The 57,671-nt window shown below is 55.2% G+C and carries 49 protein-coding genes, 1 pseudogene and 1 riboswitch (2 of these 51 cut by a window edge); of the genes and pseudogenes, 15 read left to right on the top strand and 35 right to left on the bottom strand.

Annotated elements, in window-relative coordinates; genetic code table 11:
- From FC18_RS03095 to FC18_RS03070, 6 genes are all read left to right on the top strand, one after another.
- On the top strand, positions 1–1,054 hold the 3' portion of the coding sequence (locus tag FC18_RS03095) for a formate--tetrahydrofolate ligase (protein WP_054676169.1). Its footprint begins 620 nt before the window's first position; the window shows 1,054 of its 1,674 coding nt (coding positions 621–1,674); the start codon falls outside the window, past its left edge; the stop codon is at positions 1,052–1,054.
- Positions 1,055–1,078: 24 nt separating this feature from the next.
- The gene (lspA, locus tag FC18_RS03090) at positions 1,079–1,528 is read left to right on the top strand and encodes a signal peptidase II (RefSeq protein WP_054676167.1); all 450 of its coding nucleotides are present in this window, start codon (positions 1,079–1,081) and stop codon (positions 1,526–1,528) included.
- The gene (locus FC18_RS03085) at positions 1,528–2,445 is read left to right on the top strand and encodes an RluA family pseudouridine synthase (RefSeq protein WP_056975431.1); all 918 of its coding nucleotides are present in this window, start codon (positions 1,528–1,530) and stop codon (positions 2,443–2,445) included. The genes lspA and FC18_RS03085 overlap by 1 nt, the downstream gene beginning before the upstream one ends.
- Positions 2,446–2,587: 142 nt before the next feature.
- Positions 2,588–3,880 carry a uracil-xanthine permease family protein gene (locus tag FC18_RS03080; RefSeq protein WP_056975430.1) on the top strand — a complete coding sequence of 431 codons (1,293 nt, stop codon included), beginning with the start codon at positions 2,588–2,590 and terminating at the stop codon, positions 3,878–3,880.
- A 200-nt stretch (positions 3,881–4,080) separates the two neighbouring features.
- Positions 4,081–5,157, top strand: a complete 1,077-nt coding sequence (locus tag FC18_RS03075) for a carbamoyl phosphate synthase small subunit (RefSeq protein ID WP_056975429.1) — start codon at positions 4,081–4,083, stop codon at positions 5,155–5,157.
- A gap of 21 nt (positions 5,158–5,178) precedes the next feature.
- Complete coding sequence (locus FC18_RS03070) at positions 5,179–8,046, top strand: ATP-binding protein (protein WP_056975428.1); 2,868 nt, start codon at positions 5,179–5,181, stop codon at positions 8,044–8,046.
- Positions 8,047–8,205: 159 nt separating this feature from the next.
- Here FC18_RS03070 and FC18_RS03065 read toward each other — a convergent pair whose 3' ends face one another.
- Complete coding sequence (locus tag FC18_RS03065) at positions 8,206–9,912, bottom strand: NFACT RNA binding domain-containing protein (RefSeq protein ID WP_056975427.1); 1,707 nt, start codon at positions 9,910–9,912, stop codon at positions 8,206–8,208.
- A 309-nt stretch (positions 9,913–10,221) separates the two neighbouring features.
- Between FC18_RS03065 and FC18_RS03060 the strand changes: the two genes are divergently transcribed.
- From FC18_RS03060 to FC18_RS03035, 7 genes and pseudogenes are all read left to right on the top strand, one after another.
- Positions 10,222–11,091, top strand: a complete 870-nt coding sequence (locus FC18_RS03060; protein ID WP_056975426.1) for a DegV family protein — start codon at positions 10,222–10,224, stop codon at positions 11,089–11,091.
- A 199-nt stretch (positions 11,092–11,290) separates the two neighbouring features.
- Positions 11,291–11,845 (top strand): NUDIX hydrolase, encoded by a 555-nt coding sequence (locus FC18_RS03055; protein ID WP_054676155.1) that lies wholly within the window; start codon positions 11,291–11,293, stop codon positions 11,843–11,845.
- A 206-nt stretch (positions 11,846–12,051) separates the two neighbouring features.
- Positions 12,052–12,345, top strand: coding sequence for an ArsR/SmtB family transcription factor (locus FC18_RS03050; RefSeq protein ID WP_054676152.1), 294 nt, complete (start codon positions 12,052–12,054; stop codon positions 12,343–12,345).
- 178 nt (positions 12,346–12,523) lie between these two features.
- Entirely contained in the window at positions 12,524–12,652 is a 129-nt protein-coding gene (locus tag FC18_RS12370) for a hypothetical protein (RefSeq protein ID WP_263849217.1), read from the top strand.
- 24 nt (positions 12,653–12,676) lie between these two features.
- Positions 12,677–13,063 (top strand): annotated as a pseudogene (locus tag FC18_RS12440) (GNAT family N-acetyltransferase); the annotation flags it as partial.
- Between the two features lie 685 nt (positions 13,064–13,748).
- On the top strand, positions 13,749–15,140 hold the full coding sequence (locus tag FC18_RS03040) for an MDR family MFS transporter (RefSeq protein WP_082620456.1): 1,392 nt from the start codon (positions 13,749–13,751) through the stop codon (positions 15,138–15,140).
- A 38-nt stretch (positions 15,141–15,178) separates the two neighbouring features.
- On the top strand, positions 15,179–15,646 hold the full coding sequence (locus FC18_RS03035; protein ID WP_054676147.1) for a hypothetical protein: 468 nt from the start codon (positions 15,179–15,181) through the stop codon (positions 15,644–15,646).
- 59 nt (positions 15,647–15,705) lie between these two features.
- On the opposite strand, the gene FC18_RS03030 is transcribed toward FC18_RS03035, so the two are convergent.
- The 4 genes from FC18_RS03030 to parE form a co-directional block, all read right to left on the bottom strand.
- Positions 15,706–16,629, bottom strand: coding sequence for a manganese-dependent inorganic pyrophosphatase (locus FC18_RS03030; protein WP_054676143.1), 924 nt, complete (start codon positions 16,627–16,629; stop codon positions 15,706–15,708).
- 165 nt (positions 16,630–16,794) lie between these two features.
- Positions 16,795–17,778 (bottom strand): LysR family transcriptional regulator, encoded by a 984-nt coding sequence (locus FC18_RS03025; RefSeq protein WP_054676139.1) that lies wholly within the window; start codon positions 17,776–17,778, stop codon positions 16,795–16,797.
- Positions 17,779–18,035: 257 nt separating this feature from the next.
- Positions 18,036–20,471: a DNA topoisomerase IV subunit A gene (parC, locus tag FC18_RS03020; protein ID WP_054676135.1), complete on the bottom strand. Its 2,436-nt coding sequence runs from the start codon at positions 20,469–20,471 to the stop codon at positions 18,036–18,038.
- 3 nt (positions 20,472–20,474) lie between these two features.
- The gene (parE, locus tag FC18_RS03015) at positions 20,475–22,490 is read right to left on the bottom strand and encodes a DNA topoisomerase IV subunit B (protein WP_056975423.1); all 2,016 of its coding nucleotides are present in this window, start codon (positions 22,488–22,490) and stop codon (positions 20,475–20,477) included.
- Positions 22,491–22,792: 302 nt separating this feature from the next.
- Between parE and plsY the strand changes: the two genes are divergently transcribed.
- Complete coding sequence (gene plsY, locus FC18_RS03010; protein ID WP_054676132.1) at positions 22,793–23,410, top strand: glycerol-3-phosphate 1-O-acyltransferase PlsY; 618 nt, start codon at positions 22,793–22,795, stop codon at positions 23,408–23,410.
- A 116-nt stretch (positions 23,411–23,526) separates the two neighbouring features.
- Here plsY and FC18_RS03005 read toward each other — a convergent pair whose 3' ends face one another.
- The 16 genes from FC18_RS03005 to FC18_RS02930 form a co-directional block, all read right to left on the bottom strand.
- Positions 23,527–24,399, bottom strand: a complete 873-nt coding sequence (locus FC18_RS03005; RefSeq protein WP_054676130.1) for an aldose 1-epimerase family protein — start codon at positions 24,397–24,399, stop codon at positions 23,527–23,529.
- Positions 24,400–24,569: 170 nt separating this feature from the next.
- Positions 24,570–25,964 carry an ATP-dependent protease ATPase subunit HslU gene (gene hslU, locus FC18_RS03000; RefSeq protein WP_054676127.1) on the bottom strand — a complete coding sequence of 465 codons (1,395 nt, stop codon included), beginning with the start codon at positions 25,962–25,964 and terminating at the stop codon, positions 24,570–24,572.
- An 18-nt stretch (positions 25,965–25,982) separates the two neighbouring features.
- On the bottom strand, positions 25,983–26,507 hold the full coding sequence (hslV, locus tag FC18_RS02995; protein WP_054676124.1) for an ATP-dependent protease subunit HslV: 525 nt from the start codon (positions 26,505–26,507) through the stop codon (positions 25,983–25,985).
- 93 nt (positions 26,508–26,600) lie between these two features.
- A complete protein-coding gene (gene xerC / locus FC18_RS02990) occupies positions 26,601–27,521 on the bottom strand; it encodes a tyrosine recombinase XerC (protein ID WP_056975464.1) in 921 nt (306 codons plus the stop codon).
- Between the two features lie 138 nt (positions 27,522–27,659).
- On the bottom strand, positions 27,660–29,741 hold the full coding sequence (gene topA / locus FC18_RS02985) for a type I DNA topoisomerase (protein ID WP_056975422.1): 2,082 nt from the start codon (positions 29,739–29,741) through the stop codon (positions 27,660–27,662).
- A gap of 159 nt (positions 29,742–29,900) precedes the next feature.
- Positions 29,901–30,749, bottom strand: a complete 849-nt coding sequence (dprA, locus tag FC18_RS02980) for a DNA-processing protein DprA (RefSeq protein WP_056975421.1) — start codon at positions 30,747–30,749, stop codon at positions 29,901–29,903.
- A 69-nt stretch (positions 30,750–30,818) separates the two neighbouring features.
- A complete protein-coding gene (locus FC18_RS02975) occupies positions 30,819–31,580 on the bottom strand; it encodes a ribonuclease HII (protein WP_054676121.1) in 762 nt (253 codons plus the stop codon).
- Positions 31,577–32,425, bottom strand: a complete 849-nt coding sequence (ylqF, locus tag FC18_RS02970; RefSeq protein WP_054676118.1) for a ribosome biogenesis GTPase YlqF — start codon at positions 32,423–32,425, stop codon at positions 31,577–31,579. The genes FC18_RS02975 and ylqF overlap by 4 nt, the downstream gene beginning before the upstream one ends.
- A gap of 85 nt (positions 32,426–32,510) precedes the next feature.
- Positions 32,511–33,731, bottom strand: coding sequence for an MFS transporter (locus FC18_RS02965; RefSeq protein ID WP_056975420.1), 1,221 nt, complete (start codon positions 33,729–33,731; stop codon positions 32,511–32,513).
- 239 nt (positions 33,732–33,970) lie between these two features.
- Entirely contained in the window at positions 33,971–37,156 is a 3,186-nt protein-coding gene (locus FC18_RS02960) for a DEAD/DEAH box helicase (protein WP_082620455.1), read from the bottom strand.
- A 138-nt stretch (positions 37,157–37,294) separates the two neighbouring features.
- On the bottom strand, positions 37,295–38,803 hold the full coding sequence (locus FC18_RS02955; protein ID WP_476703091.1) for a S41 family peptidase: 1,509 nt from the start codon (positions 38,801–38,803) through the stop codon (positions 37,295–37,297).
- 64 nt (positions 38,804–38,867) lie between these two features.
- Entirely contained in the window at positions 38,868–39,095 is a 228-nt protein-coding gene (locus FC18_RS02950) for a YozE family protein (RefSeq protein ID WP_054676103.1), read from the bottom strand.
- A 15-nt stretch (positions 39,096–39,110) separates the two neighbouring features.
- Positions 39,111–39,626, bottom strand: a complete 516-nt coding sequence (gene msrA, locus FC18_RS02945; protein ID WP_173585336.1) for a peptide-methionine (S)-S-oxide reductase MsrA — start codon at positions 39,624–39,626, stop codon at positions 39,111–39,113.
- An 18-nt stretch (positions 39,627–39,644) separates the two neighbouring features.
- Positions 39,645–40,283, bottom strand: coding sequence for a YpmS family protein (locus FC18_RS02940; RefSeq protein WP_054676098.1), 639 nt, complete (start codon positions 40,281–40,283; stop codon positions 39,645–39,647).
- A 2-nt stretch (positions 40,284–40,285) separates the two neighbouring features.
- Positions 40,286–41,125: an SGNH/GDSL hydrolase family protein gene (locus FC18_RS02935; protein WP_054676096.1), complete on the bottom strand. Its 840-nt coding sequence runs from the start codon at positions 41,123–41,125 to the stop codon at positions 40,286–40,288.
- A gap of 179 nt (positions 41,126–41,304) precedes the next feature.
- Positions 41,305–42,147 carry a DegV family protein gene (locus FC18_RS02930; protein ID WP_056975419.1) on the bottom strand — a complete coding sequence of 281 codons (843 nt, stop codon included), beginning with the start codon at positions 42,145–42,147 and terminating at the stop codon, positions 41,305–41,307.
- A 255-nt stretch (positions 42,148–42,402) separates the two neighbouring features.
- Between FC18_RS02930 and trhA the strand changes: the two genes are divergently transcribed.
- Positions 42,403–43,053, top strand: coding sequence for a PAQR family membrane homeostasis protein TrhA (gene trhA / locus FC18_RS02925; RefSeq protein ID WP_056975461.1), 651 nt, complete (start codon positions 42,403–42,405; stop codon positions 43,051–43,053).
- A 214-nt stretch (positions 43,054–43,267) separates the two neighbouring features.
- On the opposite strand, the gene FC18_RS02920 is transcribed toward trhA, so the two are convergent.
- From FC18_RS02920 to FC18_RS02855, 14 genes are all read right to left on the bottom strand, one after another.
- Positions 43,268–45,154: an ABC-F family ATP-binding cassette domain-containing protein gene (locus tag FC18_RS02920; protein ID WP_054676093.1), complete on the bottom strand. Its 1,887-nt coding sequence runs from the start codon at positions 45,152–45,154 to the stop codon at positions 43,268–43,270.
- A gap of 15 nt (positions 45,155–45,169) precedes the next feature.
- Positions 45,170–46,351, bottom strand: coding sequence for a CCA tRNA nucleotidyltransferase (locus FC18_RS02915; protein WP_054676090.1), 1,182 nt, complete (start codon positions 46,349–46,351; stop codon positions 45,170–45,172).
- Positions 46,352–46,405: 54 nt separating this feature from the next.
- Entirely contained in the window at positions 46,406–47,671 is a 1,266-nt protein-coding gene (locus tag FC18_RS02910) for a tetratricopeptide repeat protein (RefSeq protein WP_054676086.1), read from the bottom strand.
- Positions 47,672–47,844: 173 nt separating this feature from the next.
- A complete protein-coding gene (locus tag FC18_RS02905; protein WP_054676083.1) occupies positions 47,845–48,120 on the bottom strand; it encodes an HU family DNA-binding protein in 276 nt (91 codons plus the stop codon).
- A gap of 231 nt (positions 48,121–48,351) precedes the next feature.
- Positions 48,352–49,659: a ribosome biogenesis GTPase Der gene (der, locus tag FC18_RS02900; RefSeq protein ID WP_054676079.1), complete on the bottom strand. Its 1,308-nt coding sequence runs from the start codon at positions 49,657–49,659 to the stop codon at positions 48,352–48,354.
- A 71-nt stretch (positions 49,660–49,730) separates the two neighbouring features.
- Positions 49,731–50,999: a 30S ribosomal protein S1 gene (rpsA, locus tag FC18_RS02895; RefSeq protein WP_054676076.1), complete on the bottom strand. Its 1,269-nt coding sequence runs from the start codon at positions 50,997–50,999 to the stop codon at positions 49,731–49,733.
- 85 nt (positions 51,000–51,084) lie between these two features.
- Complete coding sequence (cmk, locus tag FC18_RS02890; protein ID WP_056975418.1) at positions 51,085–51,747, bottom strand: (d)CMP kinase; 663 nt, start codon at positions 51,745–51,747, stop codon at positions 51,085–51,087.
- Between the two features lie 95 nt (positions 51,748–51,842).
- On the bottom strand, positions 51,843–52,448 hold the full coding sequence (locus tag FC18_RS02885; protein ID WP_054676070.1) for a LysM peptidoglycan-binding domain-containing protein: 606 nt from the start codon (positions 52,446–52,448) through the stop codon (positions 51,843–51,845).
- A gap of 60 nt (positions 52,449–52,508) precedes the next feature.
- The gene (locus FC18_RS02880) at positions 52,509–53,921 is read right to left on the bottom strand and encodes a RecQ family ATP-dependent DNA helicase (protein WP_056975417.1); all 1,413 of its coding nucleotides are present in this window, start codon (positions 53,919–53,921) and stop codon (positions 52,509–52,511) included.
- Positions 53,922–53,924: 3 nt separating this feature from the next.
- A complete protein-coding gene (locus tag FC18_RS02875; protein ID WP_156660856.1) occupies positions 53,925–54,734 on the bottom strand; it encodes a YpbB family protein in 810 nt (269 codons plus the stop codon).
- A gap of 282 nt (positions 54,735–55,016) precedes the next feature.
- Positions 55,017–55,592 carry an ECF transporter S component gene (locus FC18_RS02870; protein WP_054676062.1) on the bottom strand — a complete coding sequence of 192 codons (576 nt, stop codon included), beginning with the start codon at positions 55,590–55,592 and terminating at the stop codon, positions 55,017–55,019.
- A 123-nt stretch (positions 55,593–55,715) separates the two neighbouring features.
- Positions 55,716–55,833: riboswitch (FMN riboswitch) on the bottom strand.
- Positions 55,834–55,901: 68 nt separating this feature from the next.
- Positions 55,902–56,627 (bottom strand): pseudouridine synthase, encoded by a 726-nt coding sequence (locus FC18_RS02865; protein ID WP_054676060.1) that lies wholly within the window; start codon positions 56,625–56,627, stop codon positions 55,902–55,904.
- On the bottom strand, positions 56,620–57,207 hold the full coding sequence (gene scpB / locus FC18_RS02860; protein WP_054676057.1) for an SMC-Scp complex subunit ScpB: 588 nt from the start codon (positions 57,205–57,207) through the stop codon (positions 56,620–56,622). Before scpB ends, FC18_RS02865 begins: the two co-directional genes overlap by 8 nt.
- 14 nt (positions 57,208–57,221) lie before the next feature.
- Positions 57,222–57,671 carry the 3' portion of a segregation and condensation protein A gene (locus FC18_RS02855; protein WP_054676054.1) on the bottom strand. The gene runs 282 nt beyond the window's last position, so 450 of the gene's 732 nt are visible here — the last part of the coding sequence; its start codon lies off the right edge, out of view; its stop codon occupies positions 57,222–57,224.

Raw genomic sequence — 57,671 nt, 5'->3', positions numbered from 1 at the left:
CTTGTGCTTAGCCAGCGACTTGCACGACCTCAAGGAACGCATCGGCCGGATTGTCATCGGCTTTTCTTACGACCGCAAACCCGTAACGGTGGCCCAGCTTGGTGTGACCGGCGCGATTGCGGCCCTGCTGAAGGACGCGGCCAAGCCCAACCTCGTGCAGACCTTGGAACACACCCCAACCATCATTCACGGCGGTCCGTTTGCCAACATCGCGCATGGTTGTAATTCCGTCCTCGCAACCCGCGCCGCACTGGCACTCGGAGACATCGCGGTGACCGAAGCGGGCTTTGGGGCCGACCTTGGCGCCGAGAAGTTCATGGACATCAAGGCACCAGTGCTCGGCAAGACGCCGGACGCCGTTGTCATTGTGGCTACGGTCCGTGCGCTCAAGTACAACGGTGGCGTACCCCTTAAGGAACTTGGCACGGAGAACTTGGCCGCATTGCGCGCCGGTTTTGCCAACCTGAACCGCCACATCGACAACATGCAGCATTACGGTGTGCCGGTTGTGGTCGCAATTAACGCATTCACTAAGGACACTGACGCCGAAATCAAGCTCGTCCAGGAATTGTGCGCGGCTAAGGGCGTCCAGGCGGTCAACACGACAGTCTGGGCCGATGGTAGCGCAGGCGGCCTAGAACTCGCGCAGGCGGTCGTAACGGCCACTGAGCAGCCATCCACGTTCAAGCCACTGTACGCGCTCGACACCTCGCTCCAGGACAAACTGGCAACCATCGTTCAGAACGTCTACGGGGGCAGTAAGGTCGAATTCAGCCACCAGGCCAGCATCAATTTGAAGGTCATCAAGAAGAACGGCTGGGACAAGTTACCGGTCTGCGTTGCTAAGACCCAGTACTCCTTCAGTGATGACGCCACCAAACTTGGTGCGCCCACTGACTTCACCATCCACGTCAGCGAAATCGTGCCGAAGCTCGGCGCAGGTTTTCTCGTCGTCAAGACGGGGGCCATCCTGACCATGCCGGGCCTGCCTAAGGTGCCCGCTGCGCAAAATATCGACGTTGACGACGACGGGGTTATTTCCGGCCTCTTCTAACGCAACAGAAACGGAAGTCTAATTTTGATTATTTATCTCATCATCACCGCGGTCATGATTGCCGCCGACCAGCTGGTTAAGTTCTGGGTGGCCAGCAACATTGCCTTAAACACCAGCCACGAACTGATTCCTGGCATTCTTAGCCTGACCAACATCCGCAACACCGGGGCCGCCTGGAGCATGTTCGAGGGCCAGCAATGGTTCTTCTACATCGTCACCGTCATCGCGCTCGCCGTTGTGGCCTTCATGTGGCGCGACAGTAAAAACAAACCGATTTACCGGCTCGGCCTGGCGCTGATTCTCGCCGGCGCACTCGGCAATTTCATCGATCGGGTGCACCAGCAGTACGTCACGGACATGTTCCAGACCGACTTCATCAACTTTCCCATCTTCAACGTCGCCGATATGTGCCTGACGGTCGGGGTAATCTGCGTCGCCATCTACATCATCTTCTTTGATGGGAGGCAGGACTAATGCCTAGTCTCACCATTACCAGCGAGTCCGGGCGGATTGACAAGGTGCTCGCGGACCACTTCGCCGACTACACCCGGTCACAGATTCACCAGTGGTTAGGTGATCAGCGCATTACCGTCAACGGCAAATACGTGCGTGCATCGTATAAGGTTGTCCAGGGGGATGTCATCGACATTAACCCGCCAGCGCCAACCGTGCTGGACGCCGTGCCCCAGGATATTCCGGTCGACATCGTGTATGAAGACGACGACGTGATTGTGGTCAACAAGCCGCAGGGAATGGTCGTGCACCCCGCACCAGGCCACCCCGATGGCACCCTCGTCAACGGGCTCTTGTACCACACCCACCTGGCCGCCATTAATGACGTGATTCGGCCCGGCATCGTCCACCGCATTGACCGGGATACGTCCGGGCTGCTGATGGTGGCCAAAAGTCAGTTAGCGATGACTAGTCTTTCTGCCCAGCTGCACGCCAAGTCTAACCGTCGGGAATACCTGGCGATTGTGCACGGCAACATTCCGGAAGATAAGGGCACCGTCGATGCACCCCTGGCCCGCGACCCCCGCGACCGCAAGAAGATTGCGGTGCAGCAGGGCGGGCGGCACGCGGTGACCCACTTTGCCGTTGAAGAACGCTTCGGCAACTACACGCTGGTACGCTGCATCCTCGAAACCGGGCGCACGCACCAGATTCGCGTGCACATGGCGTACATCGGCCACCCCGTTGCGGGTGACCCACTGTACGGCCCCAAGAAGACGTTGCCGGGGCACGGACAATTCCTGCACGCCGCCGTCTTGGGCTTCAAACACCCACGGACCGGCGACGAAATGAACTTCAGCATTGATGTCCCGCCAATCTTCGCCCAAACTCTAGCCGATTTGCGCGCCGGCATTGACAAGACGCGGCGAGTTCGGTAAGCTATTCAGTAATTTAAATACCTTTAATCAAGTCCAGAGAGGCTTAGAAGGAACTCGGCACCCGCAAGTGATTACTTGCGGCCAAAACCATGCCTCCCGTCTAACTCTGGACGGGAGGTATTTTTTTGGAAAGGGAGTTAACATGGCACAAACAAAATTTCACAATGACGCAGCAGTTCTTGATATCGGTGACCGCCCCGGATTCATGCAGTGGATTGGGCTGTCCATCCAGCACTTATTCGCCATGTTCGGCTCAACCGTGCTCGTGCCCATCTTGGTCGGCCTGGATCCTTCCATCGCCCTGATGAGTAGTGGGGTGGGGACCCTGATGTATATCCTGATTACCAAGGGCAAGATTCCCGCGTACATGGGCTCCTCCTTTAGCTTCATCACCGTCATGCAGGCGCTGATGAAGGGCGCCGGTTACCCCGCCATCGCGCAGGGAACCATGGCCGTCGGGATTGTCTACCTGATTGTTGCACTGATTGTGAACTTCATCGGTAGTGACTGGATTGACAAGGCACTGCCCCCAGTAGTGGTTGGGCCCATCGTCATGGTCATCGGCTTGTCACTGGCCGGCACCGCCGCTACTGACGCCACCATGCGCACGCTGGCAAACGGCAGTTCCGTCTACGACCTGCGCTACTTCGCGGTGGCCATGTTAACCCTGATTTTGACCATCATCTACAACATGTACCTGAAGAAATTCATCAGTTTACTGCCAATTTTGCTCGGTATCGTGAGCGGGTACCTGATTGCCCTGGCTTTTGGCATCGTTGATTTTTCCGGCGTCATCGCCGCTAAGTGGTTCAGCCTGCCTGACTTCCAGATTCCGTTCGTCACCTACGCCCCGAAGTTCTACTGGGGGGCCATCTTGTCCATGGCGCCAATCGCCTTCGTCACCATGACCGAACACATGGGCCACATCATGGTGCTGGATAAGCTGACCAACCGCAACTTCTTCAAGGATCCCGGTTTGAACCACACGCTGGCGGGGGACGGGACCGCGTCCATCATCGCCAGTCTGATTGGGGGCCCAGCGGTTACGTCTTACGGGGAAAACATCGGCGTGCTCGCCATGACGCGTGTGCACTCCATCTACGTCCTCGGTGGCGCCGGCTTCTTCGCCATCGTCTTCGCCTTCATCGGTAAGCTCGCCGCACTCATCCGTTCCATCCCCAGCCCCGTCATCGGTGGCATCAGCTTCCTGCTCTTTGGGGTGATTGCCAGTAACGGCCTGCGCGTCTTGATTGACAACAAGATTGACTTCAACAAGAAGCGCAACCTGATGATTGCTTCGACCATCCTCGTAATCGGAATTGGGAACGCCAGCTTGCAGTTCTCCGGCTACACGTTCTCTGGTCTGGCTCTGGCCACGGTCATCGGAATTCTCATGAACTTAATTCTGCCGCAAAAGGCGGCCAACGAAGACTAACAAAAACCGCACAGCTTGCGTCCTTGGGGGCGGCAACTGGGCGGTTTTTTTGCCGGCGCCACCGCGACCACCGCAACGGATAATGGCGTTTGTAGGTAGTAAAACTTGGCAAAAGCACATATAATTGAAAGCGTGACAAATATTCTTTTGGCCGCCAAAGCAAACGGCCAACGCGCTTTACATATAGAGAGGGTGGTTACATGCGCCGCTACTTAATTCTCGACGATGGCACATCATATGCCGGCACTGGCTTCGGCGCCCCAATCGTCAGCACCGGGGAACTGGTCATTCAAACCGGGATGACCGGCTACCAGGCAACAATCACGGACAAGGTGAATACAGGCAAGATTATCGTCTTCACGGCGCCGCTCGTCGGCACGGTGGGGATTAATCGTGATGACTACGAAAGCATCGACCCCGCACTCAAGGGGGTCGTGGTTGCTGGCCTGGCAGATGTTCCGGGCCACGTTGCCAGCAAGATGACGCTGGACGAATACTTAACCCGGCAGCGCATTCCCGCCATTTACGGGATTGATACCCGTGCCCTCATGCGCCACGTGAACGCAGCGGGCCACCCATTTAAGGCCAGTATCGTCGACGCTGACGACGAGCACGCCTACGACCAACTGCGGGCGCTCGTTTTGCCCCACAACCAGGTGCAGCAGGTATCAACGGAAAAACCATATCCATCCCCAGCCACGGGGCGGAACGTCGTGGTAGTCGACTTCGGCCTGAAGCACAGCTTGCTGCGGGCACTAGCTGTCCGCGACTGCAACTTGACCATCGTGCCCGCACCCACGAAGGCGGAGAGCATCCTGAGCCTCAGTCCCGATGGCGTCGTGCTGTCAGATGGCCCCGGTAACCCGGGCGACGTCGCGTATGCCGAACAGATGATTCGTGATATTCAGGGCAAAGTACCGCTGCTTGCGATTGGCCTGGGCCATGAGTTATTTGCCCGGGCGAACGGCGCCGAAATCGTGCGCTTAGCAAACGAGCACCACGGGATTAACTTCCCCGTGCGTGAAGTTGCGACCGGCCGCGTGGACATTACCACCCAAAACCACAGCTACGGTGTCCGCAGCGATAGCATTCAACCCGACAAACTGCTCGTGACGCACGTAAACGTCGTGGACGGGTCCATCGAAGGGCTGCGGCACCGCTTGTTCCCCGCATTTTCCGTGCAGTTCCAACCAGAAGGTGCGCCGGGCAGTGGGGACGCGGATCACGTAATCACCGAGTTCATGGAATTAATGGACGCAACGGATACCGGGTACTAGCCCAAGGAAAGGATGACTTCTTTGTCAACATTCAACACAGTCCTTGTTATTGGTTCAGGGCCCGTCAGTTCCGCCCAGCCCGCAACGTCTGCGGCCGACACCGATTTGAGCTGTCGGGCGCTCGTCGCGGCGGGTAAAACCGTCATTCTGGTCACGTCCGACCCCAACGTCTTCCGTGACGAGCGCATGGCGGCCCGCTTTTACGTTGCTCCGCTGACCACCGAATTCGTCAGCCAGGTGCTGCGGCGAGAAAAGCCGGACGCAGTACTCGCTAGCGCCGGGGGCCAAATCGCGCTCGATATTGTGCAAAAAGTCGCGGCAAACGGCTTGCTGGCCGCATTAGGCGTGCAAGTACTTGGCAGTCCCCTCAGCGCAATTAGCCAAACCGAAAATGGTGAGGCGCTGCGCAACTTGCTCGCGGACCTGCAAATTCCACTTCCGGAATCCACCTACACGGACAACCAGGAACAGGCACTGGCGATTGCCAACGACATCGGCTACCCAGTCATGATGCGGCGGGGGCAAACCCGGGGCATCGCGCGCAACAGTGTGGAGCTGATTCGCCTGATTACGGACAGTATCGGTGGCGGCAAAATCCTGATTGAACGCGCCATTCGTAGTTATAAGGCCGTTGAACTCGTAGTCATGCGTGATGCGGCCGACAATTGCGTTCTCCTCGGCACCCTGGAGAACTTCGATCCGGTGGGGGTAAACCCGGTCAACACCACAACCATTACGCCCGCACAATCGCTCACCGATAGCGACCGCAGCGCTCTGCGTAGCGCCTGCTTCAAGGTGGCCCGTGCGCTGGACTTGCAGGGGGTAGCAACCGTTTCGTTTGCCATCGACCCGAACAGTCCGACCTGGTACATGCTCAAATTCCGCTTGGGACTTGCCTGGGCAACCGACCTGGTTGAACGCGCCACCGGTTACCCTGTGGCTACCGTCAACACGGCCGTAGCGCTCGGTAAGAACCTGCCAGACATCAACATCAACGCCGAGGCCCCGGATGCGCCCAAAATGGTGGCCGACATTGAACCCGGTATCGACGCCATCGTCGCGCGGTTCCCGCAGTTCCCACAATCTGGGCTCAGTGGGGCCAAACTCGGGCCACAATTGGCCGCTGGCGGGGCCATCATCACCGCTGGCCGCATGCTGGAATCGGTGCTGCTTCAGGGAATCTACTCGTTGCGCCAAGCGCCAACAACCGTCATCCCCGCCAGCATGCGGGCTTGGGATGAAGACGAGCTGACCCAGCACATCATTCATCCTAGTGATTTGCGCCTAGCAGCCTTCTGGGTCGCCCTGGAACGCGATTACACCGTCGCCGAATTGGCCGAACTGGCCCACGTCAACCGAATCTTCATCGCGGCGGTGGCCACTTTGGTGCGGACGGTGAAAGAATTACGGGCCAACCCGCTGGACACCGACCTGTTGCACACGGCTAAGCGGTACGGGTTCCTGGACACCACCGTCGCTAACATCTGGCAGACCAAGGAGGACGCGGTGCACCAGCTGCGCCAAGAGGCAGGAATTCTGCCCACCTTCAAGTCGCTGGACGGCATGGGGCTGATTGAACAACCAACCGCAACGTTCTATGCGACCTACGAGCAGGAAAACGAAAGCGTTGCTGAAGGCATTAAACGGGTCATTGTGCTGGCGCCAAATGCAGCGGCGCCATGGCTCAACTTGGCCCACGAGTCCATCAGTACGAAGATGCTCACGGCGATTCACGATGCGGGCTACACCCCAATTTTGGTCGGCAGCAGTCCGCGCCCGCTGATTTGCCCAGGCGCCAAGCACTACATCAGTAACGTGGCCCCCGAACTGATTCGCGACATTGTCGCCATCGAGCAGCCCGTCGGTGTGATTTGCCAAACTGCCGGTCGCGAGGGGAGTAGTGTGGCCCGGATGCTCAGTAAGCTCGACATTCCCGTTCTCGGCTCGACTGTCGGGGCAACGCGCAAAGTTCCGCACGCACAGCTAGACGCCGTTCTGGACGGCCTGAGCGATGCAGAATGGCGGGTAGAGCAGAACCGAAATGTGGAAACAACCATCGAGGCTACCCACCTGGCCGTTGACGCCATTGCGGACGGGGAAACCGTTGCGGTGCTCGGTGTCATCAACAGTCTTGAGCAGAATGAAAGTCGCGCCGGCACCGTTTTGGCCGTGACCCCACCGCGCAAGAAGGCCGCACCGCTCACCGATAAGGCCATCGAAATCACCGTGACCATGAGCCAGATGATGGGCCTGATTGGCTTCGTGCACGCGGATATGGTCGTCGAAAATGGCACAATCACCGTCACTTTCATCGGTCCTAGCGCCAGTGCCACCGTGCCATTTTTGGCCAAAACTTTGCGTTCAGACGCCATTTCGCTGGCCTGCCGGGTCTTGCTCGGCCAAAAGCTGGCGGATTGCGGCGTTGAATCGGGGCAGCTTGCCCAGGCTCCCGGCGTCCACGTCCTGCTGCCAGTATTGCGCAGCGGGCTGATCGCACCCGGTAAAACCATCCCCGAAATGGTCCAAACTGGTCTGGTCATGGGTACCGACCTCAGCCTGGGGAAGGCACTCATCAAGGCCTTTGCCGCCGCCCACGAGCCGTTGCCCGACCACGGCACCGTGCTGCTGGAAGAGGGGACAACTGACCGCGAAAACTTAGCGCCACGGCTCGCCAGCCTCGGCTTCCAGATTGTCGGGCCTGAACACGCCAAGCACCTCAACAGTGTTCAACTAATCGTGATGAACGAACCAGACGATGAGTTGCGGCGCCGAGCCACGGCCCACACCGTGCCAATTCTGAACACGGTTGCCGCCGACGCGATTTTACAGGTGTTCGAAGCCCGCGCATTCTCGCTGGCCCCACTGATTAACACCCGTACCGATGCTTAGTTGAACATAAAACAAGCGCGTCAGCCGTGAATGGTTGACGCGCTTGTTTGTGTGCAGGGAAAGGGAAGTTGACATAAGAAAAATTATTTACAGTTGCGTACTAGCGGCAATTTTTGGCAAAGAAAAACCAGCAGGTCGGCTGCCTGCTGGTTCTCTGCTTTAAATTGTGGGTTTGATCCGCAACTTATCGACTAATTCCTTGGTTGGTGTGACCGCCATCGTCTTTTGCCCGGTGTAAATCACATAGCCGGGCTTGGCCCCGTTAGGCTTCTTGATGCGTTTGACCTGAATGTAATCGACCTGCACGTTCCCGGAATTCTGGGAGCGTGAGTAGTACGCGGCCAGCTTGGCGGCTTCCACCAGTGTCTGGTCCGAGGGGTGGTTGCTGTCGATGATGACGTGGGAGCCAGGAACGTCCTTGGCGTGGAGCCAGATATCGTCCTTCGCGGCCGTCTTGAGCGTCAGCTGGTCGTTTTGCAAATTATTCTTGCCGACCAGAATCTTGGTGCCGTCGCTGGCCCAGAAGGTGTCGGGCTTAGCCACCTTCACGCGGGCCTTCTTCTTGCCCTTGCTCTTCGTCTGGCGAATGTAGCCGGCTTGGGTCAGCTCGGTCTTAATATCCTCAAGGTCCTTAGGCGCGGCCAAATCCACCAGGGCACTGATGCTCTGCAGGTAGTTCAACTCATCCGTGGCCACGGCAATCTGTTCGTGGACGTGGGAGACCGAGTTGCGCAGCTTCTGGTACCGCGTGAAGTACTTCTGGGCGTTCTGGTTTGGACCTAGTTCCGGGGCCAGCGCAATCTTGAGTGGCTGCATGTCGTCGTAGAAGTTAGGCAAGGTAACGCTTGTGGCCCCGCGCGGTACTTGCCCGAGGTACGTGGTCAAAATTTCGCCACGAATACGCAGCCGGTCAGCCTTGGCGCTTTCTTCCAGCGAACGATTCAACTTCTTGAGCTTCGAGGTTACACGGTCGGTGTTGTTCTTCAGCACCCGGATTACGGTGGCCCCGACCTGGTTCACCCGTGCCCGTTCAGCCTTTTGCGCGTAGAACGCATCCAGCATCTCCGAGAGGGTGGGGAAGACTTGGCGCTCGCCCGCAAGCGTCACGTAGCCGGTGGCGGTGAAGTATTCCTTCTTGTCCGTCGTAATCGTCGCGGTCGGATGATCGAGTGCGTCAAAGAAGCCGCTCCAGGCCGCCCCTGGCAGCCCGCTAGTCATCCGCGTGGCCAGCTCAACAGCGGAGTCCCGGGCCAGGCCTTGGAAACGTCCCTGGAGCAGCTTAGCCAAGTCCGCCGCATTGTCGGCTTGTTCGACAAGTGGTACCCAGTCAGAGCTCTGCGCCGTAAAGGGATCGAGCTTGTCCTGGTGGGGTGGCTCCACGTAATCGGCCCCCGGCATCAGCAAGCGGTAGCGGTTTTCGTCCGCCGGCACGTGGCGAATCAGATCGATGATGCGGTTCGTGCCCACATTCAAGAGGGTAATGTTAGAATGCCGGCCCATCAGTTCGACGACCAGGCGCAACTTGATGTCGTCACCAAGTTCATCCCGACTCGCGAAATCAAGGTGCAGCACACGGTCAGCACCGACCTGGGTCAGGCTGGTCAAAGTGGCCGCGGCCAGGTACTTGCGCAGCGCCATCGTGAAGTTCGACGGAACCGCGGGGTTGGCGAACGGAATCGCGGTAATCTGCACGCGCGCGTACTGCGGGTTCGCCGACAGCAGCAATGGCCGGTTTTTCCCGTTCGCACGAATGGTCAGCACAATTTCGTTCTGGTACGGTTGTTGGACCTTGGTGACCCGACCGCCAGTGAGTAACCCCGCTAGTTCGCCGGTCATAGCGTGGGTAAACATGCCGTCAAATGACATAATATCTCTCCTTATTCATGGTTGCTTGGATGTTGCCGCGACAAACAGTCTTTTGCGCGGACTTACTTATTAGTTCAACGTGATTCGATACTAAATAATTGTACCGTTTTGCCGATTACGACGCAAAGCAAAGCGGACCGCTGGTTAGTGCAATCGCAGGTAGATGTCCGCCCGCAGCCGAAAATTTAGCAATTCGCATAAGATTGCCAATGAATGCGAATACAGCAACACTTTGGCACATTCGTGGTTCGCCAGCGGCCTAGTAAATGTGGTATATTCTATAATGATTATTGTGAAGGAGCTGAGAAAGTGACGAAGATTGCGATTGTTACTGACAGTACAGCGTACTTAACCAAAGAACAAGCGGCAGCGGCCAACATCACCGTTGTCCCAATCCCGGTCATCCTCGACGGAACCGTCTACGATGAAGGGGTCGACATTACGCCCGCTGAATTCTACGGCAAACTAAAAACGGCCAAAACTTTCCCTAGCACCAGTCAGCCCCCACTGGGTGAGATGCTCAAGTTGTACGAGAATCTCAAGAACGAGGGCTACGACGAGGTCATCAGTATCCACCTGGCCAGCACGATTTCTGGATTCCAGCAAACCCTGCGTTCAACCGTCTCCGAACTGGAAGGCGTCCACGTCACGGTTTACGATTCGCAGATTACCGTGAAGCTGATGGGTTGGCTCGCGCTCGAAGCCGCCAAGATGGCCAAAGCCGGCAACTCCGTGGCGGAAATCATCGCGCGGTTGGATGATTTGCGCAGCACCATTGACGAGTACTTCATCGTCAACGACATCCAGAACCTGGTGCGCGGTGGTCGCCTCTCCAACGCGGCTGGTTTTGTGGCCGGCATGTTGCGGATTAAGCCACTCTTGACGTTCGATCCGGTCAGCAACAAGATTGTTGCCATCGAGAAGATTCGCTCGCTCAAAAAAGCTTACGCCCGCGTCGAGACACTCTTCAACGAGGCACTCACCAAGGTTGACTACCCAGTGCGTGGTCTCATCATTCACGCCAACGACCCAGAGGCCGCAGCGGCGTGGAAGGCAGAGCTCGAACAGCAGCACCCTGATATTGAATTCGAAACGTCATTTTTCGGTCCCGTTATTGGTACCCACCTAGGGGAGAAAGCAATTGCGCTCGCCTGGATGAAGGATTTTACGAAGGCATAAATATAGATTCATTGTTAGTGGGGTAGGGCATCCGTCCTATCCCTTTTTTTGTGGCCATTCACGCCAATTAAACCACCACTTACCGGCGACTTACGCTGTAAAGTGCGTTAAAATCGTCATGAACGTAAATCACAAAGAACACCATGAATATTGAACAACATTTCACAAAGTAACGATACAAGATTGAGAGGAACTGAGCATGATTAATTTCGAACCGACTCCAGGTAAAGTTCTAAGCAGCAGCACCGCGTATGAGGGCCCAATTTTTTCCGTCCAGAAACAAAAGATTGCGACTCCCGACGGCTTAACAGTCAATCGTGACCTCATCGACCACGCAGCAGCAGTTGTAATTCTTGCGCTAACAGCCGACCACAAGCAGGCACTTATCGGTCGTGAATACCGGGTTGGTGTTAACCGTGAGGCCATTGCGCTACCTGCTGGACTGATAAACCCCGGTGAGGACCCCGAAACTGCTGCACGTCGCGAGCTGGCAGAAGAAACGGGCTATGAGGTGCAGTCGCTCAAGCCGCTGCTGACAATCACCGCCAGTGAAGGCATGACCAACGAATTGCAGCACTGTTTCGTTGCGACAATCGATTCAGCGAAGCGAACCAGCAAACACTTTGATGCAGATGAATTCGTGACCACCAGTCTGGTCGACGTTGCTGATATCATCACCGCAATTAACCAGGGACAAATTACATCAGCCCAAACGATTGCCACGGTGATGTACTGGTTACACAGCGCAAAATAAGTAGATGCTGTATCAGGCGAAGAGAGGGGAGACCCTCTTTTTTTGTGTGCCGGTTTTTAAAAAAGCGTCTGATTTCGTTATTTAAAACCAGTCGTGAGGGTAATTGAGCCGCCGTTCAGCACCATAACGATGACTGACGCCAAAAAGTTCAGCAGAATCGTCAACCCCGTAGTGACGGCTTTGACGGCAAATGCTACAATAGTTCTATGAATATAAAACAATCAATTAGCAACGACGAATTACGGGTCAAAATCTTTAAAGCCCTAGCTGACGAGAACCGACTCCGGATAGTGCGTCTGTTGCGCGACAACCACAACCAAATGGACTACAGTAAACTGGCTGACGCTCTTGAAATAGGTAAATCTACCGTTTCTTACCACTTCAAAATCATGCGTGAGGCCGGTTTAATCACAATCACACGCCACGGTCAGGCTAAAGAGATCACGCTGAATATTGTCGTGTTTAATGGAGTGTTGCCGGGATTTTTAACGTCCTTATAGGTGCTTCGATATGTATAGAACTTTCAAATATAACGCCTTTCAAGTAAGATTAGCCCGTTCAAGGTGGTTGCGTAAAAAAATACCGCAGTTTGCCGTTCAAATCACACTTTTGCGTTAAATTTGGCTGATTTCGGCGTACGGTCACGTTATCTTTCATTCATCCTAGGAGCCAACAACTATGCAAATGCCCAGTGAAATCACCATCAGCACCAACATTATTCTGCGCGTGCCTACAGCAAGTGATGCACCAGAATTGTTCGCGGTCATTAATCGCAATCGTACGTACCTGAGCCATTATCTAACTTAGTTACCACAAGTACGCTCGTTAGCAAATGAACTGGACGCTCTGAAACGTGCCCAACCAATTTCTAACCGTCAGGCACGCTACGTCATTTGTGCTGGTGGCCACATCATTTGGAGCATCGATTTACGGCACACGGATACAGCAAACGCTGGGGAAATTGGCTACTGGCTTGCTGAAGACGCTCAGGGTCATGGATACATGACTCAGGCTGTTCACGCACTAATCGTGGCTGCATTTACAAACTCATGCTACAGCCAATTGATGATCCACGCCGCCGCTACCAACCGCGGCAGCAACGCCCTTGCAAAGCGGACCGGGTTTTCGCTGCGACGGCGCATTCCCAATCTAGAACACCTGGCAACGGGCATTGAAGACGGTAATGAGTGGCTGCTCGAAAAAACGCCCGTAAACTGAGTGTTTGAAAACTGAGTGTTTAAACTGTAATTTAGTGCTAATGGGGGACCTGAAAGCACGGTGCGGTTTATTTACTTTTTCTAGTTTACATAATATATATTATACGCAGAAGACGCGTCAGATATAATTAGTGCACACACTAATTAATCATTTAAGCCGCATAAATCCCGGCCCGCCGACATTTGTCGGCACTTTGGCGCATGGTCCCCGCTGGATTATGGCCAATCCGCTGCCACTAACTGAACTGTGCACGCCACGTTTATGTGCGCGCCAGTAAATTGGCCAGCGGTAAATTGGTGCTGGCATTGATTGCGTTCCTGTATGCCGTAGTTAGTCAGTTGACCGCCTCAAACCCGCAACTTGGCCTTAGAATCGTCGTCAGCGACATTCAATTTTCGCACGTCGCAGCAACTGCCGCCACAATGACTGGCACCCATGGATTTTCGCCGCAGTCAACCGATGCTCACACAATATTCATAATTTCATGATAAAGTTAATCTATTGTACTTTTTCTATCCACGTAAGACCACGGATTGTACATATCTGGGCGTTTTCTTTTTTTGCGAACAAATGTTTGCAGTGCTTGTTTTAGCACCCACCCACCAAAAATTTCATATGAAGGAAGAGATTTTGCTTGCATAATGCACCAGTGGACGTTAATGGACGCCCATATAACCGGATACTGATGGTACTAACGTTGCTGACTGGGACGTTCACAACGTTTTTGACCCAAACCATCCTGACCACTGCTTTCCCAACCCTGATGGCGACCTTCCACATTGGTGCCAGCGCGGTTCAGTGGCTGACAACCGGATTCATGCTGGTCATGGGGATCATGATTCCCGTTTCCGCATGGTTACTGGCGAAATTTAACGTCAAATACCTATATATTAGTGCCATCAGCCTGTTTCTGTTCGGGACGATTATCTGTCGGTTCGCCGTCAGTTTTCCCATGTTGCTTGCTGGCCGGCTGATTCAGGCCGCAGGGGTCGGTATGTCCGCCCCAACGTTCCAAAACGTAATGTACTCCATCTTCCCACCTGAAAAGCGTGGGAGCGCGATGGGTCTGGCCGGGATTGTTATCGGGTTGGCTCCAGCCATCGGCCCAACACTTTCGGGCTGGGTGCTGCTACACCACAGCTGGCGGTCGCTTTTTTCCATCATCATTCCCATCGCCATCCTGGTCATCGTTGCTGCCAGCTTCACGATGCGCAAGGTGCTCACCACCACCGACCCGAAGATTGATTCAGTCTCCGTCGTGATGTCCACGATTGGATTCGGGAGCGTGCTGTACGGCTTCTCCACGGTCGGCGATCAGGGCTGGGGTAGCCCCGTTGTTCTGGGGGCCCTCGCACTCGGGGTCATCTTCGTAATCCTGTTCGTCTACCGCCAGCTGCATATGGAGACTCCCCTGCTCGAATTGCGCGTCTTCACCTCCCCCATCTACACCCTCTCCGTCATCTTGACGGCCGTGGCGTTCATGTCCATGGTTGGGGTCGAGATGGTGCTGCCAATGTACATTCAAACCATTCGGGGCGAAAGTGCGTTTAACTCGGGGCTGATTCTGCTGCCGGGGGCCGTCATGATGGGGATCATGAGTCCCATCACCGGGCGGATTTTCGACCATTTAGGCGCCAAGCGGCTCTCCAATACCGGTTTGTTCCTGCTCCTAGTGGGCACCATCCCGCTGATTGCGGTTGGTGAAGACACGCCAATTGTCATCATCACCGTCCTGTACGCCGTGCGGATGTTCGGGATTACCATGGTGACCATGCCCGTGACGACTGCCGGGATGAACGCCTTGCCCGCAAACCTGATTAGTCACGGGACGGCCGTCAACAACACCGTCCGGCAAATCGCGGCGTCAATCGGGACCGCAATCCTGGTTTCCGTGCTCTCCGTAGTCACCAAGGCCAACATGCCTGGTGCGGGTGTTTCTGCCGCGGCCGCGTTAGCCCAAACCCTCGCCGCAACCGTTAGTGGTTACCGCGCCGCATTCATCGTTTCAACCGTCTTCGCCATCATCGGTTACGTTCTCGCAACCCGCTTGCCGCAAGACCGCATAGATCAACAATAATCCCAGCGTCTGCTGGACACATATCTGGAGGAAACAACATGATTCTTATCGTATTTGGCGTTCTCGCCGTCGCATTCTTCGCCTGCATGATTTTCTTGAAGCGCAGCCGGCTGCGCAAGGCCCTGGTAGCAACTACAGGCGCGCTCCTGGCCGTCTGTGCCGTTTTACTAACGCTCACCATGCTGAATGGCTTCGGCTTCCAAAAGACGACCAAGACCACCCAAACCGCCTTTGCGGAATCAACTAAGGTAACCAAGAACGGTAGCGGCAAGACCTTCAGTGTCACCGTTAAAGACCCCAGCGGCCGCAAAACCACCTACAAGAATGACGGCGGCAACCTGATTGTTAAACTGCACAAGGGCAACGTGGCGATGATGGAATCTAAAATCACCACGCAAAAGGCCGAGAACAGTTTCGTCAAGTTCATGTACATGTTCACCGGCATGGACGGCAAGACCACCAAGAGCTACGCGGATATCTCCATTCCGACCTGGACCACTAAGTAGGCACACAAAAAGACCAGCCCGGCAATATTGCCGAGCTGGTCTTTTAATTTGCTTTAGTTTTAAAAAGCAGCGGTCAATTGTGGGACAACCTGCTTCTTCCGGGAAACAACGCCTGGCAAGTCCATCCGCTTGTTCGCGTCGAACTGCTTGCCAAATGCTGCTTCAACCTTGTCCGTAGCCCCGAGTGCAATCCCGACAGAGTTGCTGTTCAGGATGTCGGTGGCAACAGTCAGGAACAAACCGTAGCCGTCAGCGTCAACTTCGGCCTGCATTGCAGCCTCGATGGCGTCCTGACGTGCGTAGATTTCGTTCAGGTCAACGGTGTTGATCTGGGCAACACGAACCTTGGTGCCGTTCATGTCGAACGTCTTGGCGTCGCCGTCAATGAGGTCCTTGTCCGTGCGGGCAGCCAGGTTGGTGCCGGCCTTCAGCATATTCAGACCGTATTCGGACAGGTCGATACCCGCAATCTGCTGGAGTTCAGCGAAGATCTGCTTGTCGCGGGCAGTGGTTGTTGGGCTCTTCAGCAGCAAGGTGTCAGAGATCAGACCGGAAGCCATCAAACCAGCAGTTGTTGGGGTAATTTCAAAACCTGCGTCCTGGTACATGCCGTAGATGATGGACTGGCAGCTACCCAGAGGCTGGATGTTCATGTACAGTGGTGCTGCTGTTTCGAAGTTGGCAACCCGGTGGTGGTCAATGACCTTCGCGATGGTGACTTCGGCGCGGTCGTCAACGGACTGCTGGGCTTCGTTGTGGTCAACCAGTTCAACGGTATCTGTTTCAGGAGCAGCCTTCGTGATGACCCGTGGTGCTTCAACCTTGAAGAAGTCGAGGGCGTACTTGGTCTCGTCGTTTGGCGTACCCAGTGCAACACCTTCAACGTCGGTGTTGCCGCTAAGCTTTTCGTACTGCGCAAAGGTAATTGCGGAAGTAATTGCATCTGTATCTGGGCTCTTGTGCCCGAAAATCAAAGTAGACATGAACAAATCTCCTTAAACGTATTTAGATTAATTGTGAGCGCAACGTCGGCCACGGTCAAGTTTAAAATGGCAAATCGCACAAAATTTCTGCTCCTGCCCCAATATTATCCCGCTTAATGGCCCTGAACGCAAAAAATCGACCCGGGGCCGATTTTTATGCGTAGTTTACTTGTTTGAATCTGCGAGCATCCGGCCACTGTCCTTAACGATGCGGGACAGGTAGTCTTCTTCAGCCAGGTATGCATCCAGTTCATCCAGGAAGTTGGCAATACGTGGAATCTGGTCCTTACCCTTACGGAAGACGAAGCTGAGCTCGAAGTTAATCGCAGGCTCGAAGCTCGCTGCTTCCGCCGTGATTTCGTTCTTGTGGGCCACGTAGAAACTAGCTGGCAGTGCCGTGTCCACATTCGTCCGGTTGGAGAATTCCGCAATCTGGAACGGCGTAGTGAACTGCGCAACGGGCTTAGGCAGCGTCACGAGCTGGTTCTTGTACATTTCCCGCATCAGGTGCGCCAGGAAGTAATCGTCCGGGTAGGAAACCCATGGGCGGTTGTCCACGGTTTCGTTGAAGGAAACCGTGTCGCGGCCCGCGAGCACGTCATCGTGGTGCAAGAACATCAGCTGTTCGTTGAAGATGGTCCGGGATTCGTATGGCTTCCAGTTCTTGATGGAGTCATCTGGCAGGTACATTACGGCCAGGTCGATTTGGTTGTTTTCGAGGCGTTCCCAGATTTCGCGCCGAGTCATCATCCGGAAGTTCACGTTGATGTCTGGGTGCATCTTGTAGTACTTCGCAATGAACGCGTTGAAGACAGAATCCTCGATGGAAGCCAGGAACCCAACGGAAATCGCACCAGAAGTAGCACTAGTTGACCGCTGAATTTCGTCGGTCGCCTGGTTGAGCACTTCATAGATTTCCTGCGTTGCGGCGAGCATCGTTGCCCCAGCATCGGATAAGTGCAGCTTCTTGCCGACGGAGAAGAACAGTGGTGCCCCAACCGTCCGTTCGAGCTTCTTAATCTGCTGCGTCAGTGCTGGTTGCGTAATCCCCAGAATCTGCGCCGCCTGCGTGTAGTTCATGGTTTCAGCGAGCTGGAGGAAATAGCTGAGCGTCTTTGAAGAAAAGATGTTTTCCTGCTTGGTTTTCATCGTTATGCTCCTTTGGCTGATGATTTTGCACCGCAATGTCGGTGCCCCGAATGCCAACCTTTTAACAATAACTATAAGATAATCGTTAACATTTAGCAAGCGTGCCGCACAAAAAGTTTATGCAAATGTGCAAGTTTCTCGGGTGCACATTAAGCCAGTCATTAGCGCGGCCTGCAGAATCATCTGTGGCCGGTTTGGGCCAGCAAAAAAGGTGGCATGCATCGCTGCACGCCACCTTAAGCTCGGCTAAAAGCCTTTTATAACAATGTTTCGCACTGCCGCACGTGCACGTATTGGGGTTCACCCACCGTGTCCGTGTCGAGGACAAACGAACCATTCCCGAATCGATCACCAGTTGGGTGATTGGCTGGATTGATGGTTGTAATCGTGCTATCTGCCGTCAAAACATCCAAGACCGTTCCATCTGTCACGGACCGGGCCGCAACAATTCGGTGCGGACTCTTCTTCAGTTCACGCAGAATCTGCAGACCGCGCTTGGCCCGACTCGTCGGCATGACTTCGCTGATTGGCATCTGCTTGAACGCCCCGCGCTGGGTAACAATCGCGACCACCTGATCGGTATTGTCTGCCAGCACGAAGTCAGCAACCGTATCGTCGTCCTTGAGGTTAATCATCTTCACCCCACCGGCACGCGCACCGGTCACTGGCACTTCACTGGCGCTGAACGTCAATCCGTAACCCTTGGTCGTAGCCGCAAAAATCAGCTGGTCAGCGGCGCTTTCAGTGTAGTAGACGTCCGTCACGTGGGCATCCCCCTTCACCTTCATCGCCATCATCGGCTTGCTGCGGTAGGTTCGGGTCGGCTGCAGGTCAGCCAGACTGGTCTGCTTAATCATCCCGTCGCTGGTCCCCAGAACGAAGGTGCCGGGCAGCGTCAGGTCCTTGAACGCGTACACGGCGAGCACCGTTTCCGCACTCCCGAGTCCCACTGTCTGGCTCAGATGTTCACCGGAGTCTTTCCAGCGCGCATCAGTCAGTTCGTGCACTGGCCGGTAAATAACGTTCCCGAGGCTGGTGAAGATGTACAGGTGATCCAGCGTCGACTGGGCGCCTTCGAACATCACGAAGTCCTCGTCCTTCAGCCCGTTTTGTGCGGCGTCGACGGCCTGGTAACTCCGCAAACTGCTACGCTTAACGTAACCGTCGCGGGAAACCAGTACCATCACCTGTTCGTCCGGCACAACCACGGTCGTGTCGACTTCCAGGGTTTCGACCTCGTTTTCAATCACACTCTTGCGGGGCGTGCTGTATTCCTGGCCAATCCGCTGTAGTTCCTTGCGAATCACCCGGTCGCGGACAGTGGGGTCACTCAGGATTTCCTGGTATTCAGCAATTGCCTGCGCCAGTTCCGCCGCTTCCTTTTGGAGGGCGGTGATATCCGTGTTGGTCAAACGGTACAGCTGCAAGGACACGATGGCTTCGGCCTGTTCAACCGTGAAGTCGTACTGGGCAACCAAGTTGTTCTTGGCATCCCCCTTATCCTTGCTGGCGCGAATCGTCTTGATGACCTGATCCAGAATCGACAGGGCCTTCATCAGCCCTTGCACGATGTGTTCCCGCGCCTGGGCCTTTTTCAGGTCGAACTGGGCACGCTTGGTCACGATGTCGCGCCGGTGCGCCAAGTAAGCTTCCAGCATCGGCTTGAGGCCGAGCTGCTTCGGCTGCAAGTCGGCGATGGCGACCATGTTGAAGTTGTAGGTAACCTGTAAGTCCGTGTTCTTGAACAGGTAGGTCAAAATACCTTCAGCGTTGGCGTCCTTCTTCAGCTCAATGACCACGGACAGACCGAACCGATCACTTTCATCCCGCACTTCACTGATGCCGTCAACCTTCTTCGCCAAACGCAGGTCGTCAATCCGCTTAATCATGGCGGCCTTGTTCACTTCGTATGGTAATTCAGAGACGACAATCTGCTGGCGGTGACCGCGCACATCAACAATCTTGGTCTTGGAGCGAACCACAATGCGGCCACGACCAGTCTGGTAGGCCTTCTTGATGCCATCTAGGCCCTGAATAATCCCGCCAGTGGGAAAGTCTGGCCCCTTCACGGCGGTCATCAGTTCATCGAGCGTGGCGTCCGGGTTGTCCATCAGCAGTTGCAGTGCCTCGATGACTTCACCCAGGTTGTGCGGCGGAATTTCCGTTGCGTACCCGGCCGAAATCCCGGTCGCACCATTGACGAGCAGGTTCGGAAACGCCGCGGGCAGCACAGTTGGTTCCTGCAGGGTGTCATCGAAGTTGAGGACCATATCCACGGTCTCTTTGTCGATGTCCTTCAGCATTTCCCCCGAAATCTTAGACAAACGGGCTTCCGTGTACCGCATTGCGGCAGGCGGATCCCCGTCCATCGACCCGTTGTTCCCGTGCATCTCAATCAACGGCAGGCGCAACTTCCAGTCTTGGGACAGACGCACCATTGCTTCATAGATGGAACTATCACCGTGGGGGTGGAAGTTACCCATGACGTTCCCAACCGACTTAGCGGACTTGCGGAACCCCTTATCGTAGGTGTTCCCGTCCCGGTTCATCGCGTACAGAATCCGCCGCTGCACGGGTTTGAGCCCGTCGCGCACGTCAGGCAGGGCCCGTTCTTGAATGATATATTTCGAATAACGGCCGAAACGGTCACCCATGACCTCTTCAAGCGTTAATTCTTGAACTTGATTTGCCATCGATTACTTTCCTTTCCGCTTGAGCTGCTTCTTCAGGGTTTGCGCGCCAAACTGAATGTTCTCGTGGTCACTCGTGCCGGTTTCCAGAATTGAGCCTTCTTCATCGAGCGTAAACTGGACGTTCTTCTCAATCCATTCCCGCCGGGGTTCAACCTTGTCGCCCATGAGCGTCGTCACGCGGCGTTCAGCCAGCTGGGCATCATCAATCCGCACCCGAATCAGAGTCCGAGTCTCCGGGTTCATGGTCGTTTCCCACAACTGGTCCGCGTTCATTTCCCCCAGCCCCTTGAACCGGGTCAAGGTGTAGCCACGGCCCATGGCCTTAACTTCCTTCTCGAGCTCCGCATCCGTCCAGGCGTAGCGAATCTCGGTCTTCGCACCTGCGCCCTTAGACAGCCGGTACAGTGGGGGCAAGGCAATGTAGACCTTGCCGGCATCAATGAGCGGCCGCATGTAGCGGTAGAAGAAAGTCAGCAGCAGAATCTGAATGTGCGCCCCGTCGGTATCCGCATCGGTCATGATGATGACTTTATCGTAGTTACAGCTCTTAATGTCAAAGTCGCTGCCGACGCCCGCACCAATCGTGTAGATCATAGTGTTGATTTCTTCGTTCTTCACGATGTCCTGCAACTTGGCCTTCTGCGTGTTCAGCACCTTCCCGCGCAAAGGCAGGATGGCCTGGAACTTCCGGTCACGCCCCTGCTTAGCAGAACCGCCGGCGGAGTCCCCTTCGACCAGGTACAGTTCGTTCTTCGCGGCATTCTTACTCTGGGCCGGCGTTAATTTGCCTGAAAGAACGCCCTGGTCCTTCTTCTTCTTCTTCCCGGTGCGGGATTCATCGCGCGCTTTACGGGCCGCTTCCCGGGCTTCCCGGGCGCGCAGGGCCTTCTTCACGAGCTCTTGCGCTGCATCCCCAGCCTCCATGAGCCAGAAGGACAGCTGCTCGTACACGACGCTGTCGACCACGGGCCGGGCCTGCTGCGTGCCGAGCTTGCCCTTAGTTTGGCCTTCGAACTGGAGCAGCTCTTCTGGAATGCGCACTGACAGCACCCCAGCAAGGCCTTCGCGGACGTCGCTACCCTCGAGGTTCTTGTCACGATCCTTGAGCAGGTTAACCTTGCGCGCGAAATCGTTGAATGCGCGGGTAATCCCGCTGCGCAACCCAGTTTCGTGGGTCCCACCATCACCAGTCCGGACGTTGTTGACGAACGAGATGATGTTTTCGGAATAGCCGTCATTGTATTGGCCGGCAAAATCGACGACAATCCCGTCTTTTTCGCCCTCGAACTGCATGACTTCCGACATGGCGTCCTTACCTTCGTTCAGGTAAGCCACGAAGCTCTTGAGGCCGTCTGGATAGTGGTAAGTCTCAGCGCGTCCTTCGCCCCGTTCGTCGGTTAAGGTAATCGTGATGTCCTTGAGTAAGAACGCCGATTCACGCAGACGTTCAGCGAGCGTGTCGAAGTTGTAGACGGTGGTGGAGAAAATTGTGGGGTCGGGCTTGAACGTCAGCGTGGTCCCATTGGGTTCGCGCACCTTACCCAACTTTTGCAGGCCCCCATCTGGATGCCCCCCATTAATGAAGTTCTCCATGTAGGCTTGTCCGTCACGAACAACGCGCACGGTGAGGGATTCACTGAGCGCGTTGACCACAGACGAGCCAACCCCGTGCAGCCCCCCAGACGTCTTGTAGGAGTTCTGGCTGAACTTCCCGCCGGCGTGCAGCACCGTGAGGATGACCTCAATGGTCGGCTTACCGCTGGCGTGCATCCCGGTCGGCATTCCCCGCCCGTGGTCGACAACGGTAATTGAATTATCTTTATGAATCGTTACGGCAATGACATCCCCGTAACCCGCGAGTGCTTCATCGACAGCATTATCGACGATTTCGTAAACCAGGTGGTGCAGACCGCGGCCGTCGGTGGACCCGATGTACATCCCGGGCCGTTTGCGGACCGCTTCAAGTCCTTCCAGAACCTGAATGGACGAGTCTGTATATGTTTCGCTTGACTTAGCCATCATCTAACCTCTCTTCAACAGCAATACTTTAACTTTACACCATGGTCGCGCCTTAGTGAATTTATTTTTGATGACAAAAACGGCGCGTAAGTCGCGTAACGCTTTTCGCAGCAGGCGAAAATACGTTCGTAAGCCAAGCCAGTTTACCGCTTTTGCCGCCGCTATGTCAAAAATACCCGTTAGCTTGGGCTGCCAGAGCCGGCTATGCATAACTTGCAAACTCAAGTCCAAGATAATGCAAAACACACTACTGCTACGGCGCAAAAAATGCTAAACTGAAGGTCTTGGAAAGGAGTGGCAGCATGCTACTAGCGCTATCATTTGTGCTCGCATATCTTATTGGATCAATCCCGTCCGGAGTTTGGGTTGGTAGAGTATTCTGCCACAAGGACCCGCGGGATGCCGGTAGTCACAACATCGGCACCACGAACGCTTACCGGGTGCTCGGCGCCAAAGCCGGCACCGTCGTCCTCGCCATGGACATCCTGAAGGGCACGCTCGGCGCCAGCTTACCAGCCATGTTCGGTTACCACCAGCACTGGCTCGTTCTGGTCTGCGGGGTTGCGGCCGTGATTGGGCACACCATGAGCATCTTCATTCACTTCAAGGGCGGCAAGGCCGTGGCCACCAGCGCCGGCATCCTGCTCGCGTACAACCCCATCTTGTTCTTAGTGGCATCCGGGCTGTTCGTTTCCCTTATCTTCCTCACGTCGATGGTTAGTTTCGCCAGCATCTTCGCGATTGCCATCTTCACCGTGATTGCAGCCGTGCTGCAGGACTGGGTGCTCACAGCCATCGCCGGCGCCCTCACCATTGTCTTCATCGTGCGTCACATTCCGAACATCAAACGGATGCTGCAACACAACGAGAACATGGTGCCGTTCGGCCTGGGGTACTGGCACAAGCATAAAGCAAAATAGATTATTCATCGGACTGACCACTGCGGCCAGTCCTTTTATTTTGGCCAGCCACGTAAAAACGACCCGCACATTGCATTGCTGCACTGCATCGGGTCGTTTCTGCTTGAAGCGTTAATCTAGAATGCCGAAATCTTGAAGCCGGCGTCAAAACTGGCACCACCGGCAAGCTTGTTGATGCCGCGCTTGGTCTTGAAGTTGCCGTCCGTAGTGGTGTCATCCGCAACGCCCCACCATGGTTCGATGCAGCAGAATGCACCTGGGGTTGGGTAGTTGGACCACACACCCACGTAAGGCGCACCGGTAACGCTCAGGGTGACCCCGTGCTGGTCCTTAGGGGATGACAGCGTCATGTCGGTCTGATCGCCGTCCAGCACGTAGATGAGGGCGTCGTCCTTGAACAGTTCCAGGCTCAGTGGCAGCTTGTTTTCGTTGACGGTCTTGCCGTTAGCGAAGTCAGCGTACTTGCCTTCGAGGCCCACGCGTGTGCGCTGCTTTTCGGGCTTGAAGCTGAAGTTGTAGTCGTCAAACTTGAGCCCCGATGTCAGTGGAATGTTGAACGCTGGGTGGGCACCAATACTGAAGTACATCTCACCCGTCGCCGGGTTCTCCACGTGGTAGGCAACAGTCAAATCGTGTCCGTCCAGCGTGTAGGTCAAAACCAGCCGGAACGCGTATGGGTACTTGGCGTGGGTGGTCTCGTTGTCGGTCAGCTCCAGCGATACCGTGGAATCTTCGTGCTTAATGACGGTGAAATCGAGGTCGCGGGCAAAGCCGTGACGGGTCATGTGGTAGGTCTTGCCGTCAACGGTGTACTCATCATCCTTAAGTGCCCCGACGATTGGGAACAGCACTGGTGCGTGCCGCGCCCAAACCTTGGGGTCCGCCTGCCACATGTATTCCGTGCCGTCCGTCTTGTTCACGAGTGATGCGAGTTCGGCACCGTGCAGGTTGATTTCTGCCGCCAAGAACTCATTTTCAATTTTGACCATGTTGAATGTGCCTCCAGTAAGTAAATTGATTCAAAACATTACTTCCATTGTAGCGCATACAATGCCCAGGCGCAGGCTTTTTTCACAATTGGTCCGTTTTACCCCCCCTTTTGCGGCCACAATAAAACCGCACTGGTGGTGACCAGTGCGGTTCGCAGTTCAATTCAGAGTTACAGAATGTACTTACTCATGTCGGTATCATCAGCAATCTTGCCGACCTTGTCGTCCACGTACTGCTCAGTGATGGTGATGTCACCCATCTGCATGTCTGGGCCTTCGTAGAGGATGTCCTCTAGCAGTTTTTCGAGGATGGTCGCCAGCCGCCGAGCCCCGATGTTCTCCTGGGTCGTGTTGACGGTTGCCGCGATGTGGGCAATCTTGGCGACAGCTTCCTGGGTGAAGGTAATCTTCACGCCATCCGCGCCGATAAGGGCCATGTACTGCTTGGTCAGGGCGTTGTCGGGCTCGGTGAGAATCCGGACAAAGTCAGATTCGGTCAGGTCCTTTAGTTCCACCCGGATGGGGAAACGTCCTTGGAGTTCAGCAATCAGATCACTCGGTTTTGCCTCCGCGAACGCCCCGGAACCGATGAACAACATGTGGTCGGTGTTGACCGCCCCATATTTGGTGTTCACCTGGGAGCCTTCAACGATTGGCAGGATGTCCCGCTGCACCCCTTCACGGGAAACTTCACCGGAGCCACTTTGCTTACGGCCAGTGGCAATCTTGTCAATTTCGTCGATGAAGATAATCCCGGAGTTCTCGGCCCGGGTAATGGCCGCGTGGTTAATGTCGGCGGTGTTGACGAGCTTGGCGGATTCTTCCTTGATGAAGACCTCCCGCGCCTCCGCAACGGTCATCGTCCGTTCAACCATCTTCTGCGGCATCATGGAACCGAGCGTGGCCGACAGGTCGATGCCCATCTGGCCGTACGTATCGCCCATCCCCCCAGCTGGCTTTTCTTCAGCCACCCGGACGGTGAGCTCACGGTCTTCGAGCAGACCCTTGGCTAGCTGTTCAGCCACGGTCAGGCGCTGGTTGCGAATCTCGTCATTCACTTCATCGGGTTCTTCGGTCTTTGGTTCCTCGCCCTTCTGGATGGCGTTAAACATGTTCATCATGTCGGCCATCGTGTTCTGGCGCTTTTCCTTCTTGATACCAGGCACAAGCAGCTTCACCAGCCGCTTGTCGGCCGCCTGACTCGCCCGCGCGCGGACGGTCTTGTACTGATCGTCTTCTTCCATCTTCACCGCCACGTCGAGCAGGTCGCGGACCATGGATTCCACATCCCGGCCGACATAACCGACCTCGGTGAACTTGGTCGCTTCGACCTTCACGAACGGCGCGTTGACAATCTTGGCCAGCCGCCGGGCAATTTCGGTTTTCCCGACCCCGGTAGGCCCAATCATGAGCAGATTCTTCGGGGTAATGTCCTGCTGCATCTTCGCGCTCAGTTGCATCCGGCGCCAGCGGTTGTACAGTGCAACCGCAACGGCCTTTTTGGCCTCGTCTTGGCCGATGACGTACTTGTCCAGTTCGCCAACGATTTCTTTAGGTGTTTGCATAGAGTTCCTCCGCTTCGTCTAGAAAGATTCGACCTTGATGTTCTCGTTCGTGAAAATGTCAATGGTGCTGGCAATCTTCACGGCTTCCTGCGCGATGGCGGAAGCATCCATGTCGTCGGTGTGGCGAATCATCGCGACCGCGGCGGCCTGGGCGAAGTTACCACCAGAACCAATGGCCACCACGTCTTCGTCTGGGGCAATGACTTCCCCGCTCCCGGAAATCAGGAGCAGCTCGTGTTCGTCCATCGCAATCAGCATGGCTTCCAGCTTCTGGAGCGATGGGTCTTTGCGCCAGTCTTGGGCCAAGGCAACGGCACTACGGCGCAGGTTACCCTGGAACAATTCCAGCTTCTTTTCAAGCCATTCCTGGAGGGTGATGGCGTCGGCGACCCCACCAGCAAACCCGATGACGACCTTACCGTCATAAATCCGGCGAATCTTCTGGGCCGTGCCCTTCATGATGACCTTCTCACCCATTGTGACCTGGCCATCACCCGCGATGGCGGTGTGCCCATTTTTGCGTACAGCTGCAATTGTTGTCATTGTAATCCTTCTTTCTCGTGGTTAACGGCGCATATCGCTGCGCCAGTGCGTACTAATTATCCTACGCATGATTTTATCGGAAAACATCGTTCTTTAGTCTGAATGTGACGGCGTGTCATCGTGGTGGCCCGGGAAGTACTTCATGTAGTCATTCACCAAATGCTCGGTGGTCACGTGCGTGTAGATCTGCGTGGTGGACAGACTGCTGTGACCAAGCAACTCCTGCACGGTACGCAAATCGGCGCCGTGGTCGAGCATGTGGGTGGCAAAACTGTGCCGCAGCATGTGGGGATGAATCTTAGCGGTCAGGCTCGTTTGCTTAATGACCTGGTCCAAAATATACTCAATTCCGCGCGGCGTCAGTGGCTTACCGTGCTGGTTCAAGAATACGTGGGGCTCAACCAACCCGCGCACCCCGGCTAGTTCCATCCGGACCGTATCCAGATACCGGTGCAACGCCTTGGCGCACCGCTGCCCGAACACGACGTAGCGATCCTTGTCCCCCTTCCCGTGAATCAGCATGGCCCCGACATTGAAGTCAATCTGCTTCAAGGTGAGGTTCGCGCATTCGGATACCCGGATGCCAGTGTCGTACAACACTTCAAGTAGGGCCCGGTTGCGAATCGTCAGTGGTTCATCCCCGCTGACCGCCTTAAATAAGGCCTCAATCTCCGGCTCAAAGAAGAACTGCGGCAGGTGGTTGTGCACCTTCTTGGTCTCCACGAGCGCAAATGGGTCTTCCTTGGCCGCGCCGATTTTCATCAAAAACTTGTACAACCCGCGCAGACTGCTTAGCTTCCGCGAAGTAGTGGCCGGGCTGTACTGTTTCTCGTTCATGTACGAAACGTAACTGGAAACCGCCACGGCGTCCACCTGAGCGAACCCGTTAAAACCGCCGCTATCTTCCATGAAGTCAACGAAGGCCTGAATGTCGCGCCGGTACGCTTTTTGCGTTTGCACGGAGTACTGACGCTCCGTGCGCAGATACTGAATGAATTGATCTAGTTCCTTAATTTCTTCCATGGCATTATTTTAACACAAAGCGCATACATTGCCCGTCCTGTCCGGTTTCGGCGCCGGTTAAATTTGCTTAACGCTGAATACAAAAAGCCGCGTGCTCTGGGCACACGGCTAAACGCAAAACGTACGGGTTTACTTTTGAATTGGTTCCTTGTAGTCGCCGTTCGGGCATGACACTTGGATGCCGGCCTTGCTGCGCTTTTCGATGAGGAAATGCTGGCAGACGGGGCAATCGCGCCCAACCGGTTTGTCCCAGGAAACAAAGTCACATTCTGGGTAGCGGTCACAACCGTAAAAGACCCGGTTGCGCTTGCTCTTGCGTTCGACAATCTGGCCCTTGTGGCACTTGGGGCAAACCACGCCAATTTCCTTGACGATGGCCTTCGTGTTGCGGCAATCTGGAAAACGGGAGCAGGCGTAAAACTTACCGTAGCGGCCCATCTTGATGACCATTGGCGCCCCGCAGATGTCACAGTTAAATCCAGCGGGCTCGTCCTTAAGCTGAACCTTCTCAATCCCGGTTTCAGCACTAGCAACTTCCTTGGCGAATGGCTTGTAGAAGCGGTCGATGACCTTGACCCACTCTTCCTTGCCGGCTTCGATGCTGTCGAGGTCGCTTTCGACCGTCGCCGTGAACTTGATGTCCACGATGTCGGGGAAGAATTCAACAATCAGGTCGTTGACGATTTCGCCAAGCTCAGTTGGTTCAAACCGGCGGGCAGCAATCTTCACGTAGTAACGCTTCTTCAGCGTTTCGATGGTTGGCGCGTACGTTGATGGCCGACCCACACCGTTTTCTTCCAGCGCCTTAACCAGGTTAGCTTCGGAATAGCGTGCTGGTGGCTGTGTGAAGTGCTGTGCGGGATCCGTCTTGGCGAGGGTGAGCTGGTCACCTTCCGCCAGTTCGGGCAATTCCTTGTCGCCGTTGTCCGTATCCCGGGAGGACACGTACAGCTTCGTGAACCCTTCGAACTTGGTGTGACTCCCGTTCGCACGGAACTGCACGCCATTTTGTTCGATACGCACTGAAACCGTGTCGACCACGGCCGGCGTCATCTCGCTCGCAACGAAGCGGGACCAGATTAGGCGGTAGAGCTTCATCTGGTCTTTGTCGAGCACCGCTTCCAGGCTCCCTGGGGTGCGCTTGGTGGAAGATGGGCGGATAGCTTCGTGGGCGTCCTGAGCGCCTTCTTGCAGCTTACCCTGCTTAATCTTCACTGCTGCGTACTCGGCGCCATATTCATTGTGAATGAACTCACTGGTTTCAGCCTTAGCGACACTCGAGACACGGGTACTGTCGGTACGCATGTAGGTAATCAGCCCCACGGTCCCGAGCTTCCCACCGAGGTTAATCCCTTCATACAGCTGCTGGGCCAGCATCATGGTCTTCCGGGCGGGGAAACCAAGCTTGCGGTTTGCTTCCTGCTGCAGGGAACTAGTGGTGAATGGCTGGGCAGGCGTCCGGCGCCGTTCTTTGCGGACAACGCTCGTGACGTTAAAGGACTGGTTCTTGTCAATGCGCTGCATGATGTCGACCACGGCGTCATTGTTTGGCAGTGGCAACTTCTTGCCGTCCACGCCGTAGAAGGAGCTGGCAAAAGCCTTGCCGCGACCCTTCTTGAACTGACCGTCAATCGTCCAGTATTCTTCCGGCTGGAACGCGTTGATTTCCTTTTCCCGGTCAATAATCAGCTTGAGCGCAACGGACTGCACGCGCCCAGCGGACAGCCCCTTCTTGACCTTCTTCCAGAGCAGCGGACTGATGGAGTAACCCACAATTCGGTCCAGCACCCGGCGTGCCTGCTGGGCATCCACCAGGTTCATGTCGATACTGCGGGGGGTCTTGAAGGCGTTCTTAACGGCGTCCTTAGTGATTTCGTTGAAGACCACCCGGTTGTTGTCCTTGGTGTCTAAGCCGAGGATATGGCAAACATGCCAAGCGATTGCTTCCCCTTCACGGTCCGGGTCAGCTGCGAGGTAGACGTGTTCTACCTTGTTTGCTTGACGCTTTAATTCTTTGATGACATCTCCCTTACCCCGAATGGAGATGTAGCGTGGTTCATAATTATTATCGAAGTCAATCCCCATCTGACTCTTGGGGAGGTCGCGAATGTGTCCAAGGCTGGCAACAACCTTGTAATTACGGCCTAAATATTTTTCAATTGTTTTTGCTTTAGCAGGGGATTCCACGATAACCAAGTTCTTGGCGGGCATGGTTGTCCTCCTTTCATTATTTACAACGAAAATGCACGCCTATCTTATGGTAGAAACGCGTTTCTGTCAAATGCTAATCGCAAAAATGTCAGCAAAATGTTCGGTTTTGGCGGTGCAAAAGCGGCGTAAAAACGCATGGTGGCGCGGTTTAAGACCCAGCTAATCGAAATAATGAATATTTGTCCAATCTGTCTTCGGTGAGACCGGGGTCGCACCATCTTCAATCAATTTGTTGGTCCCAATTCCAAGTGGATTGCGGTACTGGTTCGGGACAGCTAAAACATCCCGGCCAGATTCCAGTGCCATCGTTGCAGTAATCAGGCTGCCACTTTTTTCCGCTGCCTCCGTCACGAGTAACGTGTGGCTCAACCCGGCGATGATCCGGTTCCGGGCCACGAAGCGATACTGTTTCGGCCGCTCCCCCGGCGGATATTCGGACAGAAGCAAACCGTTAGTGGCGATTTGCTCCTGCAGCTGACGGTGTTCTGCCGGATAGTACACATCAACCCCATTAGCAATCACGGCAATCGTGCCCAGCCCGTTTTTAAGTGCCTGCCGGTGGCCCATCGAATCTGCACCGCGCGCCAGACCGGATACAATCACCGTATCGCGCTGCACCGAACCGAGTGCTTCTTCAATAACCCCAGCACTGTAGTCGGTGGCCAGCCGCGCGCCAACAATGCCCAGGCTGGGCCGCTTAAGCAAGGTCAAATCGCCCCGATAAAAGAGCACAATCGGTGGTTGGGTCAACTCGCGCAACCGTTCGGGATACGCATCATCGGTGTAAACAATATGCGCCGTCGCGTTGGCACGTGCGACCTTCTGCTGGGTTTTACTGTCCGCAAACCACGCTGCCAGCTGCCGCCGCACCTTGGGGCTGGCACATTCGATGATGGTCGCCGGTGTCAGCGGCATTTTGTTCGCCACCGCCGTCATGATTCGCCGCACCATTGCCGGGCTTGCCCCGCTTGCCATGTGCGCCCACAATAAAAAATCGCGTATTTCCATAGTGCACCTCGTCTTTCTCAGCTACACATATAGATTGCGCGATTTAGGGGCAAAACCCCCGAAACTATTTTATTTTTTTGCCAATGCATCTTGCACTGGGGCAAATGACCGCCGGTGAATCGGCGTCACGCCCAGTTTGGCCAAGCCTTCCAGGTGTGCCTTGGTCCCGTAACCCGCATTTTGCGCGAACCCGTAACCCGGATACACTTGATCGTACATCTCCATAAGCCGGTCCCGGACCACCTTAGCGACGATGCTGGCGGCCCCGATGGAAATGCTGCGGGCATCCCCTTTAATCAACTTACTCTGGGGGATGTCAACGGGCACGTGCATCGCGTCCACCAGCAGGTAGTCCGGCTGCAGGCGCAAATTGTGCACCGCATCTGCCATCGCCAGTTCGGTCGCGTGGTAAATGTTGTAGCGGTCGATTTCCGTGTTGTCGCGCACGCCAATGGCCACGGCGCGCGCATTCGTGATGATATCGGCGAACAGGGCATCCCGCCGGTGCGCAGTCAACTGCTTACTGTCATTGACAGGCACGTCAAAATTTTCGTCCAAAATCACCGCGGCGGTAATCACGGGTCCCGCCAGCGGTCCCCGCCCCACTTCATCGATGCCGGCAATGATTGGGTACGCCGGCCACAAGGAGCGTTCTAGTTTGCGGTGCTCCTCCAGCATCATCTCCTGTTGCCGCCGGTGCATCAGCTTGCGGTTGTACGCCCCCAGGAGCTTCTGCGCCCCCGCGCGCGCATCTGCGGCTAGTTCATCCAGCAGTGCTTGCGGAACCGAGTCGGCCTGTAGGAGTTGCTTGTACTCCGCCAGCGTGGTCATGCGCGGTCCTCAGGCACTTCCAGCGTGTAGCGACCCAGTTCGCCCTTACGCACGTCATTGATGAAGCGCACCGCCGTCCGGTCGAACTCCTCACCGTACGCGAACTTCTTGGTCAGCAGCTGCACGATGTCGGCCGGCCTTGACTGCATCTGCTCGTCCGTTAAACCGTAATGCTTACGCAGCACTTCTGCATAGTTTTTCTGAAAATAGCCTACGCCCCACAGTGCGACTTCATCGGCGGTGAACACCTTGTCCGCAATCGCACCGGTCAGCGCCAGCTTCATCCCAATTTCCTGGTCGTCAAATTTGGGCCACAAAATTCCGGGGGTGTCGAGCAGTTCCAGGTTGCCACTAGCCTTTAGCCACTGCTGGTTCTTGGTCACCCCGGGCCGGTTGCCAGTGATGGCGATGTTCTTTTGCACCAGCCGGTTGAGAATCGTCGACTTGCCGACGTTCGGAATCCCAATGCACATTGCGCGCACGTGCGGGTTGCGAATGCCGCGCGCACGCTTGCGGGCCAGCTTCTCGGCCAGCACCTTCTCGGCCATCTGGGGCAGTTGCTGGAGCCGTTTAGCGTGCTGGGCGTCGATGGCGATGGCTTCCCGTCCTTCCGCCTGGTACGCCGCCACCCACGCCTTGGTGCGGGCAGAATCGGCCAGGTCAGCCTTGTTCAGGATGGAAATAATCGGCTTTTGCTGCAGCATTTCCAGCAGCATTGGGTTGCGGGAAGATTCCGGTGAACGCGCATCGACCACTTCAAAGACGATGTCGACCTGCTTAATCTTTTCTGCAACCTCTCGGCGTGCTTTTTGCATATGACCGGGGAACCATTGAATATTGGGCATGAAGAGTGACCTCTGCTTTCGTTATTTGCTAGTTATTATTGTACAGGTTTTTGGGGAGGGTGTAAAAGCAAGGCCGGAAGAATGACTATTCCCGCAACTGCCACACCACCACCGCTGCGCACACAACCATCCCGCTGCCGGCAACCACAAACCAGTGATTCACACCAATCAAGTTCGCCACTGGACTGGCCAAAACAAGACCCACTGGCATGGTCGCCCCGTTGATCATGGTTTGCACCGCCAGCGTTCGCCCAAGTTCGACGGTCGGCACACTGGTTTGGATATAGGTTGTAAAGGGGATGCTGTGCACATTCCCGGCGGCACCGAGCAGCAGACAGCCCAGGGCAAAACCGCACCAGCCAAGAAGTGTTGCTGGCATTAGGCCGTCCCAAATTGCACAAATACCCATGAGCGCAATACCCATTCCAGCCAGCAGTAAGTGGTGCCGTACCTTCAACTTAGTCGCGAAAATAGCCGCACTTACGAGCATTCCCACCGCAAAACAAAATTCGATTGCACTACCGAAGCCGGCACTTAGTTTGAAATAGCCACTAGTCATGAGCGGATACAGACTCGCAAGCGGCGCGTACAGCCCCATAGTGCACGCATCCGCAATAAGCATCACCCGTAGTGAACGGTCACGCCGGTACACTTTGAGTCCCGCACGCCAATCTCGTAGCTGGAGCCTCTCTGGGTTGCGGTTCTCAGATTCAATCTGCTTTTCTTGGGGTACTTGTACCATCAACAGTGCTGCACTCGCAATTAACGCGCCAATCAGGTCACTCATTAACACCCATGGTAACGGCAATGTCGCGTACAGTGCCGCCCCAATCATCGGGCCAAACATGAACGCCCCACCACGCAGCAGTTGCAACCAGCCGTTAGTATGCAGCAACTGATCTTGCGGCACTAATTGCGGCAAAAGTGACTGAATCGCCGGCTCTTGAAATGTATCCCCGACGCCGCGAACCAAGAGCATAAGTAGCACGGTCCAGTTTGGTAGGGCAAAATTTGCCAGTAACAACGCGTAGACTAGCGCAAGCAGGCCCATCACTGTGTCCGCGGTCACAGACACCAGTCGCCTATCGAAACGGTCGCTGGCGAGCCCAGCCATTGGTCCTAAAAGCACCTGGGGAATATAGGCAACTAAACCCGCCAACCCCAGCATCAAGGCTGAATTAGTCCGCACAGCTAGCCACCAGATGAGGGCAAACTGAACCCCATGACTACCAAGCAGTGAAACAGCCTGCCCACCAGCTACCAAAACGAATTGCCGGTGCCAATTACGATTAATCTTTTTATCCATGTAGATATCCTTTACAAGTCACAGACCGACCCGTTTCAGGACAACGAAAAACGGACCACCCGTCTGTCAGGGTGATCCGCCGCCAATTCAAGCGACGCTAGCGTGCAAGATTGGTCAACAAAGAGGCCCACAATGGGTTGTCTCCGTTGTCCTAATACTGCATCGCTGGCATCGCCACCTACTTTCCGTTTATGTCTGTCAAAACTTTACCACGCATGGCTCATACGTGCAAATTCAGGCTACACGCCCAGAATCACGCGAATATCGTCGTTACTCAGCATACCCTTATCTTGCGTACCTGTGAGCACCTGATTAACAAAGTCACGTTTCTTGTCTTGAAGCTTCACAATCTGCTCCTCAATCGTGCCCTTAGTAATCATCCGGTACACATCAACCTCGTTTTGTTGGCCAATTCGGTGCGCGCGGGCAATGGCCTGATCTTCAACGGCGGGGTTCCACCATAAGTCAACCAGAATTACCATATCCGCACCCGTCAGGTTGAGGCCGGTCCCCCCCGCTTTCAGGGAAATGAGGAAGAACGACTTCTCGCCTCGGTTAAATGCATCAACCATCGCCAGTCGGTCCTTGGGTTTCGTGCTCCCTCTGAGCATGAAGCTGTCCAGACCCATCACCTTCAACCGGGTTTCAATCTGTGCCAACATGTGGGTGAATTGGGAGAAAATGAGCACATGACGGCCGCTATCTTCCGCCTGCTGGACTAATTCTGCCAGTTGCTCAAGTTTCCCGGAGTCACCGGTATAATCGTCCATGAACAACGCCGGCGTGTCGCACACCTGCCGCAGACGGGTTAGGCCAGCCAAAATGGCAATTTTGTTCTTCACCAGACCAGCATCAGACATGCCTTGGACCTGCACACGCATCTGCTGCAGCTGGGCCAGGTAGACCGTCTTCTGCTCCGTGGTCATCTCATTTTCGATGTTTGTTTCAACCATCGGCGGCAAATCTTTCAGCACGCCCTTCTTTTCCCGCCGCATAATAAACGGCTTGACGCGCAACGCGATTTCGTCGGCGCTCATCTTCTTGAACACAGTCTTGTTCGGCAACAAACCCGGTAAAACGAGGGCAAAGATGGACCACAGTTCCTCGGCTCGGTTCTCGATTGGGGTCCCGGACAACGCGAACGTTGCCCGGGGCTCGAGCTTGCGCAGGCTCTGATTGGTCTTGGCGCTGCCGTTTTTGACCATCTGCGCTTCATCGAGCACCAAATACTGAATCTCGCGTGCGTAATACTCATTGATGTCACGTAAAGCCATGTTGTAGCTAGTAATCAGCAAGTCATAGTCGTACTCGTAAATCAGTTCACGCCGGGCTTCCTTGGTGCCGTCCACCACGGCCACGCGAATGTCGGGGGCAAATTTCGCGCATTCAGCCTGCCAGTTGTACAGCAGCGATGCCGGGGCAACCACCAAGCTAACGTGCTGGTGATCAATATGGTCATTCAAGAACGTCAACATTTGCAGCGTCTTCCCGAGGCCCATTTCGTCAGCCAAAATACCACCGAAGCCGTGGCTGTTGAGCATTTCCAGCCACTGCACCCCAGCTTGCTGGTACGGCCGCAGTTGCGCGTGGACCGGTTTAACCGTCACCGGGAATTGTTCCGGATGGGCCAGATCTATGGCCAGCTGCTTGAATTTCGCGTCAAACTGGGCCGTATCACCAAGTAATGACTGCAGGGCAAATGCCCGCGCCGCAGATACATGCACCTGACCGTGCGCAAGTTTACCGTCGCGGCGAATCTGCGTCAGGGCCGAAGCTACCTTCTTCAGTTGGTCGTCCACTATGTAGAGCGTCCCGTCAGACTTCTGCACGTACGGCTGATTGTCATCGAGCTGCTTCAGGACCGAGTCAACTTCATCGGCGTCGATTCCGGCAAAGGAGAACGATACGGAAAGCAAGCCATCGTTTTCAGCCACCTGCACGTCCGTTTGCAGTGCCGCTCCTTCCTGCACCATGTCCTGCAGGTTGGCAGCGACCGTTACCGCACCGTTCGCCCGCAAGTTGGGCAGTTCACGGGTGAAGAAATGGTAAAGTGCATCCGCATCGGGAAAATCTTTTTGCCACGCTTGAACGCCGCGCGTAAAGCCCAGGCTAGTCAAGTAGTCAGCAGCCTGTTCCTCTTTGGCGTAATTGCGCGGCATATCCGCAGCAACCGGTGCATCATCTTGCACCACCGTGTCCCCGTAGTCAAAACTTAGGTCAAGCGTGATGGCCCGGTCTTGCCGCTGCAAGTCAAAATGTGGCGTCATGGCAATCTGTCCGAGTGCATCCGGTACTTCTACCGTCCCAATTTGCCGTAAATAATCCAGTAACTCCTGAAGCGGCTCCACATCTGCAGCCGCAAAATCCAGTGATTGGTCCGCATCAATGGCGCCAGTCAGGACGTTTGCCCGCATCAACAAACGGTCATAAGCATCAAACTGGTCAATCGTCGCGGTGTAACAAATATTTTTGCTTACCAAGACCCGCCCATTTGGCACCGCGTTAGTCACGTGGTTGTGCACCCACAAATGGTATCCTGCATCATCAGCGGTAACCGTCGCAGTGACCAGACCAGCATCCGGCTGAAATGGCTCAACCTGCACGCTGTCGTACTCTACGCTCTCATCAACGGGCCGGAACACAACCTTACTTAATTTTGGCAATAATGGCAGCAACCGGGTAAAACTAGCAAAATCAAGACGCGCATACCGTTGATACCGACTATCATCGTCCGTCATCTCGTGAATGCCAACCGTATCACTGTTATCCAGCAAATCTAGAAGCGCGCGTTCAGCCGGCGTAAACGCAGCCGCGGATAGGTCGAAATTAGCCTTCCCACTAGTGTAGTAACGCGATTCCGTCCGGTAATCATCCAAAAAGGCGGTGATATCGCGCACCAAATAGAATTTGTGCACGCTCGCATCCGCCACCCGCAACCAAGCAACAAACTCCATTTCGGCCAAGCCAAAATTACCCTCGAATTCCTTAATTTCGAGGTTTAGTTCAAGCTCCGGTCCGTGATCTGCGTTCTCATCCAGCCCGTGAAAATAGCGAACCGGTGTCAGGCCCAGATTATCGACAAAGCGACTACCAGCACTTGTGTCCTGAGCATCACCCGCTAACAATTCTGCATCATCCGTCGGCACAACCGTTGCTGACATCAGTACGTCGTCAATCGTTTGCCCCTGCGCCTTGTAATACAAAATCACCGCGGCAATGTGCTTACAGTAGCCATGACTAGGGAAGTACGGGCAAGAGCAATAGTCATCCTGCTCTTCACGGGCCAGCTCGACGGTGTACGCCTCCGTGCCGTAAACGGTCGCCGCAATTTTGTCAGCATGTTCATAATCGATTTCGACGTCGCCCCGCGCCAAAATCTCCCGGCCCCGGGTCCACATCTTACTCAGCAACAAGCGGTTCGCCATTTTTTACCTCCGATAACATTACTATGCCTCAGTTTACTCGCTTTAAGGCCCGCGTGGTAGCCAAAACCACCGGACAACAAGATAAAAAAGAACGCAGAATCAATCCTGATTCTGCGTTCTTCCTGCATCTCGGCCGTGCTATTTCAGTTCAGCCTCGGCCTTCTTCATCGCGTTGTCATTGTCGCCAATCTTGGTGCTCAGCTGCATTTCCATCTTGGCAAGTGTCTTGGCATCGGCGGTGCCGGTTGCGCTCAGTCCGTTCTTGCTCTGGAACTGCTTAACCGCGGCACTCGTGTCGCTGCCGTAGTAGCCATTAACCGTCTGCACCTTGTAGCCCAGGGCCACCAGCATCTTCTGCATCGACTTCACATCGGTGCTGACCTGGTTTGGCTGCAGGCTGGTTGCCGAGATGGCCTTAATGTAGGCGTAGCTCGGGTAATCTTCCGTAATGGTTGGCTTAATCCCCTTGTGGTGAATCCAGCTCCCATCAGGGGTGAGCCACTTAGCAATCGTCAGCTTCAGTTCGGACGTGTTGCTAATCTGGGCAACCGTCTGCACGGTGCCCTTCCCGTAACTCTTCGTCCCAATCAGCTTGATGCCCGCACTCTGGTTGAGCGCAGCCGCAGTGATTTCAGCGGCCGACGCTGAGTTGCCGTCAATCAGAACCACGGTTGGCTCAGTAATCTTAAAGCCGTTGTCGTACTTAGCTCCCGCCTTGTAGACCTCAGTCTCACCCTTACCCTTCCGTGGCTGCAACTTAACGATCGTCTGACCATCCTTCAGGAACATCGAGTCGATGGCCAGTGCTTGATCGAGGACCCCACCAGGATTGCCGCGCAGGTCGAGGACAAACTTCTTGGCCCCCTTGCTCCGCAGCTTCTTGACTGTCTTCTTAATCTGCTGGGCCGAGGTTTCGGTGAAGGTAGTGAAGGTGATAATCCCAATCTGCTTGTTGCTGGAGTCAATCTTACCACTGACACTTGGCATGCTGACCTTGGCGCGCTTCATGGTGAAACTAAGCTGCTTGCCCGAACGGTCCACGACAATCGTGACCGTGGTGCCAATCTTGCCGCGTACCTTGGCCACGACCTTGTTGATGTCCTTTTTGACCATCGACTTGCCGTTAACCTTCACAATCTTGTCCCCCGCCTTGATGCCGGCCTTCTGGGCAGCACTGCCGGAGTTGACGGAATCAACCTTGACGCCGTCGGAAGTCTGCATCATGGTGGCGCCAATGCCCCCGAATGACCCGGAAATCTGGGTATTCAGGCTGGTTGCGTCCGTGTTTTGCAGGTAGTTCGAGAATGGATCGTCAAGTGAGTTGACCATCCCCGTAATCGCGCCGTCCGCCAATTTTTTGGTGGCTGATGGGGTGACGTAGTTGTTCTTAATGGTGCTGTACACCTGCAGGACTTTCTGGAAGTTCTCGGGGATGGACTTGCTATCAATCGTCACCGTTTGGGTCGTGGGTTTGGCGATGTAACCAGCGGCGCCCCCAACGCCCAGGCCAACAACCGTAAGCAGCACTGCCGCCCAGACTGGGACGCGGTGTTTCTTCTTCGGTGTTGGTGTCTGCGCTGGCGTTTCTGTCTGTGCATCCGCAGCCGCTGTCTTTGCTGCCGCGTCGTTTTCTTCGTTATCTGCCAAGTGCTAGTCCTCCGTCATTTATGTAAGTTGCACGCAGCGGGCGAACCCCTGCGCGCGGATGCTATTAACTACGCGTACGCGCTTCTTGGTACATTGCGTACGCTTCGTCAAAAATACTCATGCTGGGCAAATACCCCGCATTCAATTCCAAATATTCAGATAATTCATGGTAATCCGTGGCCTGCTTGGGAAATGCGTGGTCGTGGAAGGCGTTGTTGGCGAAATTCGCCACCGTTCCGTGATCTTCAGGGTTCCGCAGGGTCATGAGGTACCGGTAAAAAGGTTCGGTCATACTTGCCTCCGCACGTTAATTCCAGTGCTGGTCCCCAAATTCAGAACGCTGCACATGTTCTTCTGCATACCGCCGTGGGTTCTTCGCGTAGAACTGCTGGTGGTACTCTTCCGCCGGGTAGAATGGCTTGGCGTCCTCAATCGTGGTGACAATTGGGTCATCGAAGCGACCAGAAGCAACCAGCGCCGCCTTCGATTTTTCGGCAATTGCGCGCTGCTCTGGTGAGTTCACGAAAATCACGGGGCGGTAGTTATCGCCCCGGTCCTGGAACTGGCCCATGGCGTCGGTTGGGTCGGTTTGCCGCCAGTAGATTTCAACCAACTCCGCATACGAAATAATTGCGGGGTCGAAGGTAATCTGCACTGCCTCCGTGTGACCGGTGGTGTGGCTCTTCACCTGTTCGTACGTTGGGTTAGCCACGTGGCCACCCGTGTACCCAGAGAGCACGTTCAAGATGCCCGGCTGCTCTTCGAACGGTTCAACCATGCACCAGAAGCACCCGCCGGCAAAAACTGCTGTTTCACTCATAATATTACCTCCGCTTTAACCTTATTTGGCTAAATAGCCGGTCAGGTCGATTTCATCGTGCTGTAGGTCAATTCGGTCCGCCTTCACGTGCAGGCCGTTACCAAGATCAAACTGGTTGAGCCGCAGCGTGATGGTGTTTTGCTTGCTGTCTAACGTTACCATGTCGGGTAAATTGTAGTTCTTGGCCACATAGCCCATCACGTACGACAGCGGTACGGACAAGGTCCCGACGTTCAGCTTCGTGGCTTTAAGCAAAATATTGCCATTGGTTTGCACGTACGGGTCGCACTGCAGTCCAAAGTTGATTTTGGCGCCGAAGAACTTGAATGAGCCCTTGACCACCGCGTGGTTGCCCACGGTCAGTGAGTACTGCACGTCACCTTGTTTCAGGTAGTTCTTCAGGTAGTTATCGATGAGTCGGTTCAGCTCTTTTTTGGTGAAGCTGACGTGCATCACGCTGCCCTTGCTGTTAACCGTCGCAACCGTCTTGGTCTGTTCGACCGGCGCCTGCACTGCATGCCAGACCGTGATGCCGGTACCCAGAATCAGGCCAACCAGGATGATGGTCACCCACTTCCACCAATTGATTGGTTTCCGCGGCTTGCGGGGGGTACTCAGCGCCCCTTGCTTCTGTTTGTTTTGCGCTCGTGTTTCTGCCACGATTATTCCTCCCAGTCATCCTCAGATTGCTTCATGACGTCCCACAACTGGGCCGTCATGCGCACGTACCCCGCGTTGTTCGGGTGAAAATGGTCCTTGCCGTAAATCAGCCGGTTGACCGCCTTGGCCGCGTCCGTGGCGCTGGCCGAACTACCGCTATCGCCCTTAGTCAGCACTGAATCAATGTCAACGTAGTACGTGTTGTCCATCTTACCAATCGTTTTTTGCGTTTGGTTATTCCAGCGGTGCACGCTCGTTTGCATCTTCGTCACGTTCGGGAAGTACACGTAAAACGGATTGTAGATGCCAAAGATGTATAGCGGTGCATCCGGATTATCCTGCCGAATGGCCTTGACCAGGCTCTTCAAGTGCTTTTGAAACTTATTAATGCCCGTCGTCACGTCCGCAGTCTTGATGTCTAGCAGGTTACTTTGCAGCACGTGCATCAAGTCATTACCGCCGACGGTCATGGTGATGACGTCGGCGCGCTTTAGCTGTTTAATCAACTGCTTGTCCTTAACCAAGCGTTTTTTGATTTGGGTCGAGGTATCGCCCGTCACGCCAAAATTGGTGGTGGCGACCTTCATCCCCGTTTCGACCTGAATGTCCTGCGCGATGAGCGGAACGTACCCGCCCTGGCTGGTGGTATCGCCAACCCCGTGGGTCAGCGAATCCCCCACGGCCGTCAAGACCAGTTTGTGGTCGCGAACGTGGGTGCCAGAAGTGTCCAGTGGCGTGGCCTTGGGCAGCATTTTGCTTGCCAGCAGCACACCCACGCCAACCGTCACGACCAGCCCGACAACCCCCGTGATGAGGCCCTTAATTTTCGCATTCACCGTCACGTTCGTCCCCCTCAACTTGTCGTCAAACTAACCGTTACTTTAACAAAAAGGGTGAAGCCTAGGCTACACCCTCATCATATATTCATCTTACACCCTAAATGCGCCGGGACAAAATGGATAAAGCGAAAATCACGTCCGCCAGCCACCATCCACGCACAATTTAGGCAAAACTCAACTTTTTAGCCTTCGTAGTACAAAATCGCAAAGGCGCCTTCACCAGCGTGGGTCGCAACGATGGGCCCGGTTGGCCGGACGAGTACGGGTACCCCTGGCAGCGCAGCGCGGATTTCCGCACCGATTTCTTCTGCCTTTTCGGGAATGTTCACGTAGGACACCCCGACGCCCTTGACGTTCGGCTTCTGGCTCATCTGCTGGATAACCTCATCCTTGAACGCCTTGATGGCCTTCATGCCCCGCACCTTCTTCATGACCTCGAGCTTGCCGTTCTCCATCATGAGTTCGAGCTTGATGTTCAGCACGCTGGTAATCAGGCCCGCGGTCCGGGAAAGCCGGCCACCCTTGACCAGGTTGTCGAGTTTAACCACGGCCATCCGCAGCACGGTGTTGGCACGCACTTCAGCCAGCGCGTCGACGATGGCGTCCATGCTGGTGCCTTCTGCGGCCATCTTAGCGGCTTCAATTACCTGGAAAGACATTGCGCGGTCGGTGAAGCCAGAATCAACCACGGTCACCTGGCCGTCACTCATCTCGGCAGCTTGCCGACCAGAGTTAACGGTCCCGCTCAAACTCTCAGCCATGAAGATGGCCAGCACCTGACTGCCATCCTTGGTCAAGTCGTTGAAGGTTTCCAGCACCGTGCCCACGGCGGGCTGACTGGTCTTAGGTAAACTATCCGCTGTCGCCATCTTCTGAACGAACTCATCACGCTGAATCGTTTCGCCGTCAACGTAGACTGTGTTGTCAATCATCACAGTCAGTGGAATGATCGTTACCCCGTATTCTTTGATTTCCTCATCCGTCATCTGAACTGATGAATCGGTGACAATTTTGATCTTAGACATATGGACGCCACTCTTTCTCGTGTAATAAAGTCTTGGTTACGTGCACGGACGTGATTGCCACGCGGGGCCACCGTCCGCTTATTTCCCTACTAGTATACCTAATCCGCCCTAAAAAGACTAGACTATCTTATTTAGTTTTAAAAACTAGATGTACTTGAAACTGCGATTCCATAACGGTATTATATACCTGTAGAACGATTTCGCAACTGAATTTTTTGCAACTCAGATTCAGCATTATTGGAGGACACCAACATGATGGCTACTGCACCGAAGACAAATCAGCGGTTATACGCACTATATAATGAAATTTGGAGTGCAATCACCCACGGCATCGGCATTCTGCTCGCAACCGCCGCAACCACGCTCTTGATTTTGAAAGCCGCCGCAACGGGGGATGCACTGCGGATTGTGGCCTTCACCGGCTTTGGGATTGCCCTGATTCTTCTATATACAGCCTCCACCCTCTTCCACGCCCTGTACTTCACCAAGGCGCGGCATATCTTCCAGGTCATGGATCATTCTGGTGTGTTCATCCTGATTGCGGGTTCGTACCTGCCATACTGCCTCATCGCAATCGGCGGCCGCATGGGCATCACGCTGCTGGCGGTCATCTGGCTGCTGTGTGCGGCGGGTATCGGCCTGGATTGCTTCTTCGTGGGCCGCTTCAAAAAGCTTGAAGTTGCCATCTACATCATCCTCGGCTGGATGTGTGTCGTGGCCGCCGAGCCATTAGCCACGCACCTTGGCGCCATCGGCATTGGCCTGCTGGTAGCCGGCGGTGTAAGCTACACGCTGGGCGCGCTGCTGTACACCCAGCGGCAGATTCCGTACATCCACGTCATCTGGCACCTGTTCGTCATGGCCGGTTCGGCGTTCATGTTCTTCTCCATTTACTTCTTCGTCTAAACGAACGTGTTTAACGCAAACGCCCCCGCAATTCCGACATTGGGAATTGCGGGGGCGTTTTTGGTCCCGGGGCGGAAATTGGGCGTAGTTTACATAACTAAAATTATCTACACTAGCTAAACTGATGGCGCCCCCATAATTAAATTACACCATGAATTAAATCCACAGGCCTGCGCAAAAAAACGGCGTGACAATCGTCACGCCGTTCTTTAGGTTAATTTACGAATCCGTCCAGGTAAACGTAGCGGTCGAGCAGTTCATCCTGCTTGGCCGTTAGCTCATCAAGTTCGCCCTGCAAGGTCCCCAGACGCCCGTAATCATCCCCACAGGTCTGCATTTCCGCGTTAATTTCCGCAATCCGCGCGTCAATCTTGTCCATCTGTGGCATCAACGTCTCGTATTCCTTCTGTTCGGCATACGTGAGCTTAACCTTCGTCTTAGGCTGGTCGCTAACGGGAGCAGCAACAGGTTTCACCGCCTTGGGCTTGGTGTCCGCCGGGCTGGCTTCTTGCTGCGCAGAGAGGTAGTCGGTGAACCGCCCCGTTGCTGGGGTAATGGCACCGTTCCCGCCGAAAATCAGCAACCGGTCGGCAACCTTGTCCAGGAAGTAGCGGTCATGGGAAACGGTAATGACCGTCCCGGCAAAACTATCGAGGTAATTTTCCAACACCGTCAGCGTCGCGATGTCCAGGTCGTTAGTCGGTTCGTCCAGCAGCAACACGTTGGGCTGGTGCATCAGAATCTGCAGCAGGTACAAGCGCCGCTGTTCCCCACCAGAGAGGCGGTCAATCCGCGTGCCGTGACTGGCCCGCGGGAAGAGGAAGTCATCGAGCAGCTGGGTGACAGTTTGGTGTTCCCCATTTGAGTTGGTAATCCCCTCACCCACCGCCTGCAGGTATTCAATCACCCGCATGTTCTGGTCGAGTTTCGGCATGGTTTGCTGGTAGTAACCTAACTTGACGGTGTCACCGATGTCGCAAATCCCACTGTCGAGTTTGAGCTTACCGGCAAAGACGTTCAGCAGACTGGACTTACCCGCCCCGTTAATCCCGGTAATGCCGATGCGCTGATTCCGCTGCACAAGCAATTCGAAGTGATTCAAAATCCGGTGGTCGCCCAGCGTGAGACTCGCATCGTGCAGCTCGATGACCTTCTTGCCGAGCCGCTGACCGCCGACATCAATGGCCACTTTGCCCCGTTCTGGCGCCACGGTACCCGCCTTCATGTCCTCAAAGCGCTTAATCCGCGCATTTTGCTTGGTCGACCGGGCGTGTGCACCTTCGCGCATCCAGGCCAGCTCGTGCTTGTAGAGCTGCGCCTGCTTGTGGGCCGCGAGGGTCTCTTGTTCCACCTGCGTTGCCTTCTGCTCGACGTACGCCTGGTAGTTCCCGGGATAAATGCCGAGGTGCCCGAGGTCAAGTTCGAAAATGCGGTTGGCCACGCGGTCGAGGAAGTAACGGTCATGGGTCACAACGAGCAGTGCCCCCTTGTAGGCCGCCAAGTACTTTTCCAGCCACGCAATGGAGTCAAAGTCCAGGTGGTTAGTCGGTTCGTCCAGAATCAGTAGGTCTGGACTTTCAATGAGCACCTGCGCGAGCCCCACACGCTTCCGCTGGCCCCCAGACAGTGCACCAATGCGTTGGTCGAGGTCGGTCAGGTGCAACTGGGTCAGGATGGTTTTAATGTTTGTTTCCGCATCCCACGCGTCCAGCTGCGTCATCCGCGCGTCGGCCTTGGTGTACTGCTCCTGCACGGCTTCATCCATGGGGTTTTGCGTGTACTGATCTAAGACGCGTTCGTAGTCCCGAATCGCCTGGAATACTGGCGAGTCCCCGTGGTAGACGGCGTCCATAATCTTGGCGTTTTCGTCCAGGTCTGGTGATTGTTCCAGGAAGGAAATACTGTAGTTCTTCGGGGTCTGAATATCACCGGAATCAAACGGGTCGGACCCGGCCAGGCCGCGCAGTAACGTGGTCTTCCCGGTGCCATTAACCCCAATGAGGCCGATTCGGTCACCTTCGTTAATTAAAAAATCAATGTTGTGCAGCAACTGTTTGTCGCCGTACGCCTTGTTCACGCCACTGGCAGTTAGAGTTTGCAAAGTGGTTCCTCCATTCTATTTCACCGCCGCAAGCAGGGCAGCCGCATCGTTGGGTAACTGGCCGCTAATGACGGCGGTTCGTGCCTGCGCTAGTGCCCGGCCGAGCTGTGGTCCTGGCTGCATGCCCGCATCCAGCAGCATTTGTCCCGTCAGCGCCAAGTCTTTGGCCGTGTGCATTGGCAGTGCCTGGTAGCGCGCCTGCCAAGCAGCCGCGGCAAAACCGGGCTGCAGGTAACTTGCCGCACCAATGGCCGCCGAAACGCTCGCCGCGCCCGCATTAAAGAGCGCCAGGTTATCCGCCGTCCCCGTAAGTAATGCCGGCAGCAACTTGACGGCATGATCAACGGTGCCGGTCAAATCATTAGGCTGCTTCCAGGCCTTCATGAACGCCACTGGCTTGACGCCTAAAACGGCCGTGAGCAACGTCCAGGCCACATCCTCATGCTTAATCTGCCGGGAGTCCAGCGCTTGCAGACGGCTTAATTCCGCTTTGTGCCCCACTAAGAGCGGACAGTACGTGTACAGGCCGGCCTGCAACATGCTGCTTAAACCCGCCGCGCGGTTAATCCCCAGCAGCAGGCGCGTAAACTCGGTCGCAATCCGTTCAACCGCGATGTGCTGCAGCAGGGATGCGTTATCCGCCAGTGCCTGGGCCGTGGCTGCTTCGAGCGTAAAGCCCAGCTGGCTTTCAAACCGCACCGCCCGCATCATGCGCAACGCATCTTCGTGGAAGCGGTCCTGGGCATTACCTACCGCCCGTAGCAGGTGCGCATCGAGGTCTGCTAAGCCGTTGAAATTATCGATAATCAAGCCGTCGTGCCGTGCCGCCAGTGCGTTAATGGTGAAATCACGGCGCAACTGGTCTTCCTTTAGCGACCGCACGAAGGTGACTGCATCTGGCCGGCGGAAGTCTTGGTAGGTTGATTCCGTCCGGAAAGTCGTCACCTCGTAGCCGGTGCCGTGGTCGAGCACCATCACCGTCCCGTGCTGAATGCCAGTATCCACGGTGCGGCGAAAAATCGCCTTCACCTCTTGGGGATAAGCAGAAGTCGCAATATCGACGTCATGAATCGGCAAACCAAGGAGTGCATCCCGAACGCACCCGCCAACAAAATAGGCTTCAAAACCGGCCGCCTCAATCTTTTGCAGAATCGGAATGGCCGCCTGAAATTCTGGATGGGTTAAATCAACGTGCACGAGAATCCTCCTAACATAATCCGTAACCGTCGGCCCACAAGTGGGGCCAGCAGGCTAGTTTTCGTCCTTGAGTTCGTCCAAGCGGTCCTGGGCATCCAGGTCATCTGGCTGCATGGCAACCAGCCGGGTGAGCGCCGCTGTTTCTTCTGCGCGCGCCCCGGTTGTCCGGAAGAAGGCGCCAATTTCCCGCAGGAACGCCGGCTGATCCTGGAACGTCCGGAATGCGAGCAAGTAGTTCGCCCGCGCGTCCGCGTAATTTTCGACCCGCTCGTACGCGCGCGCCAGGTTCCAGTACAACTGGGGATCGCTCTCCCCACCAGCATCCAGACTGTCCAGGTAGTCGATGTTCTCCTGGTCCCGACCAGCGTGCAGCAGGAAGTTCGACCACGCCAGGACGTAATGCTGGTTTTCTGGATCCAGTTTGAGCGCCGCGCGCAGGTACCGTTCGCCCAGCTCGTCGTCTTCTTGGGCCAAAGCCAACTCGGCCCCCACGCTGTAGAGCTCGGGGTTCGTATCGTCTTGGGCCAGCCCATTTTGAATCGTCAGCAGGGCCGCATCTGGTTGGCCTAACTTGCGCTGTGCTTGAGCCAATGGCAAGTATGCGTTGGTGTAGCTGGCATCCGCATCAATCACGGCCTGGAAAGCATCCGCGGCGCGCTGGAATTCTTCGACCTGAACGTACAGGCCCCCGATTTGAAACCGGTCCGCAATCGGCAGCGTGTCTTCACCGACTTCTTGGTAAACACTGATGGCATCTTCAAAACGACCGGTCTGCGCCAGACTCTCCGCATAGCGCAAGCGGACGTTCACGCCCGCGATGTTCATCTCGCCGCCGTCAAGCAGTTCCAAGTACGCCGCCGCAGCCTGGGCAAAATGGCCCCAGTCAAACTGCAGTTCACCCAAAGCAAAGATGATGACGGGTTCGTCTGGATCCAGCTCCCGCGCCGTGGTCAACTTCTGCAGGCTCACTTCATAGAGTCCCTGAGTCTGGTACACATCGGCCGCCGCAATCAGTGCCTGCACGTATGCGGGGTTGTCCTCGTGCACACGGTCCAGATAACTGATTGCCTGATCCGTATCACCGTCGGAAACGGCAATATCGGCCAGCGCGGTCAGCACGTCGCCGTCATCTGGGTAGTGGCCGAGCAGTTCCTGGTACAACCGCTTAGCCTGACCCGTGAAGCCCATGGCGTACAGCTCTTCCGCGAGATTATACTTGGTTTCGTCGTTCTCGTTGTCCAGCACCTGCTTGAACAGGGTGCGGGCCTGATCCACGTTCCCCTTTTCGAGCGCGTCGAGCATTTGTTCAGCGTAGTTCATGCGGTGACCTCCTCATTCGATTAACAATTATCCGATTAAACGTCCACTTAATACATTACAACAAAAGTGCCCCATTTCCTAGCACCGGCTACTGGGCGCACACACAAACACAAAAAGACTCGCAATCCGCGAAGGCGGTCTGCGAGTCTTACTTGAATTCTGCAATCCGTCAATTACTTAACGGCGTCCTTCAATGCCTTACCAGGCTTGAATGCTGGAACCTTAGATGCAGGAATTTCGATTTCGGCACCGGTCTGTGGGTTGCGGCCCTTGCGAGATGCGCGTTCGCGTACTTCGAAGTTACCAAAACCAATCAGTTGTACCTTGTCGCCCTTAGAAAGGCTGTCCTGGATGGATGCGAAAACTGCATCTACTGCAGCTGTAGCGTCCTTCTTGGTCAAGCCAGTTGAGGTAGCAACGCTTTCGATAAGCTCTGCTTTGTTAGCCATATTATTTCACCTCCGTAGATTAGATGCGTGAACACCCAAACATGCCCACTTAAATGTGTGGTTCAAGAATGAGGAAATAATGAAAACCGAAGCATCACCATTTCAATCATTAAAATATCACAGGAACGGCGTCGTATCAAGGGTTTAAGCGTTTTTTGTTAGTATTTTTGCGAAATAAAACATATCTGTCACAAAAAATGTAATAACTAGCCAAAAACTTTGTGCGCCGCCCTATTGCCGACTACGCGCAATTAGATGAATTGGGGTCCCCGTGAAGTCGAACGTATCCCGCAGTTGATTTATGAGAAAACGCTGATAGGAGAAATGGAGCAAATCGGGGTCGTTCACAAATACAACAAACGTTGGTGGCTTGATGGCCACTTGCGTCATGTAGTAAATGCGCAGGCGCTTCCCGTTGACGGTTGGCGTTGGCGTGACCAGTAATGCTTCGTTCAGCACATCGTTCAAGACGCTGCTCTGAATTCGGCGGGACTGGTTTTCCGCTGCCTGCAAGATTAGTGCGGGCAGGTTGGTCAAACGCTGGTGCGTCTTCGCCGAAACGAACACGATTGGTGCGTAATCCAAGTACTGGAACTCAGACCGGATGAGATTTTCGAAGTCCGCCATCGTGTGGTTGTCCTTCTCAATCGTATCCCACTTGTTCACGACGATGATGATGGCCCGGCCCGCTTCATGTGCGTACCCGGCAACCCGCTTGTCCTGTTCGCGAATCCCCTCTTCAGCGTTCAGCACCATGAGCACGACGTCGGAGCGATCAATCGCCCGCATGGCCCGCAGTACCGAATACTTTTCGGTCGCTTCGTAAACCTTGCCCCGCTTCCGGAGTCCGGCAGTATCAATCATCGTGAAGTCGGCGTCGTTTGCACTGAACTTCGTGTCGATGGCATCACGTGTGGTCCCTTCCATGTCGGACACAATCACCCGGTTTTCCCCGAGAATCGCGTTCACCAGCGAAGATTTACCGACGTTAGGCCGGCCAATCAGGGAGAACTTGATGGAGTCATCGTCCTCGTTGTCCTCTTCTTCAGGGAAGTTCGCGAAGACGGCATCCAGCACGTCCCCAAGACCAATCCCGTGGGTCCCAGACAGCGGCAGTGGTTCGCCAAAGCCAAGGCTGTAGTAATCGAAGACGTCGTTGCGTCGTTCCGCGTTGTCGACCTTATTCACGGCGAGCACAACTGGCTTGTCCGCACGGTAGAGTATTTGGGCTACGCGTTCGTCAGCGTCAGTTACCCCGTTTTCCACGTTCACAATGAATAAAATGACGTCAGCTTCTTGAATTGCGACTTCCGCTTGTTCCGTAATCTGGGTCACAAGTGGTGCGTCACCGATATCAATCCCACCGGTATCAATCACAGCGAATTCACGTGCAAGCCAGGTGGCGCGACCGTACAGACGGTCACGGGTAACACCCGGGGTATCCTCAACAATCGCCTGGCGCGTCCCGACAATGCGGTTAAAGATGGTCGACTTACCTACATTTGGGCGGCCGACAATTGCCAATGTTGGCAAACTCATGTGTATCCCTTCCTTCCAAACAAAAAAGTTGAGCCAAGGCTCAACTTTTCTGCAATTAATGTGCTTTAGGTTTAGTCCTTAGCGGCGTCCTTGAGTGCGTCACCGAGAATGTCACCAAGAGAGAAGCCGGAGTCATCCTGCTGGTATTCAGCTGGGATCTGGGTGTGGCTTCCTTCGTTGCGACGGCCGCGGCCGCCACGGTTGTTGTTGCTGTTGTTCCGACGAGGCTGGTCGTTGTTGTTGTCGTTGCTACCAGCAGGTGCTTCAGTGAGCGCCTTGATGGAAAGCTGCAGACGGTGTGCGGATGGGTCAACAGAAAGGACCTTAACCTGCACTTCTTGACCTTCAGACAGAACTTCCTGAGGTGTGCCGATGTGTTCGTGTGAAATCTGGGAAATGTGAACCAGACCTTCAACACCTGGGAATACTTCGACGAATGCACCAAAGTTGGTCAGGCGACGAACGGTACCGGTAAGTACGGAACCTTCAGCAGCCTTGTCTTCGATGTCATCCCAAGGTTCTGGGAGAGCAGCCTTGATGGAAAGGCTAATGCGGTTCTTCTCTTCATCGAGATTGAGAACCTTAACCTTAACTTCCTGGCCAACCTTCAGAACGTCGCTTGGCTTGTCAACACGGTCGAAGGAAATCTGGGAAACGTGGACAAGACCGTCTACGCCACCAAGGTCAACGAACGCACCAAAGTTGGTGAGACGTGCAACCTTACCTTCAAGAACGTCACCAACAGCGAGCTTAGCGAAGATTTCCTTGCGGGCTTCAGCCTTGCTTGCTTCGATAACTGCACGGTGGGAAAGGATGAGACGGTTTTCCGTAGCATCGATTTCCACAATCTTGAATTCGAGTTCCTGACCCTTGTACTGGTTCAGGTCTTCAACGAAGTGGTCTGCAACCATGGATGCAGGTACGAATCCACGGACGCCGGCGTTAACAACCAAACCACCCTTAACTACGGAAGTTACAGGTGCGGTAATGGTGTTACCAGCTTCGTATTCCTTCTGGATGTCTGCCCATACCTTCTGGGCTTCCAGACGGCGCTTGGAAAGCAGGTACTGCCCGTTTTCCTTATCCTTACCAATCGTGCTAATAACCACGAGCTCGAGTTCGTCACCGATCTTAGCTTCCGTGTGAATATCATCGACTGGCTGAGTACTTAATTCCTTAAGTGGCACAACCCCTTCAACACCGGTGCCTTCGATGCCGACTGTCAGCTGCTTGTCCTCGATTGCAAGAACCTCTGCCTTGACCACGTCACCGACTTTAACCGTGCTGACGCTGTTCAGAGCGTCTGCCATTGTTTCTGGGTTTACGCTGTTTTCACTCATGCCAAAAAATCCTCCTTAACGACTATCATCAAATGCTAGTATACCCGAAATTCAACTGAAATACCACTGCTTGAGCGAAATAGTTTTAACGTTCGCGTTCTGCGTGCAGTGCCATAATTTTTGCGACCACTTCATCGATGGTCATGCTCGTCGTGTCGAGCAAGATGGCATCGTCTGCCTGCCGCAATGGTGAAGTTGCGCGCGTGGAATCCTTGTGGTCCCGCGCCGCGATCTCTTCCTCAAGCGTCGCGATTGAAACGTCGATGCCCTTTTCCTTGTTATCCAAGAACCGCCGGCGTGCACGCTCAGCCACACTGGCAACCATGAACACCTTGAGTTCGGCATGCGGCAACACGGTGGTCCCGATATCACGGCCATCCATCACGATGTTGCCCTCCGCGGCGATATCGCGCTGGCGCTGGGTCAAATCCGTGCGCACTGCCGGAATCGCGGACACGGCGGACACGTTGTTCGTGACGTCTTCTTGGCGAATCGCCAGGGAAACATCCTCGCCGTTCATGTAGACCAATTGGCCATCAGCAGTCGGCACAAACTTCAATTCAAGCTGTGGCAGCAGTGCCGTCACTTTGACCGCGTCGTCAGGGGCCACGTTGCTCCTGAGCGCCATCAGTGTCACCGTCCGGTACATCGCGCCCGTGTCACAGTATACGTAACCGAGCTTTTTGGCCACTAACTTGGCAATGGTACTCTTGCCGGCACTTGCCGGGCCATCAATTGCAATCTGCATTATAACCTCCAAGTATCTATCAGTGCGCATGTTTTTGCACACAATTAAGGGCAGGAGATTATCCCGCCCCATTCGTTACTATTTTAACAGGATTACTACTTGACCTTCAATACCTGGCCAGGCGTAATCGAGATGCTACTGCCCATCCCGTTCAGCTGCTGGATCTCGCTGAGCGTCATCCCGTGGTTCGCGGCAATCCGGTACAGGTTGTCGCCAGCCTTAACGGTGTAGGTGCCAGTGGCAGCAGCGCTAGAAGATGTGCTGCTGGCAGAAGACGCCTTGGATTCACTGCTTGCAGAGGATGCTTCCTGCTTGCTGGATGCGGTTGACGAAGTGTCATCCGTGACGCTGGAAGAAGAAGCTTCCTTGCTCGATGAACTGGCCTTGGAGCTGGCGGAACTGCTGGAAGCTTTTTTCGATGAGCTCGTCTTCGTGGTGACGGAGATGCGCGTTGGGTCACTACCCGCGTTCTTCATCTTCTCGTTGATGGCCTTCCACAAAATCGGAATCATCATTACCAAAACGAGCACCACAACCAGGGTGGTGGTTAGAATGGTATTCCCCCGCGTATGCTTGCGTTTTTGTACACGTGAAAAGCTACCGTCATCGTCACGGTCGTCTTCAAACTGTTTATTCCAGGGCTCTTCAGATGGCTGCTGGATTTTTTTGGCGTTGTCTTTATCTGTTGGTCGCTTTGGCACAACAATGCCTCCCTATTTTGTCTGGATTCATTGTAGCACATGGAACCGCCACAACCAGCGTTAGTTCATAAAAATCTGTTTAAAAACGTTCCGCCATCCATTAATTTCGTTATCTTTTACCGGCGTAATGCCCTGTTCAAGCCGCGCATTTGCAGAAATCACACCACAACAATTTTCATCATGAGCGCGCGCAGAACTATCGAAGGCCGTCATGAGCGCGTTCCGGAAGCAGCCCTTTGTGTGTAAATAGTCAATCACTGCCGCCACCCCCTGCGCGCGGGTAGCTAGGCGGTCCGTCAGCAACTTTTCGACCTGATTTTGACGAAACCCAAGTCGGACATAACTAGCAATCAGTTCTAGCTGCGCATCAGTGGTGTGCGCATACGCCTGCGGATTCTTGTACACGGCACTAATCACCTCGGCAGTGGGCAAAACGGCGGCAAACTCGCTGGCCCGCTGCACGTCATTTAGTGTATAGAGCAACGCGGTGTAAGCCGGCAAGCCATCGCGCCCGGCGCGGCCAATCGCCTGGAAGTACTCGGTTAACGTCTGGGGCACGCCCAAATAGAGCACCAGGCGGATATCCGGCTTATCCACGCCCATGCCAAACGCGCTGGTCGCACACATGACGTCGATTTGCCCAGTCAAGAATTGGCGCTCACGCATCGTCCGCGCGTGGCTATCAAGCTCGGCGTGGTAATAGGTGGCATGGCGTGGCAGGTGCGCATTAATCTTAGTCGCCAGCGTCTCTGCCAGCTTGCGGGTTGGACAGTAGACAACCGCCGCCCCCTGCAGCTGCTGGAGCAAATGCAGTGTCCGTTCCGTCACGTCACTTTGCGTCAGCTGCTGCTCCACGCCGATGAACAGATTCGGGCGATCAACGCTCTGCGCAACCACCACCGGATTTTGCAGACGCAATTGCGTAATGATGTCCGCACGTACCGGGGCCGCGGCGGTGGCTGTCAGGGCCAGCACGCTCACCGGCTGAATGCGGGCACGCAGGGTGCCTAACTGCAGGTACGCGGGGCGAAAATCTGGGCCCCACTGGTAAATGCAGTGGGCCTCATCAACTACCAATAACTGCACAGTCGTTGCGCGTAACGCTGCCTGCACGTCTGGACGCTGCAGCATTTCGGGTGCGATGAACACAAAATCAAACGTGCCCAATTGCGCCAGGATTTGCGCCGTATCTTCTGGTGCGAGGGTTGAATTGATGGCAACCACACGCCGAGCCCCCAGACTCTGGAGCCGCAGCACCTGATCGCGCATGAGCGCCAGCAAGGGCTCAACCACTACCACTAGGCCGGGATTAATTAGTGCCGGCAGCTGGTAACACAGCGTTTTACCCCCACCCGTTGGCAAGACGCCGAGCACATCCCGGCCGGCCAGCACGCCATTAATGATTTCTTCCTGGCCGGGGCGCAGTGTTTTCAGCCCTAGTTTAGCCAGCGCCGCCTCAATTTGTTGCGTCACTACTCACACCCCCTTGCGCAGTTGCCAAATTTGGAAAATCCGCACCGGCACGAAGTCACTCTCCGGAACCGCGGCGAGCAATTCCTTGTAGGACCGTTGTCCCTGCGCCCACGCCCGCTGCAGCGTGGCAATTTGGTCCGCAGTTAAAAATAGTGCCGGCGTCAGTGGGCGCACCAAAATCGCGTAAACCTGCACGTACTCGTTCACCGTGCTGAGCTTCCGCCGCATCATTCTGGCAATGTCTGCCAGCGCCACGTGCCGCTCAACTTGGGCCACGCAGGCAAGCGTGTTGGCGCTGACCAGCGCACGCGGACCGCCCCACAATGCGGTCAGCAGTGGATACGTATCTGGCTGCGGGGCAATGATTGCCGCTAACGCCGAAATCGCCGCCAGATTCTGCAGCGCCGTGAACTGACCGTCCTGCCCGTTGTAGTCGTGACCCACGAGCTGGGCCGCTAGCTGGTCGGCAGTGGCGCCGGGCAACTGACCAAATGCCGTCGTCAATTCAGCAGCAACTGCCGGCAAATCCGCATGCACCTGTGCGTACCAGGCACGCACCCAGCGCTGCACCTGCCAGTCACTGGTAACGGGAACGTAGCGGTTGTTTCCGGCAAGAGCTTCAGACACCACCTGCACACCAAGAAACAGCCGGTCACCAAAAATCGGCGCGTTGCTGGCGTACTGGTACTGCTGCGGCAGCGGGTTGCGCGCCGTTGCGGCTGCTTGGGCGGCAATTCCGGCACTAGTCAGCGCCACGTTGCTGGCATCGCCGGTCATGAACCCGCGTTTGATGAAGCCATCAATCACCGTCATAAAATCGCTCCGGGTGCAGTTAGGCAACAATTTGCGCCACTGCAAAATATCATATTCGAGCGCAGCAAAAAGTACTGACGCGGTGGTCTTCCCGCGCAGCAAGCTCCACACGCTGACTGGGCGCCTGGGTGTTTTGGCGAATAATTGAATGATAATGTCTGGCAGCACGGCGCACCTCACAAAAAAATGGCTTAATCTACACGCGAGATAAATCCTCTACATATAGATTAAGCCATTTAGGCCCAAAAGCCCCGAAATTTTTTGCAAAAGTTTTTGGCTAGGTTATGCCTGCCGCGTTGCTGCGTGTTTCGCCAGCCAATAATTCATCGCCTTGGCCACCGCCAAGAAAACGACGGTCAGGACAACGCCCTTGATTAGGTTGAACGGCACCACGCCGATGAGCACATAGCGCAACGTGCTCATACCGAGGTGGAAGTTCATCACGGCCATGTACATCGGCATGATTAGCACCAGGTTCAGTAGCGACATGATGATGGTCAGCGTAACCGTTCCGGCAATCAGCCCCCCGAGCGCCTTTTTCCAGCTGTAGCCATTCTTGATGGCCAGCGCCAGCGGCAACATCAACCCAACACTGGCAAAGAACGCGGCTGAATCGCCAACCAGGTTCACCAGACCAGCTCCCGTTAAGACAAAATGCAACAGACTCCGCACGAGTGCCGTACCGATTGCCCCTTGGACGCCGTAAAGCAGCAAGGCCATCAGCACCACTAAGTCGGACAAATCCAACTTCAAAAACGGAAACGCCATGAGTACTGGGACCTCGAACAGCATCAGTACGTACCCAATCGCGCCAAGGACTGCCATCCCGACAGTCCGGTGTAGCTTAGAATTACGCATAACAAATTCCTCCAGGTGGTTCGCCCTGGAATGGACATTGAAGTGCAGCACAAAGCAAAAATAAAACCCGTCACCAAAAAACAGGGTGACGGGTAGTTTAATTGCATTGCAAATACAAATAAGCCCCATCTTCTTCCATCTAGACTATACTATCGGTCCCGGAGTTACACCGGGTCAACCGCAAATGCGGGTAGCGGACTTTACCGCCGGTCGGGAATTGCACCCTGCCCTGAAGACGAACCATTTATTTATTTTTTGTAAGTAAATTACTTACACATCCAATATATCAGCAATCACGTATTCACGCAACTACTTCTCAGCCAACTTCCGCAATTCAACGATTTCGGTGTGGGTCAGCTTCCGGTAGTCCCCGGGCTGCAGACCGGTCAACTCGAGCGGCCCGATGGCTTCACGCGCGAGCTTCTGGACCGGGAACCCCACGGCCTTCAGCATCTTCTTGACTTGGTGGTTCAATCCCTGGTGGATGACCAGTTCCACAATCGAGGTCTGCTTCGCGCGGTCGCGACTGAGCACGCGTGCGTGCGCTGGCGCCAGTTTGCGGCCCTCAATGGTGATGCCGTCGCGCAGTGGCCGCAGCTGGGCCCCAGTTGGCAGCCCGTTAACCTTGGCCACGTAACGCTTGTCGATGTTGAACTTCGGGTGCATCAGCATGTTCGCGAAGTCCCCGTCGTTGGTCATAATTAACGCGCCGGACGTATCGTAGTCGAGGCGTCCCACTGGGTAGAGCCGTTCCCGCACTTCAGGGAAGAAGTCGGTGACGGTCCGCCGATCCTTGTTATCTGTCACCGCAGTAATCACGCTGCGGGGCTTGTAGAACAGGAAGTACTGCTTCTTCTGCTTGGCCAGCGGCACCCCGTCCACGGCAACCTCGTCGTGGCTCGTGACCTTCGTGCCCAATTCGCGCACAACCACCCCGTTGACGGTGACCTGCCCGGCGGTAATCATTTCTTCCGCGTGCCGGCGTGATGCAACCCCGGCGGCCGCGATTACCTTCTGTAAACGTTCTTCATTCATCTTTATTCTCCGTTTCCCCAGAATCCGTAAATAACGGTTCCTGGCTAAACAAGTCTTCCGGGTCCGCCGGTGCGGTGCCAGTTTCTGGCAGTGGGGGCAAGTCACTCAGGTGCTTCAGACCGAAGTAATCCAAAAATTCGGGCGTGGTGGCGTACATAATTGGCCGCCCAGGGGCATCAAGGCGCCCAGCTTCCCCAACCAATTGGCGGGTCACCAGCGTCTGCAGGGAACCGGAACTTTGGACCCCACGAATTTCATCGATTTCAATGCGCGTCACCGGCTGCTTATAGGCAATGATGGCGAGCACTTCTAGCGCCGCCTGGGACAGCCCCGTTGCTGGTGGTCCCTGGAAATACTGGCGCAGCGTCGCGGCAGTCTCCGGTTTGGTCAACAGGTAGTATTTTTCCCCCGCGAGCCGGCAACAGAGGCCAGAATCCGCATCCGCTGTCAGCTTCGCGATGAAGGCATCCATCTGCTGGCGCATGGCTGCAACACTGAGCCCCAGAATCTGCGCGAGATTAACTAAATCAACCCCATCTTCACCCGCGGCGTACAATATCGCCTCAATCTTTGCAAACATGGTTTCACTCCCGTCTAGGCAGTCGCAACTGCTGTGTTCAAGTACACGATAATTGGTGCGTGCAAATCTTCTTGCTCACAGACAATCGCATCGGCCTTCATTAATTCCAAAATGGCGAGGAACGTCGTCACCACATCGGCAACTGTCGGTGCACTCACCAGGTCGATGAATGGGCACTGGCCATGCAGCGCGAGCGTCTGTTTAATCCCGTCAATGCGCTCCTCTAGGGACACGCTGTCGGTCTCAATGCGTCGTACCACTTGCTGAGTCGACGCAATCCGGCGCAGCACCGCGTTCATGGCGTTGGTCAAATCCCGCAGTTTCACCGCCCCTGGTGCCAGCGGGGCAACCACATCGTCAGGCGGCAACGACGCGGGTTTCGCGTACAACGCCGCCCGCTTTTTTTCCAAGTCCCGCATTTCGCCCGCAGCCTCTTGGTACACCTGGTAATTCAGCAGCTGCGC

It is taken from the genome of Lacticaseibacillus sharpeae JCM 1186 = DSM 20505, assembly GCF_001436225.1.
In the GTDB taxonomy this organism is placed as follows: domain Bacteria; phylum Bacillota; class Bacilli; order Lactobacillales; family Lactobacillaceae; genus Lacticaseibacillus; species Lacticaseibacillus sharpeae.
This window is presented reverse-complemented; position numbering and strand designations above follow the sequence as displayed.

What these genes read in the sequence shown, in the direction of transcription:
- FC18_RS03085 (WP_056975431.1), top strand. Translation starts at nt 1,528, where the DNA reads ATGCCTAGTCTCACCATTACCAGCGAGTCCGGGCGGATTGACAAGGTG.
- FC18_RS03080 (WP_056975430.1), top strand. Translation starts at nt 2,588, where the DNA reads ATGGCACAAACAAAATTTCACAATGACGCAGCAGTTCTTGATATCGGT.
- FC18_RS03075 (WP_056975429.1), top strand. Translation starts at nt 4,081, where the DNA reads ATGCGCCGCTACTTAATTCTCGACGATGGCACATCATATGCCGGCACT.
- FC18_RS03065 (WP_056975427.1), bottom strand. Translation starts at nt 9,912, where the DNA reads ATGTCATTTGACGGCATGTTTACCCACGCTATGACCGGCGAACTAGCG.
- FC18_RS03055 (WP_054676155.1), top strand. Translation starts at nt 11,291, where the DNA reads ATGATTAATTTCGAACCGACTCCAGGTAAAGTTCTAAGCAGCAGCACC.
- FC18_RS03050 (WP_054676152.1), top strand. Translation starts at nt 12,052, where the DNA reads ATGAATATAAAACAATCAATTAGCAACGACGAATTACGGGTCAAAATC.
- FC18_RS12370 (WP_263849217.1), top strand. Translation starts at nt 12,524, where the DNA reads ATGCAAATGCCCAGTGAAATCACCATCAGCACCAACATTATTCTGCGC.
- FC18_RS03040 (WP_082620456.1), top strand. Translation starts at nt 13,749, where the DNA reads ATGGTACTAACGTTGCTGACTGGGACGTTCACAACGTTTTTGACCCAA.
- FC18_RS03035 (WP_054676147.1), top strand. Translation starts at nt 15,179, where the DNA reads ATGATTCTTATCGTATTTGGCGTTCTCGCCGTCGCATTCTTCGCCTGC.
- FC18_RS03030 (WP_054676143.1), bottom strand. Translation starts at nt 16,629, where the DNA reads ATGTCTACTTTGATTTTCGGGCACAAGAGCCCAGATACAGATGCAATT.
- FC18_RS03025 (WP_054676139.1), bottom strand. Translation starts at nt 17,778, where the DNA reads ATGAAAACCAAGCAGGAAAACATCTTTTCTTCAAAGACGCTCAGCTAT.
- parC (WP_054676135.1), bottom strand. Translation starts at nt 20,471, where the DNA reads ATGGCAAATCAAGTTCAAGAATTAACGCTTGAAGAGGTCATGGGTGAC.
- parE (WP_056975423.1), bottom strand. Translation starts at nt 22,490, where the DNA reads ATGGCTAAGTCAAGCGAAACATATACAGACTCGTCCATTCAGGTTCTG.
- plsY (WP_054676132.1), top strand. Translation starts at nt 22,793, where the DNA reads ATGCTACTAGCGCTATCATTTGTGCTCGCATATCTTATTGGATCAATC.
- FC18_RS03005 (WP_054676130.1), bottom strand. Translation starts at nt 24,399, where the DNA reads ATGGTCAAAATTGAAAATGAGTTCTTGGCGGCAGAAATCAACCTGCAC.
- hslU (WP_054676127.1), bottom strand. Translation starts at nt 25,964, where the DNA reads ATGCAAACACCTAAAGAAATCGTTGGCGAACTGGACAAGTACGTCATC.
- hslV (WP_054676124.1), bottom strand. Translation starts at nt 26,507, where the DNA reads ATGACAACAATTGCAGCTGTACGCAAAAATGGGCACACCGCCATCGCG.
- topA (WP_056975422.1), bottom strand. Translation starts at nt 29,741, where the DNA reads ATGCCCGCCAAGAACTTGGTTATCGTGGAATCCCCTGCTAAAGCAAAA.
- dprA (WP_056975421.1), bottom strand. Translation starts at nt 30,749, where the DNA reads ATGGAAATACGCGATTTTTTATTGTGGGCGCACATGGCAAGCGGGGCA.
- FC18_RS02975 (WP_054676121.1), bottom strand. Translation starts at nt 31,580, where the DNA reads ATGACCACGCTGGCGGAGTACAAGCAACTCCTACAGGCCGACTCGGTT.
- ylqF (WP_054676118.1), bottom strand. Translation starts at nt 32,425, where the DNA reads ATGCCCAATATTCAATGGTTCCCCGGTCATATGCAAAAAGCACGCCGA.
- FC18_RS02965 (WP_056975420.1), bottom strand. Translation starts at nt 33,731, where the DNA reads ATGGATAAAAAGATTAATCGTAATTGGCACCGGCAATTCGTTTTGGTA.
- FC18_RS02960 (WP_082620455.1), bottom strand. Translation starts at nt 37,156, where the DNA reads ATGGCGAACCGCTTGTTGCTGAGTAAGATGTGGACCCGGGGCCGGGAG.
- FC18_RS02950 (WP_054676103.1), bottom strand. Translation starts at nt 39,095, where the DNA reads ATGACCGAACCTTTTTACCGGTACCTCATGACCCTGCGGAACCCTGAA.
- FC18_RS02930 (WP_056975419.1), bottom strand. Translation starts at nt 42,147, where the DNA reads ATGTCTAAGATCAAAATTGTCACCGATTCATCAGTTCAGATGACGGAT.
- trhA (WP_056975461.1), top strand. Translation starts at nt 42,403, where the DNA reads ATGGCTACTGCACCGAAGACAAATCAGCGGTTATACGCACTATATAAT.
- FC18_RS02910 (WP_054676086.1), bottom strand. Translation starts at nt 47,671, where the DNA reads ATGAACTACGCTGAACAAATGCTCGACGCGCTCGAAAAGGGGAACGTG.
- FC18_RS02905 (WP_054676083.1), bottom strand. Translation starts at nt 48,120, where the DNA reads ATGGCTAACAAAGCAGAGCTTATCGAAAGCGTTGCTACCTCAACTGGC.
- der (WP_054676079.1), bottom strand. Translation starts at nt 49,659, where the DNA reads ATGAGTTTGCCAACATTGGCAATTGTCGGCCGCCCAAATGTAGGTAAG.
- rpsA (WP_054676076.1), bottom strand. Translation starts at nt 50,999, where the DNA reads ATGAGTGAAAACAGCGTAAACCCAGAAACAATGGCAGACGCTCTGAAC.
- cmk (WP_056975418.1), bottom strand. Translation starts at nt 51,747, where the DNA reads ATGCAGATTGCAATTGATGGCCCGGCAAGTGCCGGCAAGAGTACCATT.
- FC18_RS02875 (WP_156660856.1), bottom strand. Translation starts at nt 54,734, where the DNA reads ATGACGGTGATTGATGGCTTCATCAAACGCGGGTTCATGACCGGCGAT.
- FC18_RS02870 (WP_054676062.1), bottom strand. Translation starts at nt 55,592, where the DNA reads ATGCGTAATTCTAAGCTACACCGGACTGTCGGGATGGCAGTCCTTGGC.
- FC18_RS02865 (WP_054676060.1), bottom strand. Translation starts at nt 56,627, where the DNA reads ATGAATGAAGAACGTTTACAGAAGGTAATCGCGGCCGCCGGGGTTGCA.
- scpB (WP_054676057.1), bottom strand. Translation starts at nt 57,207, where the DNA reads ATGTTTGCAAAGATTGAGGCGATATTGTACGCCGCGGGTGAAGATGGG.